Origin of the sequence: Acinetobacter sp. BIGb0102 (assembly GCF_003815055.1) — a bacterium.
Classification (GTDB): Bacteria; Pseudomonadota; Gammaproteobacteria; order Pseudomonadales; family Moraxellaceae; genus Acinetobacter; species Acinetobacter vivianii.
Genome location: NZ_RKQE01000011.1, coordinates 519,042 through 576,712, shown reverse-complemented (window position 1 = coordinate 576,712; position 57,671 = coordinate 519,042). Strand labels below are relative to the sequence as shown.

The 57,671-nt window shown below is 41.0% G+C and carries 48 protein-coding genes and 1 pseudogene (1 of these 49 only partly in view); 14 read left to right on the top strand and 35 right to left on the bottom strand.

The genetic code is table 11. The features are described 5' to 3' along the window. Positions 1–2 precede the first annotated feature (2 nt). The 11 genes and pseudogenes from EC846_RS08875 to EC846_RS08825 all read right to left on the bottom strand — a co-directional run. Positions 3–1,115: pseudogene (locus EC846_RS08875) on the bottom strand (T6SS effector BTH_I2691 family protein); the annotation flags it as partial. Between the two features lie 64 nt (positions 1,116–1,179). Continuing rightward, positions 1,180–2,073, bottom strand: a complete 894-nt coding sequence (locus EC846_RS08870) for a tetratricopeptide repeat protein (protein ID WP_123774916.1) — start codon at positions 2,071–2,073, stop codon at positions 1,180–1,182. Positions 2,074–2,103: 30 nt separating this feature from the next. Continuing rightward, entirely contained in the window at positions 2,104–3,159 is a 1,056-nt protein-coding gene (locus EC846_RS08865; protein WP_123774915.1) for a hypothetical protein, read from the bottom strand. A gap of 1 nt (position 3,160) precedes the next feature. Beyond that, on the bottom strand, positions 3,161–6,427 hold the full coding sequence (gene tssI / locus EC846_RS08860) for a type VI secretion system tip protein TssI/VgrG (RefSeq protein ID WP_123774914.1): 3,267 nt from the start codon (positions 6,425–6,427) through the stop codon (positions 3,161–3,163). Between the two features lie 78 nt (positions 6,428–6,505). Beyond that, complete coding sequence (locus tag EC846_RS08855) at positions 6,506–7,288, bottom strand: Rossmann-like and DUF2520 domain-containing protein (RefSeq protein WP_123774913.1); 783 nt, start codon at positions 7,286–7,288, stop codon at positions 6,506–6,508. 81 nt (positions 7,289–7,369) lie between these two features. Beyond that, entirely contained in the window at positions 7,370–8,419 is a 1,050-nt protein-coding gene (locus EC846_RS08850; protein ID WP_123774912.1) for a lysozyme inhibitor LprI family protein, read from the bottom strand. A gap of 182 nt (positions 8,420–8,601) precedes the next feature. Further along, the gene (locus EC846_RS08845) at positions 8,602–10,017 is read right to left on the bottom strand and encodes an OmpA family protein (protein ID WP_123774911.1); all 1,416 of its coding nucleotides are present in this window, start codon (positions 10,015–10,017) and stop codon (positions 8,602–8,604) included. A 315-nt stretch (positions 10,018–10,332) separates the two neighbouring features. Beyond that, positions 10,333–10,902 carry a hypothetical protein gene (locus tag EC846_RS08840; RefSeq protein WP_047428173.1) on the bottom strand — a complete coding sequence of 190 codons (570 nt, stop codon included), beginning with the start codon at positions 10,900–10,902 and terminating at the stop codon, positions 10,333–10,335. A gap of 201 nt (positions 10,903–11,103) precedes the next feature. Beyond that, positions 11,104–12,336, bottom strand: coding sequence for a dihydroorotase (locus EC846_RS08835; protein WP_123774910.1), 1,233 nt, complete (start codon positions 12,334–12,336; stop codon positions 11,104–11,106). A gap of 12 nt (positions 12,337–12,348) precedes the next feature. Beyond that, positions 12,349–13,365 (bottom strand): aspartate carbamoyltransferase catalytic subunit, encoded by a 1,017-nt coding sequence (locus EC846_RS08830; RefSeq protein WP_004772716.1) that lies wholly within the window; start codon positions 13,363–13,365, stop codon positions 12,349–12,351. A gap of 144 nt (positions 13,366–13,509) precedes the next feature. Continuing rightward, complete coding sequence (locus EC846_RS08825) at positions 13,510–13,863, bottom strand: hypothetical protein (RefSeq protein WP_123774909.1); 354 nt, start codon at positions 13,861–13,863, stop codon at positions 13,510–13,512. Between the two features lie 283 nt (positions 13,864–14,146). Here EC846_RS08825 and rlmKL point away from each other — a divergent pair, with 283 nt between their 5' ends. Further along, entirely contained in the window at positions 14,147–16,351 is a 2,205-nt protein-coding gene (rlmKL, locus tag EC846_RS08820) for a bifunctional 23S rRNA (guanine(2069)-N(7))-methyltransferase RlmK/23S rRNA (guanine(2445)-N(2))-methyltransferase RlmL (RefSeq protein ID WP_123774908.1), read from the top strand. Between the two features lie 13 nt (positions 16,352–16,364). On the opposite strand, the gene EC846_RS08815 is transcribed toward rlmKL, so the two are convergent. Then, on the bottom strand, positions 16,365–16,784 hold the full coding sequence (locus EC846_RS08815) for a hypothetical protein (RefSeq protein ID WP_123774907.1): 420 nt from the start codon (positions 16,782–16,784) through the stop codon (positions 16,365–16,367). A 169-nt stretch (positions 16,785–16,953) separates the two neighbouring features. Beyond that, positions 16,954–19,533: an ATP-dependent chaperone ClpB gene (gene clpB, locus EC846_RS08810; RefSeq protein ID WP_047428187.1), complete on the bottom strand. Its 2,580-nt coding sequence runs from the start codon at positions 19,531–19,533 to the stop codon at positions 16,954–16,956. A gap of 263 nt (positions 19,534–19,796) precedes the next feature. Between clpB and EC846_RS08805 the strand changes: the two genes are divergently transcribed. Continuing rightward, the gene (locus tag EC846_RS08805) at positions 19,797–20,597 is read left to right on the top strand and encodes a M23 family metallopeptidase (protein ID WP_047429153.1); all 801 of its coding nucleotides are present in this window, start codon (positions 19,797–19,799) and stop codon (positions 20,595–20,597) included. A 71-nt stretch (positions 20,598–20,668) separates the two neighbouring features. Here EC846_RS08805 and EC846_RS08800 read toward each other — a convergent pair whose 3' ends face one another. Beyond that, positions 20,669–21,091: an OsmC family protein gene (locus EC846_RS08800; protein ID WP_004772726.1), complete on the bottom strand. Its 423-nt coding sequence runs from the start codon at positions 21,089–21,091 to the stop codon at positions 20,669–20,671. A 148-nt stretch (positions 21,092–21,239) separates the two neighbouring features. Here EC846_RS08800 and crp point away from each other — a divergent pair, with 148 nt between their 5' ends. Both crp and EC846_RS08790 read left to right on the top strand, forming a co-directional pair. Continuing rightward, entirely contained in the window at positions 21,240–21,947 is a 708-nt protein-coding gene (gene crp / locus EC846_RS08795; RefSeq protein WP_004772727.1) for a cAMP-activated global transcriptional regulator CRP, read from the top strand. 203 nt (positions 21,948–22,150) lie between these two features. Beyond that, a complete protein-coding gene (locus tag EC846_RS08790) occupies positions 22,151–22,927 on the top strand; it encodes a M48 family metallopeptidase (RefSeq protein ID WP_004772729.1) in 777 nt (258 codons plus the stop codon). A gap of 81 nt (positions 22,928–23,008) precedes the next feature. Here the strand turns inward: EC846_RS08790 and EC846_RS08785 are convergent, their stop codons facing one another. The 5 genes from EC846_RS08785 to EC846_RS08765 form a co-directional block, all read right to left on the bottom strand. Then, on the bottom strand, positions 23,009–23,881 hold the full coding sequence (locus EC846_RS08785) for a class I SAM-dependent methyltransferase (RefSeq protein WP_123774906.1): 873 nt from the start codon (positions 23,879–23,881) through the stop codon (positions 23,009–23,011). 94 nt (positions 23,882–23,975) lie between these two features. Continuing rightward, positions 23,976–25,496 (bottom strand): flavin-containing monooxygenase, encoded by a 1,521-nt coding sequence (locus tag EC846_RS08780; RefSeq protein WP_005258105.1) that lies wholly within the window; start codon positions 25,494–25,496, stop codon positions 23,976–23,978. 93 nt (positions 25,497–25,589) lie between these two features. After that, a complete protein-coding gene (locus tag EC846_RS08775) occupies positions 25,590–26,414 on the bottom strand; it encodes an SDR family NAD(P)-dependent oxidoreductase (protein WP_032810689.1) in 825 nt (274 codons plus the stop codon). A gap of 39 nt (positions 26,415–26,453) precedes the next feature. Then, the gene (locus EC846_RS08770) at positions 26,454–27,428 is read right to left on the bottom strand and encodes a metal-dependent hydrolase (protein ID WP_004772736.1); all 975 of its coding nucleotides are present in this window, start codon (positions 27,426–27,428) and stop codon (positions 26,454–26,456) included. 295 nt (positions 27,429–27,723) lie between these two features. Next, on the bottom strand, positions 27,724–28,683 hold the full coding sequence (locus tag EC846_RS08765) for a metal-dependent hydrolase (protein ID WP_004772737.1): 960 nt from the start codon (positions 28,681–28,683) through the stop codon (positions 27,724–27,726). 487 nt (positions 28,684–29,170) lie between these two features. Here EC846_RS08765 and EC846_RS08760 point away from each other — a divergent pair, with 487 nt between their 5' ends. Continuing rightward, complete coding sequence (locus tag EC846_RS08760) at positions 29,171–29,788, top strand: TetR/AcrR family transcriptional regulator (protein ID WP_004772738.1); 618 nt, start codon at positions 29,171–29,173, stop codon at positions 29,786–29,788. 29 nt (positions 29,789–29,817) lie between these two features. Here the strand turns inward: EC846_RS08760 and EC846_RS08755 are convergent, their stop codons facing one another. The 3 genes from EC846_RS08755 to adeR form a co-directional block, all read right to left on the bottom strand. After that, positions 29,818–30,750 (bottom strand): TauD/TfdA dioxygenase family protein, encoded by a 933-nt coding sequence (locus tag EC846_RS08755; RefSeq protein WP_123774905.1) that lies wholly within the window; start codon positions 30,748–30,750, stop codon positions 29,818–29,820. 214 nt (positions 30,751–30,964) lie between these two features. Continuing rightward, positions 30,965–32,044: a two-component sensor histidine kinase AdeS gene (gene adeS / locus EC846_RS08750; protein ID WP_123774904.1), complete on the bottom strand. Its 1,080-nt coding sequence runs from the start codon at positions 32,042–32,044 to the stop codon at positions 30,965–30,967. Between the two features lie 42 nt (positions 32,045–32,086). Then, on the bottom strand, positions 32,087–32,818 hold the full coding sequence (adeR, locus tag EC846_RS08745) for an efflux system response regulator transcription factor AdeR (protein ID WP_005258149.1): 732 nt from the start codon (positions 32,816–32,818) through the stop codon (positions 32,087–32,089). Between the two features lie 145 nt (positions 32,819–32,963). Here adeR and EC846_RS08740 point away from each other — a divergent pair, with 145 nt between their 5' ends. The 4 genes from EC846_RS08740 (at position 32,964) to EC846_RS08725 (ending at position 39,180) form a co-directional block, all read left to right on the top strand. After that, on the top strand, positions 32,964–34,109 hold the full coding sequence (locus EC846_RS08740; RefSeq protein ID WP_123774903.1) for an efflux RND transporter periplasmic adaptor subunit: 1,146 nt from the start codon (positions 32,964–32,966) through the stop codon (positions 34,107–34,109). After that, a complete protein-coding gene (gene adeB, locus EC846_RS08735; RefSeq protein ID WP_123774902.1) occupies positions 34,109–37,219 on the top strand; it encodes a multidrug efflux RND transporter permease subunit AdeB in 3,111 nt (1,036 codons plus the stop codon). Before EC846_RS08740 ends, adeB begins: the two co-directional genes overlap by 1 nt. 79 nt (positions 37,220–37,298) lie before the next feature. After that, positions 37,299–38,699 (top strand): AdeC/AdeK/OprM family multidrug efflux complex outer membrane factor, encoded by a 1,401-nt coding sequence (gene adeC, locus EC846_RS08730; protein ID WP_123774901.1) that lies wholly within the window; start codon positions 37,299–37,301, stop codon positions 38,697–38,699. A gap of 85 nt (positions 38,700–38,784) precedes the next feature. Next, complete coding sequence (locus EC846_RS08725; RefSeq protein ID WP_123774900.1) at positions 38,785–39,180, top strand: acyl-CoA thioesterase; 396 nt, start codon at positions 38,785–38,787, stop codon at positions 39,178–39,180. Positions 39,181–39,224: 44 nt separating this feature from the next. On the opposite strand, the gene EC846_RS08720 is transcribed toward EC846_RS08725, so the two are convergent. The 5 genes from EC846_RS08720 to EC846_RS08705 form a co-directional block, all read right to left on the bottom strand. Continuing rightward, the gene (locus EC846_RS08720; protein ID WP_123774899.1) at positions 39,225–40,166 is read right to left on the bottom strand and encodes a Dyp-type peroxidase; all 942 of its coding nucleotides are present in this window, start codon (positions 40,164–40,166) and stop codon (positions 39,225–39,227) included. A gap of 84 nt (positions 40,167–40,250) precedes the next feature. Next, complete coding sequence (gene fdhD, locus EC846_RS08715) at positions 40,251–41,039, bottom strand: formate dehydrogenase accessory sulfurtransferase FdhD (protein ID WP_123774898.1); 789 nt, start codon at positions 41,037–41,039, stop codon at positions 40,251–40,253. 27 nt (positions 41,040–41,066) lie between these two features. Next, positions 41,067–43,475 (bottom strand): FdhF/YdeP family oxidoreductase, encoded by a 2,409-nt coding sequence (locus EC846_RS08710; protein WP_004772748.1) that lies wholly within the window; start codon positions 43,473–43,475, stop codon positions 41,067–41,069. Positions 43,476–43,667: 192 nt separating this feature from the next. Beyond that, a complete protein-coding gene (locus tag EC846_RS18230) occupies positions 43,668–43,841 on the bottom strand; it encodes a cbb3-type cytochrome oxidase assembly protein (protein ID WP_148087538.1) in 174 nt (57 codons plus the stop codon). 43 nt (positions 43,842–43,884) lie between these two features. Further along, entirely contained in the window at positions 43,885–44,703 is an 819-nt protein-coding gene (locus tag EC846_RS08705) for a hypothetical protein (RefSeq protein ID WP_123774897.1), read from the bottom strand. A 358-nt stretch (positions 44,704–45,061) separates the two neighbouring features. On the opposite strand from EC846_RS08705, the gene EC846_RS08700 reads away from it, so the two are divergent. From EC846_RS08700 to EC846_RS08690, 4 genes are all read left to right on the top strand, one after another. Beyond that, positions 45,062–46,507 carry a cytochrome ubiquinol oxidase subunit I gene (locus EC846_RS08700; RefSeq protein ID WP_005258165.1) on the top strand — a complete coding sequence of 482 codons (1,446 nt, stop codon included), beginning with the start codon at positions 45,062–45,064 and terminating at the stop codon, positions 46,505–46,507. Then, positions 46,500–47,504, top strand: a complete 1,005-nt coding sequence (cydB, locus tag EC846_RS08695) for a cytochrome d ubiquinol oxidase subunit II (RefSeq protein WP_004772756.1) — start codon at positions 46,500–46,502, stop codon at positions 47,502–47,504. Before EC846_RS08700 ends, cydB begins: the two co-directional genes overlap by 8 nt. A 13-nt stretch (positions 47,505–47,517) precedes the next feature. Continuing rightward, positions 47,518–47,640, top strand: coding sequence for a hypothetical protein (locus EC846_RS18545; protein ID WP_264673641.1), 123 nt, complete (start codon positions 47,518–47,520; stop codon positions 47,638–47,640). A 61-nt stretch (positions 47,641–47,701) separates the two neighbouring features. Further along, positions 47,702–49,108 carry a PLP-dependent aminotransferase family protein gene (locus EC846_RS08690; protein ID WP_123774896.1) on the top strand — a complete coding sequence of 469 codons (1,407 nt, stop codon included), beginning with the start codon at positions 47,702–47,704 and terminating at the stop codon, positions 49,106–49,108. 174 nt (positions 49,109–49,282) lie between these two features. Here the strand turns inward: EC846_RS08690 and EC846_RS08685 are convergent, their stop codons facing one another. Genes EC846_RS08685 through EC846_RS08675 form a run of 3 tightly spaced genes read right to left on the bottom strand, consistent with a single transcriptional unit; the run spans position 49,283 to position 51,491 of the window. Next, positions 49,283–49,717: a hypothetical protein gene (locus EC846_RS08685; RefSeq protein ID WP_123774895.1), complete on the bottom strand. Its 435-nt coding sequence runs from the start codon at positions 49,715–49,717 to the stop codon at positions 49,283–49,285. Further along, a complete protein-coding gene (locus EC846_RS08680) occupies positions 49,717–51,126 on the bottom strand; it encodes a hypothetical protein (RefSeq protein WP_123774894.1) in 1,410 nt (469 codons plus the stop codon). Before EC846_RS08680 ends, EC846_RS08685 begins: the two co-directional genes overlap by 1 nt. Next, positions 51,126–51,491, bottom strand: coding sequence for a hypothetical protein (locus EC846_RS08675; RefSeq protein ID WP_123774893.1), 366 nt, complete (start codon positions 51,489–51,491; stop codon positions 51,126–51,128). The genes EC846_RS08680 and EC846_RS08675 overlap by 1 nt, the downstream gene beginning before the upstream one ends. Positions 51,492–51,564: 73 nt before the next feature. On the opposite strand from EC846_RS08675, the gene EC846_RS08670 reads away from it, so the two are divergent. Further along, a complete protein-coding gene (locus EC846_RS08670; RefSeq protein ID WP_123774892.1) occupies positions 51,565–52,209 on the top strand; it encodes a hypothetical protein in 645 nt (214 codons plus the stop codon). 76 nt (positions 52,210–52,285) lie between these two features. On the opposite strand, the gene EC846_RS08665 is transcribed toward EC846_RS08670, so the two are convergent. From EC846_RS08665 to hutH, 5 genes are all read right to left on the bottom strand, one after another. After that, positions 52,286–53,557, bottom strand: coding sequence for a Glu/Leu/Phe/Val family dehydrogenase (locus EC846_RS08665; RefSeq protein ID WP_004772767.1), 1,272 nt, complete (start codon positions 53,555–53,557; stop codon positions 52,286–52,288). A gap of 32 nt (positions 53,558–53,589) precedes the next feature. Then, positions 53,590–54,510, bottom strand: a complete 921-nt coding sequence (gene hutG / locus EC846_RS08660; protein ID WP_123774891.1) for a formimidoylglutamase — start codon at positions 54,508–54,510, stop codon at positions 53,590–53,592. Between the two features lie 33 nt (positions 54,511–54,543). Beyond that, complete coding sequence (gene hutI, locus EC846_RS08655; RefSeq protein ID WP_123774890.1) at positions 54,544–55,749, bottom strand: imidazolonepropionase; 1,206 nt, start codon at positions 55,747–55,749, stop codon at positions 54,544–54,546. Positions 55,750–55,801: 52 nt separating this feature from the next. Beyond that, positions 55,802–57,214 (bottom strand): amino acid permease, encoded by a 1,413-nt coding sequence (locus tag EC846_RS08650; protein ID WP_005258176.1) that lies wholly within the window; start codon positions 57,212–57,214, stop codon positions 55,802–55,804. Between the two features lie 64 nt (positions 57,215–57,278). Continuing rightward, on the bottom strand, positions 57,279–57,671 hold the 3' end of the coding sequence (hutH, locus tag EC846_RS08645) for a histidine ammonia-lyase (RefSeq protein ID WP_123774889.1). Its footprint extends 1,146 nt past the window's final position; 393 of the gene's 1,539 nt are visible here — the last part of the coding sequence; the start codon falls outside the window, past its right edge — the gene reads right to left on this strand; its stop codon occupies positions 57,279–57,281.

Here is a 57,671-nt window from a genome sequence, read left to right as displayed (position 1 = left end):
CATTAAATACTCACAATAGCCTTACTAAATGCTTCCTCTTCATCTGTCATAGATTTAAATTTATTGGAATCTAAACCAAATGAAGATTTTTTGCACCACTTTTGCATTTCATCGTCTAGCCAATAGTTTCTTAAAATTATATCAATCCCTGTAAGTGCTAATCCAATCCAATTAATATAGCAAGTTATTTTAATAAAGTTTGCAGCCAGTAAAACGCGCCCTAAGGCGTATCTATTAGCAAATTGAACAGCTTTACTTGTACTTAATTGTGGTAAATTCAGTAATAAGCCAACACCCACTCCGACCATAATAAATGAGCTAACAACCTTACCGAAAGACAAAACCATTATATAAGCATTTTGATCTCCTTTATATTCTTTAACAAAACCTATAGTCTCTACAAATAAACTAAATGTTGCACCACCAATAGCAAGCCATGCACCAAAATGCTTAATTTTATTCGCTTTTTCTTCAAAACTTAAAGCAGCCATTCCTCCACCCGCAATATCTAAGATTGCTGCAGTTGACGCAAATAGGCCCGCTGTTACCTTAAAACCGTTTTCCCAATTCCTATCACCAGCAAAAAGACTGGCTTGCGTTCCCAAATTCATTAACTCAAATACAGCAACAACCCCCGAAATTCTGAGCGCTACACTCACAGGAGATTTACTCAGAATTTCTTTAATTTTCTGTGCAGCCGTATTCTGCCCTGCATTTTTCCAACGTTTTTGGATTTCAGTCGCATTCAGCTGACTTGCAGCATTCGTCATTTTTAAGTCTATATTATAGAGCAATGACCATTTCGGCACTTTGTCGGTTAATAACGAACTATGAGCATAGGCAATAAAAGAAACCCTTGAAAGTTTCTTTGCAATCAAAGGACTTGCATTATATTGTAGGCTCCATTTGGCTACACTGCGTGTAATTTCAGAGATCCAGGGTAAAGCCCTTGCAGGGTTATACCATTTCAGGTCATTAACTTTATTATTTGGGTCGGCTAACCATTGCTCCCAAAGCTGGTCAGCACTGACAAACGCAGCAATTAAACCTTTTAAACTGGATTGAGTCTGATCCCAAGTTAAAGAGGTAATTTCAGAGATTTTTGCAGTAAATCGATATCTACAATTTAAAAAGGCTTAATTTAATAAGCCTATCGATATGACAATCAACCCATTAAAACTAAAGTTTAGACTTCCAGTAGTTTTCTTTTTCAGTATTATACTTTGGACTTTGTACATCAGAGTAAATATCAACCAAAAGCTGTATTGCTGGTTTATTTTTATGCATTGCTGATTTCTCTGCATATTCAATAGATTTACTTAGATCTTGATTAGTACCATTTCCTGTATAATATTTAAGAGCAGCATTATATTGTGCTTCAGGATTACCATTATTTGCTGATTTTAAAAACCAATTCATCGCCTGAATAGGATCTCTTACAACCCCTTCACCTTTTTCAAAATTGAGAGCCACATTATTTTGAGACTTAATATCTCCTTGCTCAGCCGCCTTCATAGACCAATAAAAAGACTGCTCTAGATCTTTATTTACTCCAGTACCAGTATATAGTTGATAAGCTATAATTTTCTGAGATTGTAAAAATCCTAATTTTGCTGCTTTCTGGAAATATTGATAAGCTTTACTCTTATCCTCAGTAACTCCCACACCATCATAGTAAGCTACACCAACGTTATGTAAAGCAACTATATTATTTTTTTCTGCTGCTCTTTTATACCATAATAAAGCTTTTTGATTATCAATTTCTTTTACGTAACTTGATCCATCTTGGTATAAAAGACCAAGCTGCAACATAGCCTCATCATTACCAAGATTTGCAGCCTGCTCAAATAAGTTAAATGCCTTTTTCTGATCATCAAAGCTATCACTATTTGTCGCATAACTAGATGCAAGTATAAATAAAGCTTTAGAGTCACCTTTTTGAGCAGCTTTTTCTAACTCTTTTTGAGATGAAAATCCTGAATTTGATACTTGAGAATCTAATGCCTGATTACTTCCCTCACTACAAGCAGATGTAAAAACTATTAAGGCAATAAAAATTAATCTAAAATTCATCAAAAAATCCTTATATTTCATCAAATATACTTAATCGCTAGAAAGTGTATGTTCATCATACATACCAACTCCAAATTGTTCCTTTAATTTTTTATTATATTCAATTTTTTCTTCTGGAGTCATGCTTGTCATATCCATAATCAAACCTTCGGCAACGTCGCCACCAGTCTTATCACCTGCGTACCATAAAATACCAAAACAACTTAAACCAGCGATTCCCAAAAGATAAGGTTTTCGAGTTCCTTTTACCATTTTGGGGCAAACTTTGCCTGCTATACCTACAGCAACTCCACTTCCATACATTGAACCACCAATACTTGCAACTTTTGCAGTACCTTCAGCTGGCTTCCCATCTTCGAAATAAGCTGCAGCTTCATATGAATCTAAGAAAGTACCTGCTATCCCAACTTTTTTACCAATTGAACCTACAGCCTTACCAGCTCGTTCAACTTGAATATTAGCCTTAGTTCCTCCTTGAAACTGTCCTCCGCCATTATTAGGTGCAGAAGGATGGTACATTCTAGACTGATTTTCAGTTGCCTTTTTCAATCCTGCACCAGCTCCTCCAACTTTTTGTTTGGCTTTTTGAATTTGCATGCTTACTAAGCTTTGAGGATCAATTGCAGGTTTACTTCGATTGAATTTTTTGTCAAATTCAGCCTTGCCTTTAGAAAAATCTTTTTTAAAAATTTCATAATCAAATACTCTTACATTAGAGTCTTCAATTACTGCTAAAGAGTTCAACAATAAATCCGCGGCTTTTTGACCACTTTGCATTTCAGTCAACAAAACTCCTTTTTTTTGATAATCCTCTTCTTTCTGTTTTATTTCATTACTATTATGTTCTTTAACTTTTAATTTTGTTTTTTCCACTGCGACCTTATATTTATTAACAATATTTTCTTTAAGGCTTTCTTTTTCTTTTAGACTAATTTGTGCAGGTGCAATCACATAAAGAGGATTTTTTTTAGGATTCTTTATAGTTTCATTAATGATCTTATCCGCAGCTTTACGAAAATCATTATCTGGTTTTAAAAGATAAATAGGGGTTCCTTTACTACTATTCTCTTGCTTTCCACTAGCCATATCACCACTCCTCTCTATTAATATAATTTGGCAATCTAACGTAAATACCTTTATTCAATTTGGTATCTACATCCACATTTTCCATACCAGCATTTAAACTAATTATAGAGTCAGGAGTTATTGAGTATTTAGCAGCAATAGAGTTTATAGAATCACCATCTTTTACCAAATAGCCTGCTCTCAAGTACTGTCCTTTTTCACCTTCCTCTAACAATATTAAATTAGTCTTTACTTTCGGACTTATAAATATATACTCTCTACAATTATGATGATTAATATAACAAATGGGTTTAATGGTACTATCATCAAATTTCTTCACCCCCATTATTGGAAGATGATCTTCTAAACACAAGAATTCAACTTCTCCATTGGTATCAGTAACATCTTGTTGAATTATTTTAAATTCATTATCCAAAAGATAACAGTCTAAACCAACTATTGGCTTTCCTATATAATCTAAAAATTTGAAATAAAAAGGATCATTTTTAGTACCGCTTATATTTTTAATAAAATAATTCCAAACATCACCGCCTACCAACACTTCTACTTCTTTCGGTTGAACACTAGAGATTCTTGAGCTTCTACCATATTTATCAATAATATGATCTTCAACAATCCCATCATTTCCTTTTACAGACATTGTCAAATCTGAAAATTTATTAGTTGGAAAAATTTCATAAATATCTAATTTATTACTGAATCTTTTAGTTATGTTTAATTCGTTAAACTTAGGGACAGAAAAATCAACTTTCGCGCCACCCATAAACAAATGCTGCCCCGCCTTCGCTTCAAATTTCCCACTGGTCACAGGGAAAATACCTGAGCCATTCAGCTTGATTTGTGATGGGCCCGCAGTAATCACAATTTCTTTCGGACTGCTAATCTCAATGCGATCTTCTGTTGAAATAATCTGAATCCCTTGCTTCGCAAGCAAATCCATTCCATCTGCTTGAGCCAATGCCTCAAACTTACCTTTAGCAGCCACCTGCTTAATCCCATTCTGTGCGGCAAACAGACTCGCTTTACCACTGACATGAGCTACCAGATTCTTTTGCGTACTCAAATTAATACTGTCACCAGCAAACTGATTGATCTGCCCATCCGCAGATAAATGAATATCTTCATTGGTACTTAGGCCAATGCCTGCTGGCGAACTCAATAACAGCATCGCCTTATTAAACTTGGCAATATCAGCTTCAATTTCATCAGCAAATGCTTTCAACTGATCCAATGATTCAATTTCATCGGTCTGCTGGTTCTTAGCGACTTCACTTAAAGCTTTGGCATTGCTCTGGTTGCCTTCAAGCTGTTGCTTCGCTGGTTGGGCATCAAGGTGTTCACCTTTGGCTTGATCCTGTTTATGCGTGGAAAGCAGTAAGCCATCGCCTGCACGGACTGCACCCCATTGATCGGTACGTAGTTCAAACCCTTCACCACGGTCTTCACTTTCGGCCTTGTCTTTAGGATGGCTCAGTTTACCTAAATTAAGCTGGCTAGCAGCATGGCTACTTTGTAGTTGGGCACTGATTTGTCCTGTGGTGTCATCAAATCGTAACTGGTTAAAGCCTTCGCCTTGGTATTCTTTAGATTTAATCCCTGCCAGTTTCTTGGTGTCTGGAAGCTTGCCTGCATTGTCAAATTTGGTCGGGCTGCGTTGGGCTTCGTGAATGCGTCCCACCACAAATGGACGGTCAATGTTGCCATCAAAGAAGTCGATCACCACGATTTCATTGATACGTGGCAGAAAACGGGCTCCATAGCCTTCGCCTGCCCAAGGCGTTAGAACATCGACCCAAGCGGAATCTGTGTCGTTGTCATTGGCACCTGCACCACCATCATGGCTGTGGTCTTCATTGCGGGTAAACAAGAAGCGGACTTTAATCCGTCCCCATTCATCGACATGGATTTCTTCGCCACTTGGGCCAACCACTTTGGCACGTTGTGGAGATGCTGTTGGTCGGTGTTGTAATGGGTTGTATTCAGGAACCGTTTTGATGTTGCGGCGTTGTAGTGTGAGTTGATTGGCTTGGCGTTCTGCTGTGTTGCTTTGTTGGGTGAGCTGCCAATGACTTTGTGCTAAAAGTTGATTAATCTGCTGCTGCAGATCTTTGGGTAGGTTGTTCTGGTTATAAAACTGCTTGCCTGTGATCAGGAATTCTTTGTCTGCGCCACTGTGTTGGTCGATTTCAGGGTGTTCTGCCAGCTCAAACCAGTAACCCACATGGGTATCTCGCACGGTGCTCTTCGCCACGAACTGTTTGGACTGTAGATCGTAGTATTGACCCAAATTTTGATTGAGCTTTTCAATTTGCACATTGCCAGATTGGGTTGCGCCATCTTCTCCATTGAGGTCTTGCATCCAGGCGGGTGAGAAGTGCCATGCCTGTTCTAAACCAAGGCTGGCATTGTCATGTTGTTCACTATGTTTGTGGGTGCTCTGCACACTGCCTGCACCTTCTTCCTGTTCCAGTGCATCGGCTTGCCAGCGTTGTACATGCACCGCACTCGGTTGTAATGAGCGTTGCCCGACCAGACTGGTCATGCTGTCGTACTGTTCAGTGGCACTACTGCGATGGTAGCGAATATAGCGACGGTCTAAGGCTTGGTACTGGCTATTGTCATCAATTAAACGGAGTTTCTGAGCCTGAATCTGTTCGCTGGCACTGCCGACTTTCAGCTTTGATTCGTCGACCAGCCAGTTAATTCCTTCACTGCGCATCAGACGGGTCAGAAAGTCATAGTCACTTTCATTGGATTGCATGATAAATGGACGGATGTCATAGTCTTGACTGAGTCCGCTTAAATCAAGTGTTAAGCTCGAGGCAAATAAGGGGCTTTTTTGTTGCCATTCTTTAAAGACAATTTCAACCACATCACGCACGCTTTTATTCATAAACACACGGCTATTACGGCGTTGTTTCCACAAAGCTGTTGGGTCTTCGAGTGTCAGTTTATAGAGAGTTAAGCTACCGTCAGACTGGCCTTGTAAGGCTTGAGTAATAATCCCCGTGACACGGCTCAGTTGGCCCTGATCGGTAACGGTGTCAATTGCGGCTTGGCTGCCAATAAATTGTTTGAGTGGAATGGCAGCATTGGTCGACAAACAGATCAGCTCTGCCTTAAAGCCAGCGTTTAATTCATGCTGGCCATCAATACGTTGCAGGAAGACTTGGGAATTTAAATTTTGATTTGAAAACTGAATATGGATCGCACGTTTCTGTGCTGTGAGGCCTAAACTGTCCAAGGCTTGAAATATATTGCTCAACATATTTTTTATAAAATATTTACTCAAATTTTCCGCATTTTATACAAAATAGACAAATTTGTCTATTTTGTATAATTATCGTTACTCTTGATTTATATGGCGTTTATAAATCCCTTCACTCATTAAAGCATAGATATTTTCCAGATCATTACGTTGTGTCTCCGCTAATAAATGGCGCTGCATCTTTAATATATTCTGATCACCACGCATTGCAGGCCCTGTCTGCATTTGTTTAGGGTCATTCTGGGTTGCCTTATTCGCAGTTTCCATAATTAAAGGATATAACAAACTAAAATCAACCTGCTCGGCATCTACTATTTGTTTTGCCAAGTCATAGCAATAATTGCTGAAATTACAAGCAAATACAGCCGACAAATGTAAAGTTTGTCTTTGCTTAGAACTATATTGATAGACACGATGGCTTAAACTGTTTGCTAATTCTGTTAAAAAAGCTAAATCCTGCTGCTCGGCAGCCTCAACAAACAAAGGGGTTTCTGCCCAGTTAACTTCCCTATCAAAACTAAAGGTTTGCAAGGGATAAAACACACCAGCTCGATGATGACTATTTTGTAGAACCGATAAACTGGTGCTGCCCGAGGTATGCACAATCAAATTGTCTGGTAAATATGATGTAATCGATTCAATTACGCTGAAAATGGCCTGATCACTTACCGCAATAATCACCAAATCTACCTGTGGATCAAGTTGATTAACCTGATTAATCGCTTGAGCATTTACTTGATCTGCAAGGGTCTCAGCATGCTGTAAGTCTCGGCTAAACACTTGCACAATCTGATGTTGCTGTTTTAAAGCTCGAGCTAAATGTGTCGCAACCCGCCCTGCACCAATCAATGTAATTTTCATAAACTTTATCTAAGCACGAGATTTGCTTAAGCATGCCAATAAAAAAAGGACGAATCAATTCGTCCTCTTCTACTTGTTTATTTAATTGACATTATTTAGGTAAACAATCCGTTCAATCGTGCGTTGAATAAAGCATTTAGTATATTGCATGTCCTGATCTTGCTGATGCATCTCATCATTCCAGTAACCCGCCTGTTTCTGATAAGTTTCTCGGTCTTTTTCAGGAGTATCATAAACACTCTTCTGTGACAGCACTTTACAATCCACATCACGTTTCTCAAACCAGTCTGACTGATCCTGCTGTAACTGAGCTTTTTGTTCAGGACTGAACTTATCCCACGTCTGATTTAAACGTTCCACTTGTTTTGCCTTTTCAGCATCCAGCTCTTTGTTACGAATATTCATGGCTTTTTGTGCCAGATCCATTTGAGCAGATGACTTTGCATCATACTCCTGCTGGGCCTTTTCACTATTCTGTTCAATCAGGCGGTTTTCTTTTAAATACGCCATGTAATGCACGGCTTTGGTCGCCATAAACACAACACCATCAATAACGGCGTTTTGATCTGGAATATTCAGCACGACACCATCTTTATCGGTTTTGGTCAGGTTATAAGAAAACTCACCACGCAACTGATCATCTTCAAGCTTTAATGGATAGTCACTATCCGAGAAATAATCACCTAAAGTATAAGTCGACTGGCCTTCATCCTCACCATCTCGTTGATATTTCTGCTCTTCGAGATACGCATTTTCAGCACGTTTCTGTAAGCCTTTCGGGAATGAAATCACCAATTGACTATCACAATCCAGTAATGTTTTTGACGCTTGCTCACTGTCGCTATTATCTAAAGTTCGGACATTTTTGATTTCAAATTTCAGTCCCTTGTTAATTTTATCTAAAATTTCATAATCAGCCTGATATTCGCTTTCTCGCAAACTTCGCTCAATTTGCTTTAAATAATCTTTCTTCAAAGCTGCCTGAATATTATTCAAGTTATCTTGATTGGTACAACTCCATTCTGAAATAGCTGTATCAATATTTTCAACTTTCTCTTTGGGTTTGAATTTATCGCATCCTGTTAATAAAATTGCTGTCGTTAATGTGGTGAATATCAAAAACTTATTCATATTAATTACCCTATTATCTTATTTTTCGGGCGTATTCTACTCAATTTAATTCGATCTATTCGAGTCTTTTCTTTGAATTTATTTAAATTAATTTCGAGATAAGACTGTAAATGTAATGATAAGTCAAAATAAAAGGAGCTATTAACGTAATAGCTCCTTTAAAATGTTGCATCACTCTAAATTTAAGGTGTGATTGAGAACTCAATACGACGGTTTTTAAAACGCCCTTCTTCCGTTGTATTATCTGCAACTGGATTATCCGCACCATGTCCAACTGCTGTTAGCTGGTCAGCAGCAACGCCCTGACTCACCAAATAATCCACTACCGCTTGGGCACGTTTTTGCGATAACGTTTTATTACTGTTCGCGTTGCCTGTTGAATCGGTATAACCTGCCACAGTCAATTTCGCATCTTTGGTATTTTTCATTAATGCCGCAGCTTTATCCAGAGTAGCTTTATTTTCATCTGGAATCTGGTTTGAACCTGTAGAGAAATTAATAATCTGTAGATTTAACGCCTTGATCACATCATTAATATCAACCTGATTGGCATCAATATTTGCCAAAGCATCCTGTGCGGCATTTAAACTATGACTCACAGAGTCAGCAGCAGTCATTGGTGCTTCAACCATCACTTCGGTATTGGGTACTAAAGCTTTAATTTTGCCGAGTAAATCGTTAAGTTGATTCGCATCTCCACCTTTCAAAGTGATCTTGTCACCAATCCAGTCCAGAGAAACATTCGGTACGCCTTTCAGTAGACCTAATACGCCAGCAAGGCCCGCCTGATCCATAAAGGTTCCAGCATGTTTTGTTGCAGTATCAACGGTACATTCCTGATTCGCAGAAAAAACCTCTTTGACTTTGGCCTGTATGGTCGCCAAAAATCCTTGATCCCCGACACCCACCTGACATTGGGCAAGATTGCCTGAACCATCGGTGCTTAGAGATAATGTCGCTGGTGCAGCATCTGCCGCAACTTCTGAGGCTGAATTTGTATCATGAGTTACAGGTGCAGTCGCCTGTTTGTTTTGACAAGACTTCCACAACCAAGCCACCAATAAACCGAGAATAATCAAGGCCACAATAGGCAGCCATGCACGAGATTTAGGTGCCGTCGCAGCCGAAGTATTGGCAAAGTTAGAAGTAGCAGCAGATGCACTCGACACCAACCCGAGTGGTGCCAATAGACCAACTGCCCATGCAGGTAATAATGAACGGATCGAATCCATATGTTGTTTTAAATAATTCACAATACTTTGCGTATCATTGCCAGCTTCACTGGTCAAAGCGGCCAGACTTTTTGGAATCGCTTGAGTTAACGTTTGTTCTGTTTCCGCACTAGAAAGTTGCCCATTGCTTAAATTGGTCAGAAGCGCATTTTTGACTTGGTCGTTATGCCCTAATAAATCTGATAGTGAGGGCGAAATAGAATCTTTTAATTTCTGAATAAGTTCAGGTTTTGCCGCTAAAATAGAAAGTAAAATGGGATAGAACCTAGATAAAAGAGCACTTTTTTCATTCACTAGACCGTCTTGATCACTCACGATCATCGAAGTCACTTTCTGCTTTAACAGTTCCATTGGGTTTATTGACATTGTTATTCACTCCAACACATTAAATTTATAATATTCAGAACACTCAAGAAAAAAGCGAAGCTCAAGTGAACTGCTGCTTTTTCATTCTAATCTTTTGTATTTTTTTTATTCATTTTTATATAATTTAAATACAATACTTACATCACAATTTACAAAGAAAAATAAGAAATGCGCATCTTTTTTAACAATTGGTACAATATTATTAAATCTAAAAGTTCCCTTCTATTCTTCAAAATTATCTATCTTTACATTTAAAATCATGGATTTATAAAAATAAAAAATTCACTCTAGACTATACATTCAAACCAACAAGCATCATTTACTTAAATGATATAAAAAAATCAGGGAAAAGCCAAAAAGCACTGTAAAAAGTGGAAAGATCTTGTTCTGCTTTTTTGTAGGAGGCACGATAGGAATAGCAGGAATAACGTCCAGTAACTGCTCTTTAATATAGGTTTCATTTAATTGTGCCAAAACTTCGGTTGTCCAGCTCGGCAATAAAGAATAAATCGATGCTTTATGATCTCTTAAATAATAAATGATCGCCATCGCATCATTGCCCACTTCATTGGATAAAACCGCCAGACTTTTAGGAATAGCCCGATTTAAGGTAATTTCGACCTCAGCTACGGACACCTTTCCTGCGGCCAGTCTCAACAACAATGCATTCTTAACACGCTCATTTTCTTCCAGTAAATCAAAAATAGAAGGCGTAAGTTTTTCTCTTAACTTATCGACCAGCTCAGGCTTTTCTAGAAAACGATAAAGTAAAATAGGATAAAACCTTGATAAGACATCATTTTTTTCATTCACCAAGCTGGTTTGATCATTTACAATCACAGATGAAACTTTCTGTTTAAGTAATTCCATAGGATGTATAGACATCGTATTAAGCTCCAATTATTAGAATGGCTTATTTCTCTTTTTTATAATTTTATGTAAGGCATATCTCATTTATATAATTACTTTAATCTATTTTTTCTTGTTTTTATCTATTCTGTAAAATTTAAATACAATATCTACATCACATTTTACAAAGCGGAATAAGACTTAGCTCCTATTCCGCTGCATAAACAAGCTTTTGCTTTACACGAAAGTGGTCACAACTTTACCTGTCAATTGCTGACCAATAAGTGGTGTATTCTTACCTTGTGAAAGAATAGTCTCTTTCGACACAGTCCATTGTAGTTCTGGATCAACTAATACCCAGCCTGCTTCCTGTATCCAGCGTTCTGTCATATTGGCAACTTGTGCTGGTGTCGAAGTGACTTTTGCCACCCATTCCAACGGCTCAAACAGTCCTTCCTGAATCAGTTGTACACCGAGAGCGACATAGGTATCAAATGCAGTAATTCCCGGTTGAGTTTCCGCAAAAGGTGCCATTTTCGCTGAGCTGCTCAAAGGCTCATGATGGGTACAGATTGCGTCAATCACGCCTTCTTTTACGCCCTGACGTAATAATTCTTTATCCTGTTCCGAACGCAATGGCGGGCGCACATGTGCAAGCGAATTAAAGCCATCGGTCAATTGCTCGGTGAGATGTAACTGATGCATCGCGACATCTGCAGTCACAGGTAAGCCTTTGGCCTTTGCTGCACGGATCAAATCGACCGATGCGCCGCAAGACAATAAACCAAAATGTGCTTTCACACCGGTTGCTTCAATCATCAAAAGATATTTAGCAATCGCAACCGTTTCCGCAATTGCAGGAATCATCGGTAGGCCTTGGCGAGAAGCGATGAAGCCTTCATGCGCACAACCATCTTTGGCAATTTGCGGTTCTTCTGCATAGAACACGACGGTTAAACCCAAGCCTGCAGCATATTCAAGGGTACGGATCACCACATCATCATTTTCAAATGCAGCATTGGCATTTGAAACAGCAGTACAGCCACCCTTCTTTAAACTTGCCATATTGGCAGGTTGCTTACCATTTAAACCTTGCGTTTGTGCGCCAATAATATGTAGATAAATTCCGCCATCCAGTTGAGCTTTTTCAATCAGACCGTGGATCAAGGCACCATTATCTTGCACGATTGGCTTTGAGTCTGGTGGCGTAATAACATGCAAAATACCATTGGCACGTGCAGCTTTTCCTTCCGACTTTAAGGTTCCATGCTGTTGCTGACCTGGCTCACGCATTCTTGCGCACAAGTCCACCATGGTTGGCATTAACCATTTGCCTTGGCCATTGATGGTTTCATCCACCTGATCAACGGCCTCAATACGCTTACCATTTTCGATATAAACCGTTTGCACCTGATCAGTCTGTTGAATTGGATCGAGCACACGGACATTTTCAATTTTTACAATACTCATGTGATCTATCCCTTACAGTGCAATCGCTTCAATTAAACCTTGTTCTTGTAACTGCCCTTGCATCGCAAGTGCCAGTACAGCCATACGAACCGCAATACCGTTGGTGACCTGTTTTAAAATCACAGACTGATCCCCATCTGCCACGCTCGAGTCAATTTCAACACCACGGTTCATTGGGCCAGGATGCATCACGATACAATCAGGTTTTGCCAGCGCCAGACGCTCTTTGTTTAAACCATACATTTTGTAGAATTCGGCCTGTGATGATAAGGCTGGTGAATCAATACGTTCATTTTGGATACGTAAGGCAATAATCACATCGCAATCTTTCACACCTTCATCCATTTTATTAAACAGACGAACATGCTCACCATATTCATTAAAACCCACTGGCAATAAAGTATTTGGTGCAATTACACGAATGTCTTTACAGCCCAATGTTTGCAACGCTGCTACATTCGAACGTGCTACACGTGAATGTTTGATGTCACCAATAATGGCGACTGTCAGCTCTTCAAATGGTTTCTTGGTCTCACGGCGAATGGTCAACATGTCCAGCATGGCCTGAGTTGGATGTGCGTGACGACCATCACCTGCATTGATAATCGCGACATTCGGACAGACATCTTTGGCAATGAAATGTGCTGCGCCCGATGAAGAATGACGTACCACGAAAATATCCGCCGCCATGGCTTCAAGATTCCACAATGTATCGCGTAGCGTCTCGCCTTTCGAGGTACTTGAACGTGCAATATCGATATTCAAGACATTGGCAGACAAACGTTTTGCTGCTGCTTCAAAAGTGGTACGAGTACGGGTGGAGTTTTCAAAAAAGAGATTCATTACCGTCAGTCCTTCAAGTAACGGACGGTTGATCAAATTATTATTTTCATCTAAAAAGCTTTGCGCTGTATCTAAAATCTTGGTCAAGGTTTCTTTAGAAAGACCCTCAATTGTTAAAAAGTGTTTTAGATTTCCTTGTTGATTGAGCTGAATCTGACTCAAAGTATGCAATGCCGCCAAGTGCATAAGAGATTCCTAACACGTTAAGTTAACGCATTATACAGACTTTAGATTTGGTGCGTAGTTGAAGTTTTCAGCACTTAAGTAAAAAAAGGATGCAATTTCCCCCTTACATCCTTTTTATAATCTATAGCTTATGTGACTTATAACTTAACGTAATGCACCAATATAGTGATGATGAACCTGAGCCTGATAAATTTCTTCCTCGGTTACTTCTATTGAATAGGCATCTGAAGTGACTTCTTTTTGAAGATCTGACGTGTTCTCCTTTACTATCGAAACAGGCTCAGGATATAGCTCGACCAATGGACTCAAGCGTGCCACAAAGCGCTCTAATTCTGGATCTTGAGTATCGAGAGCAATGCCCAGCACATGTTTGGCATAATCCTTATTATTCACCAGATACATCACATCAATTACACGCCCACAAACACGTCTTAAACGGACATACATTTGAGTAGCAATCGTAAATGCCTCAGCATTGACCAAAACTTCGTTCTTCATCACATTCTCCCAGCCTTCAAATTTAAATGCTTAAATTTCATTCGCTTTAAGTAAAATTGTTTGCCAATGAATGGAATACTAAAAAGCAAAAGCTATACCAATTATTCAAATCATGGTTAAAACCGCCCGATCAATTTAAAAAATCGTGCTTAATCACAGCCTATCAATGAAAAAATTGCATCGAAACGATGATAAAGCTGACAATCACACAAATATGCACCGACAGAACAAACAAAAATCAGTTAAAATAGACGATTGCTGAACTGCTTTTTTGGAAATGTGCATGAATTCTACACAACGTCTGACAAACTATTGGGTGACCTGTGCGGATGGACTTGAAACCTTATTACAACAAGAACTCGAACAGTTAGGGATTCAAGACATTCAACGCTTCGCTGGACGTTTGGTTTTTAAAGGCACACTCGAAAATGCATATCGCATTTGTATGTGGTCGCGTCTCGCCTCTCGCGTACTTTTACCGATTCATACACATGAACTAGAACATACACATGACGCCCGTGATGTCGCTGAAGAACTCTATGAAGGTGCGATCAGCTTTGACTGGTCTTTGATTTTTGCACCACAAAGTACCTTTGCAATTCGCTTGCACGTTGAACGTGAAATTAAGGTTAATACTCAATTCGCGACACTCCGTGTAAAAGATGGTGTAGTCGATTCCTTTATGGAAGCTGTGGGCAAACGTCCAAGTATTGATATCAAACAACCAGAAATTACGCTTTATGTATTGGCGGGTAAAACCGAACATACCTATTGCCTAGATTTATCTGGTGATTCTTTACATAAACGCGGCTATCGTCGCTTTATGACCGATGCACCGATTAAAGAAAACTTGGCTGCAGCAATTTTACAAAAAGCACAACTTGCGCAATATCAGCCCGATATTATTCTTGATCCAATGTGTGGTTCAGGTACATTTATTATTGAATCGCTTTTGATCCTGACTGATCGTGCGCCTGGTCTAGTTCGCCGTTTTGGTTTTAATGGCTGGCATGGGCATGACCATGAATTATGGATGTCTCTCAAAGCAGAAGCCGCTGAGCGTCATGAAAAAGCCTTACAGCAGCCATTACCACAATTCTATGCTTATGATGCAGATTGGGAAGCAGTAAAAGCGACACGCCAAAACATTATCGCTGCGGGTTTTGAAAAGTTACTTGATCAAATCCAGATTGAAGAACGCACTTTGGCAGACTGGGATGATTTCCATGCCGAAGGTAAAAAAGCCTTCATCGTCACCAACCCACCGTATGGTGAGCGTTTAGGCGATAAAGCATCGAATCGTTCTTTGTATCTAGGCTTATCTGCCTTACTTCAAAAGAATTTCCCAAATCAGCGTGCAGCAATTATTGCGGCTCAAATTGAGCAGGCAGATGTACTGGCATTTAACGATCCACAAACCTTGCGTTTGATGAACGGTAAATTACCAATTTATACCCGTTTTGGTACGGTAAAACCTGCGACTGTCACTCAACCCTTCTTGGCAAATTGGCAACCACAACAATTCGAAGCGATTGAAGGTGCCGAAGACTTTACCAACCGTTTGCAAAAAAATATGCAAACTTTGAAAAAGTGGGCAGTGAAGGAAAATATCTATTGCTTACGCTTATACGATGCAGATTTACCAGACTTTAATATTGCAGTTGATTTGTACGGTGACAAATTGCATGTACAAGAATATGCACCACCAAAGAAAATTGACCCAGAAAAAGCAAAAAAACGTTTTAACCTTGGTCTTGCTGCAATCCGTGCAGTAACGGGTCTAAATCGTGATGCCATCTTTATTAAAACTCGTGCCCGTCAAGCTGGAACGAATCAGTACACCAAACAAAGTACTGCATCTAAACGCTTTATCGTACAAGAAGGCGATGCACGTATCTTGGTGAATCTGACTGATTATCTTGATACAGGTTTGTTCCTTGATCACCGCCAGATGCGTTTGCGCATTACCAAAGAAGCACGCGGCAAGCACTTCCTTAATCTGTATAGCTATACCTCTACTGCCAGCCTGCATGCGGCTTTAGGTGGCGCAGCGAGCACAACCAGTGTCGATTTATCGAATACCTATTTGAGCTGGTCAAAAGAGAACTTTGTTCTGAATGGTTTAACCGTAGATCATGCAGATGAACAACATATGTTCTTCGCCAGTGACTGCTTTGAGTGGTTAAAAGAAGGTCATGAGCAATACGATCTCATCTTCATTGATCCACCAACCTTCTCTAACTCGAAGAAGTTCTACGGTACTTTTGACGTGCAACGTGACCATGTTTCATTGCTTAAACGTGCCATGAACCGCTTAACCAGCGATGGTACGCTCTACTTCTCAAATAACTATCGTGGTTTTGAGCTAGACGAAGAGATTGAAGCCATGTATCAGGTCGAAGAAATCACTTCTGAAACCATCGGACTGGATTTCAAACGTAATCAAAAAATCCACCGTGCATGGAAAATTCAGCACCCAAGTATTTAAGTGTTTTGAGTATTCACCGAAAGGTAATTTTGCTTTTTTTTACGTTCGGTGAGTCAAACTCATAAATCATAAAGCGATCAGGAGCCTCAGTATGGGGTTTTATGGTCGCTTTTCTTTTCTCACGAACATCCATCACTGTGGTTTTTTTCTGCTCTTCGTAAGCCGAAAAACCTCCTTCGGCAAGCATACTGACACGAATTTCACGTAAATTCCGGTCACTCAACACACGCTGTGAACGCCAGCGTTCCTCCGCAGGCTTTAATGCATCTTGTTGAGCTTTGATAATGATACTTGGCAAGGCATTATTCAATGCACCTGTTTGCAAAGACAAGGTTCCCTCAGGCAATGGCTGTGCAGCATGTCCGATAGAAGATAAAGCGGCGAACAACAAAATTACACACGCACCTGTGCAATGATGTCTGTTATTTTGCATTTTAATTCATCCTGAATTTTTTTCTTATTTGTTTTGAAGCTATCAAGTTTTTATAGACGTGGCAATGTCATTGGTAATATTCCTGTAAAAATCTGACCAGATGCACCAACATAAAAAAAGATGGTGACTTTCATCACCATCTTTTTGGGTAAAACATTAAAACTTCCGCTTAGCTCAGTTTTAACTTATCAAATACCAGATGACCATTCTCACCTTTGATCAGGATATTGTCTCCAGGCTGGAACTCACCAGATAGGATTTTCTGAGCCAGACTATTTTCAACCTGTTGCTGAATCGCCCGTTTCAATGGACGCGCACCATATACAGGATCGAAACCAGCATCAATCAACAGATCAAAAGCAGTATCATCCACAGTTAAGCCCATATCACGTTCACTCAAACGTGTACGTAAACGATCTAACTGAATGTCTGCAATACCACGAATCTGTGCTTTTTGCAGAGAATGGAAAATGACCAGCTCATCAATACGGTTGATAAACTCTGGACGGAAATGCTGCGTTACCGCACTCATCACCACTGCCCGTACTTCATCATCAGTTGCACCTTCTCCCAGTTCACGCACATCTTGCGAACCTAAGTTAGAGGTCATTACGATCACCGTGTTCTTAAAGTCAACCACACGGCCTTGTGAGTCCGTTAAGCGACCATCATCCAATACTTGTAATAAGATATTGAATACATCTGGATGTGCTTTTTCCACCTCATCGAATAACACCACGCTATACGGCTTACGACGAACGGCTTCAGTTAAAACACCACCTTCTTCATAACCGACATAGCCTGGAGGCGCACCGACTAGACGGCTGACAGAATGTTTTTCCATGAATTCGGACATATCAATACGAATCATGGCATCGTCGCTATCAAACAAGAAGTTAGCCAATGCTTTGGTTAGCTCCGTTTTACCCACACCTGTCGGGCCAAGGAATAAGAATGATCCACTTGGGCGGTTCGGGTCAGATAAACCTGCACGTGAACGGCGTACTGCATTGGAAACAGCAACCACAGCTTCATCCTGCCCAACAACACGGTTGTGTAAAAACTCTTCCATATTGAGAAGTTTTTCACGTTCACCTTGTAGCATTTTCGCCACAGGAATTCCTGTTGCCGCACTCACGACTTCAGCAATTTCGTTTTCAGTGACTTTGGTACGAATCAGCTTCGGTTCTTCATTTTCCTCAGCAACTTCGGCCTGCTCCAGACGTTTTTGCAACTCTGGAATGACACCATATTGCAAGCGTGCAGCTTCAGCCAAATCACCTTCGCGTTTGGCTTTTTCCAAAGCACTACGCGCCTGATCAAGTTCAACCTGTGCCTTTTTATCGCCTTCAACCAGTGTTTTTTCAGCTTTCCAGATCTCTTCAAGATCGTTGTACTCTTTTTGCTTTTCAGCGATCTGTTGCTCAAGATGATTTACTTCGGCTTTACTACCCGCATCTTCATCTTTTTTCACCGCTTCCAATTGCATTTTCAACTGGATTAAACGGCGATCAAGTTTATCCAAAGCTTCTGGCTTAGAATCAATTTCCATTTTAATCCGCGATGCAGCCTCATCAATCAGATCAATCGCCTTATCTGGTAACTGACGATCAGTAATATAACGATGAGACATCTTCGCCGCAGCAATAATGGCTGAGTCGAGAATTTGCACACCGTGATGGGTTGCATATTTTTCTTTAAGACCACGTAGGATCGCAATGGTATCTTCTACACTCGGCTCATCCACCAACACTTTCTGGAAACGACGCTCAAGCGCAGCATCTTTTTCGATGTATTGACGGTACTCATCTAAAGTAGTCGCGCCCACACAACGGAGCTCACCACGTGCCAAAGCAGGTTTTAGCATATTACCTGCATCCATCGCGCCATCCCCCTTACCAGCACCAACAAGCGTATGCAGCTCGTCAATAAACAGGATGATCTCACCTTCGTGCTTCGCAAGATCTTTAAGGACTGCTTTTAAACGCTCCTCAAACTCACCACGATATTTTGCGCCCGCAAGCAATGAGCCCAAGTCAAGTGAAAGCACACGCTTGTTCTTTAAGCTTTCTGGAACTTCCCCATTGATAATACGTTGTGCCAAACCTTCAACAATCGCTGTTTTACCCACCCCAGGTTCACCAATCAACACGGGGTTGTTTTTAGTACGGCGCGATAACACCTGAATGGTACGGCGAATCTCATCATCACGACCAATCACGGGATCAAGCTTGCCCGCTAAGGCACGTTCAGTTAAATCAATGGTGTATTTATTGAGTGAGTCACGTTGATCTTCATGATTATTGCTCATGACTTTGTCATTTCCTCGAATATTTTCAATTACTTTACGTAAACTATCTGGCGTAACACCCACACCATTTAAAATGGTTTTGGTTTCGCCTGTTTCTGCCAGACCGAGTAACACCCAATCGGTTGATAAAAACTCATCACCTGCTTTCTGTGCATAACGGTCAGCTAAATTCAGCGCCTTTACCGCTTCAGGATTAAGATTGATATCACCCGTAGGATTTGCCAAGGTTGGTGCATTTTGCAATGCTTGTTCCAGTTTCTGCTTTAACTCTGGTAAACGTGCACCCGCTTGTTGCAGCAAACTCAAATTGGCAGGTTCTTCCAATAAGGTAGAAAGAATATGAATACCTGCAATCGAGGTATGGTCTTTACCCATTGCCAATGATTGTGCATCTGAGAGTGCTTGCTGTAAGCGGTTTGTAAATTTTTCAAATCGCATTCTTGTTATTCCTCACAACAAATTTCTAACTTATCACTTAGATGGGAACGCTTTTCTAAATTTCAAATAAAAATTTATATATTTTTCAATATTTTATAAAACATTATATAGATAAAACTCAGTAATAATATGGGTGTATAAACAATCTATTTCAAGTATCTTTTGTATAATTTTTCTGTCTATTCGATTCTGAACAAAATCATTGTTGTGATTTTTGACCGAACGATTTAGCTTAACACTTTAGTTGATTCAAAATGATGCTCATGTACTTAAAAAAATTTTTACTTGGCGCAGCTTGCCTACTTCCTCTTCATTCGGCATTTGCCCAACTTCCACAAGATTCTCGCCGCGCTGGTGGGATTGCAGTCATTCCCTTGACAGCAAATACCACTCAAGTGTTTTATGAGCAAAAACCTGTACTCATTACACAAGAAGGCGCACAACGATATGCCGTGTTTGGTATTCCACTTTCTGCGCCATTAGGCAGTTTGAGCTTAACCACCAATGCTTCTCCGATTCAGATCGAAGTAACGCCATACCGTTATGCGGAACAACGTTTAAACGTCAAGAATCAGGATTATGTCAATCCTAATCAGGATCAGCTCGACCGCTATGCACGTGAAGCAAAAGAACAAAATGATATTTATAGTTCATTTACTCAAAGTAACTGGAATAGCTTCCCCAATTTCATCCGCCCTACCGCAGGTAAATTTAGCAACTCTTTTGGCAGAAAACGCTTTTTCAATGGTGAAGAACGCGCACCACATTCTGGCCTCGATATTCCAGCACCTGTAGGACAGAAAGTGGTAGCCCCTGCGGATGGCGTTGTTGTAGGAACAGGCAATTATTTCTTTAATGGTAATACGGTACTGATTGATCATGGTCAGGGGCTGATCAGTATGTTCTGCCATCTCAGCAAAATTAATGTAGAGAAAGGCCAACGCATCCAGCAAGGTGAGATACTTGGGCTGGTCGGTAAAACAGGACGCGTAACAGGCCCACATTTACACTGGGGAATGAGCCTGAATAATGCTCGGGTAGATCCACAATTATTTTTAAAATAAACAGAGCAACAAATAAAAAAGTGATCGGTTCAAAACAGATCACTTTTTAGCAAAACTTAATAGTTTAAGCTTTACGCAGCTTCAATAATTTCGAAGTCGTGGGTAATTTCGACACCACCATCAGAAAGCATTTTGCTGGCTGAACAATATTTCTCAGCAGACAATTCGACTGCCTTTTCCACCTGTTTAGATTTCACAGCTTTACCAGTCACAACGAAGTGCAAATGAATTTTGGTAAACACCGCTGGAATGCTATCTGCTCTTTCTGCTTTAAGCTGACATACGACATCGGTCACATCTTGACGAGATTTCTTTAAAATAGTCACAATATCAAACGAAGCACACCCACCAAGTCCCATTAAAATCAATTCCATAGGACGTGGACCACGGTTTTCACCCCCATATTCGGCAGAACCATCCATCACCACACTGTGGCCACTTTCTGATTTTGCTTCAAAAGCAACATTCTCTAACCAATGTACACTTGTTTGCATTGCAACTACCCGAAAAACGTTATAAATTTACTCTGTTCTTGTACACTAACATAAAATGAGTTGATAAGGAATTTCATCTCTTCTGTGTAGAAAAGGCTCTTTCAAGGGTCTGTGCGATCGGTTTTATCCAAATTCGGAAATTTTAAGCATGACTTCAAATTTTTCACAACTTAGCACTGATGCTTTATCACCAGGTCAACTACCTGAATCAGTTAAAGCGCTGCTAAAACGTGCTCATATTAATAGATATCCTAAACGCACCACGATTGTTGACGCTGGAACGGAATCAAAATCACTGTATTTAATATTAAAAGGTTCAGTGTCAATTATCTTACGTGAAGATGACGAACGTGAAATCGTAGTTGCCTACTTAAATCCAGGCGACTTCTTTGGCGAAATGGGGCTTTTTGAAAAGAACCCTCAACGTACCGCAGAAGTACGTACACGCGATGTCTGCGAAATCGCAGAAATCACTTACGACAATTTCCACGAGTTAAGTAAACAATATCCAGACTTAAGCTATGCTGTGTTTGCTCAACTGGTTCGCCGTCTTAAAAACACCACACGTAAAGTGACCGATCTGGCATTTATTGATGTGTCTGGTCGTATCGCGCGTTGTTTAATTGACTTATCTGCTCAACCAGAGGCAATGATTCTGCCAAATGGTCGTCAGATTCGTATTACCCGTCAAGAGATTGGTCGTATTGTCGGTTGTTCTCGTGAAATGGTTGGACGTGTCCTCAAGACACTTGAAGATCAAGGCATGATTCAAACTGACGGTAAAGCCATCTTAATCTTTGATGCTTCTTTGGAAGAAAATGCTTTCCCTGAAGATGAGTATGATGACGAAGATTAATTTGATCTAAGATCGGATTAATCGCTATAAAGCCAGTGCACTGTCACTGGCTTTTATGTTTTAAATCAAAATTTATAACAATTGCTGATTACATAATTACAATGATTATAGAGGTATTCAGAATGTTAACTGGTGTAAACATTTTTTATAATCCACCATGATCATGACTATATTCATAAGATACTGATTTGGAGAGAATAAGTATGAAGAAATTAGCTTTAAGCCTTTGCGCTGTAACTGTGATGACAATTTCTGGCTGCGCATCGTTCGCAGATATGGCAGGTGCGGACAGCGCGACTTTAAACGCGCAATCAGCACAAAGTTTCTCAAAAATGACTCAGGAAGCGCGTGCTAAAAACCAGTTGGATAGTAGCTCAAGTACATATCAACGTATCAACACCGTATTCAACCGCTTAAAGCCTTATGCGGATCAAATGAATCAGACAGGTCAACGTTTTGATTGGCAACTTGCGGTATTAAAATCTGATACGGTCAATGCTTATGTTGCACCAGGCGGTAAAGTGGTCTTCTATACAGGTATTGTTAATAAGCTCAACCTGACCAATGACGAAATTGCAGCGGTGATGGGCCATGAAATGACGCATGCCTTAGAAGAACATGCAAAGAGCAAAATCGGTGCACAAGCTTTAACTAATCTTGCAATTGGTATTGGTAAATCTTATGCAGGCAACAGCATTGGTGATCTAGGTGGCGCTGCAATTGATTTAGGCAGTCAGGTTGGTATCGGTCTACCTTACTCACGTAACCTTGAAAGCCGTGCTGATTACGGCGGTTTAATGTTGATGGCAAAAGCAGGCTATAACCCAAATGCAGCAATCAGCCTGTGGGAAAAAATGAATCGCTTAGATGGCGCTGGTGGCAGTTCATTCTTGTCAACTCACCCATCAAATACACAACGTATCAGCGACATGCGTAAAAACCTGCCAGCAGCGATGGCCGTTTATAATAAACGCCGCTAATCCATAGCATCAGCAGCATCTGCCCTTAAGTGCCTATGTGCATTTAAGGGCTTTTTTATTCTTGCCTCTGGCTCATCCACGCTAAGCTAACTGTAAGTGCAACATATGCGTTGCAATGGTATGACGGATATGATCTGGACGAGCATGAAAATAACGCTCACTCAACCCATCACCTGATAAATCTTCAATCACGTTATATCCCATTTCAGCAACAGCTTGATGCAATGCTTTCGGTCTAAATTGACCTTTTAATGGTTCCTTTAAAAATCGGGTAAATTGGGAGACAAATAAGCTTCCGAAACGTTCAATACCTTCCAGCTCCCGATAATCAATTGAATAGTCCAGAACCACTTCACTTCCCTGTGCAGCAATTTTTGCAATGCTGGCTAAGGTATTGAGGGTTGTTTCTGGTTCAAGATAATGTGTCGTACCCAGCCACGAGAAAAAAGCTGCTTGATCTTGCTTCAGCGAACTACGTGCCAAAGCGTCTGCAATAGATTCTTTTTCAAAATCGATTGCAACAAACTCTACATTCGCTGGGAGCTCTCCCAATTGTCGTAATTTATTTTGTTTTTCGGCTTGGGTATCAGGATGATCCACTTCGTAAATCTTGAGCTGAGGAAATTGTTGTGCCTGCCTCAAGGTAAATGAATCTAGCCCCGCACCGACTAAGACATATTGCTCGACACCACGTTCAATGGCTGCATAGAGCTGATCTTCTGCATAACGTGAACGTCCTACCACTTGTCCTGTTAATAAGCCCAAGGTGCGGTTAAACACGGAAGAATTCATTAGCTTGACGGTTAATGGCGTGCTGAGCAATGCCTTCCAGCCTTTACTGGTTAGCTCGAATGCAAAAGGATCAGCAAAGACAGGATCTGCGGCATTCTGAAAATGATTGGCACGCAATGCAGCAGCCGCTTCCGCGGTTCGGCTTGATTGTCCTTCTTTCATTATTCCCCCCCATATTTCTTTCTATCTTGCAAAAAATAAGCAGCAAATTCCATCCTTAGATAAAATTTACTGCTCTTTGATGATTGATCTAGAATCAGTTAGTTTTTTCAGTCTGATAGGTCACTTGATAATCATTCAAGTCCATACGTTTTAAACGTTGCTTCAACTTTTTCAACGACCAAGGCCAAGCGGCAAAGTTACGACCATTGGCATCTAAATAGTAACTCTTACATCCACCCGCATTAAACACGGTGGTTTTAAGATGTTTCTGTACCAATTCATTATGCTGCTTAATCACTTCAGGCTTAATGTTGAGTTTGGCAATGCCTTTGTCTCTGATTTTAAGTAGACCATCTACGATATAATCCAGCTGAGCTTCAGCCAAGCCAATAAATGAATCATAAACCAGTACGTTAGGCCCCAATACCAAGAATGCATTTGGCACATTTTCAATGCTGGTACCCAAATAGGCTTCTGGCGAACTGCTTTTCCATAAATCATTCAGACATTCACCTTTTTCATTTGAAACACGTTTGCCAATCGGTGGATGAGACACCTCAAAGCCTGTTCCCCAAATAATCACGTCCACTTCATGACGCTCACCATTTGCTGAAACAACGGTATTGCCTTCGACCTTCACCAATCCATGTGGAATCAGTTTAGTATTCGGTTGTTGTAAAGCAGGATAATAGTTGTTGGCGAACAATAAACGTTTACAGCCAATGGTAAAGTTCGGCGTCACATTTTTACGTAGTTCAGGATCTTCAATCTGGAAGCGTAAAATCAGTTTTGCCAATTCACCCACAGGTTTTAATACCGCTGGATTACGTAAACCAAAGTTGATCGCATTCAGAGACTGGGCAACCGTTTTACGCCAAGTCTTTTGAATCAATGGAAACTTCTCAATCAGCGCTTTGCTGACGTCACCCAAGTCGGTATCTGGTTTTGGTACCACCCATGGCGCAGTACGTTGATACACATACAGCTCTTTGGCTTTTGGCTGAATCTGCGGTACGAACTGAATGGCAGATGCACCTGTACCAATCACTGCAATACGTTTATCTGTCAAATCATAATCATGATTCCATTTAGCTGAATGGAACATTTCACCTTTAAAAGTTTCCAGTCCGTCAAGTTTTGGAATTTGTGCTTCAGTAATCGGTCCTGTTGCAAAAATCACGGTCTTAGACAAGTACTGTCCTTTATTGGTATCAATCACCCAGAGATTACGCTGGTTATCCCATGCTGCATTGAGCAATTCCGTACCAAACTCGATTTTTGAGTTCACCCCAAAATTTTCACTCACTTCTTCTAAGTAGTTCAGAATTTCAGGTTGACGCGCAAACAAGTGACTCCATTTTGCACTTGGCGCAAATGAGTAGGAATATAACGCTGAGGGTACATCACAGCCACAACCTGGGTAAGTATTTTCACGCCATGTACCACCGACACGTGTCGCTTTTTCAATAATTTTGTAGTTGCTATACCCCACCTGATCCAGACGAATTGCTGTCGCAATACCTGAAATACCAGCACCAACGATAAAAGTATCGTAAATGTGCGAGGGTAAAGCCTTTCCTTCAGCTGAATTTAATTTTTTTGCTTGAGCTGTCATTTAAAATGTCCTTTGTATCATGTAGCTGAAATAGTTGATTACCAACAGGTTCTCTCTTTATTTCACTCTTTCAGTTCTATTGCTTAATCAGGGTTATTTCATAAATCGATATGATGTGCCCAAAAATTTTGCATATAAATTTGGTGCCGTGCGTTTCATGAGCCAGAATAACTTGGCATCAATCTGTGGAATGGTATAAAGCTCATTTTTATCCAGACGGTCCAACGTCAGCTTTGCGACCTTGTCACTGGTGGTAAAGGCCAGATTGGTCAATGCATAGTCCAGAATCCCTTTATGTGGGACTTTGCCATTCTTGATAATGTTGGTTGGCACCAGCGTTGGACAGAGTACATTTACCTTGATGTTATGTTTACGAAGCTCGGCAGAAAGCGTCTCCGATAATGCACGTACACCCGCTTTAGTGACGTTATAGGCTGTCATTTCGGGTGCAGCTGTATAAGACGCCGCAGATGCAACATTGATAATCGCACCACGACCGAGCTGTTTAAATTTAGGTACGAAATAATGGCAGCCGTGAATAACGCCCCATAAATTGATATCAGAGACCCACTTCCAGTCTTCCAGCGAAGTTTCATCAAACTTGCCGCCTAAACCAACACCGGCATTATTGATGACCAATGTGGTTGGATGTTGCATCAGTTGCTCAGCCTGTTCTGCCAGCTTTTCCACTTGCTTGGCATTACCAACATCACATTTCACCGCAAATGCTTTCGCACCAAGCGCTTCAATCTGCGCTACAGTTTCTTTGGCTGCGTCTAAATTGATATCTGAACACACCACAGTGCCGCCACGTTTCGCCAATTCAAGCGCAAAACTACGACCAATCCCGCTTCCTGCACCCGTCACCACAGCAAATGCTTTTTGGCTTGGCTTGGTTTTCTTAGCAAATAATCTCATCATTGTTTTCCCAGCAATATCATATTGACTTGGACCAAGTTATGCAGAAGCTGCACGTACAGGTGGCACAAACTCTTTAAGGAAATAAGGGCTTAATAATCCTGTTTCAGGATTCAGTAAACGCTCTTTGTAGTACGCCATATACGCTGTCGTATCATGGTCATTGGGATGGAAACTTGGACGCAGATACTCAAGAATATGCATGAAACTGCTACCGAACACGCCACGTTCACTACCGAATAACAACGCGGTACTCTCCACAATATCCTTCATATAGCGAGGATTAATCAGATTGCTTGGTTTCCGTACAAATGGCATCAGATAGCCACCCAGTGAAACACCCCCTAAAATTGTCAAACTGGCCAACAGGAAACCTGTAATTCGGAGCCAATAATCACCAGACAACTCAAGGAACACATCATAGGCAATATCTTTATGCTCTGACTCTTCCAACATATGCCACATCCACATGGCACGTTGTCTTTCATCTTGTGAGCCAAGTAAATATTCTTCATGCTGCATCATAAATTCAGCAAGCACAGCCGTGTAATGTTCAATGCCCGCCATCAATGAAAGCTGTAAAGACTGTGGAAGTTTATAGATCCCATAATCAAACACCTTTCCAGCAATCGCACGTAATAACTCGACTGGATAGCCATTTTCTTTCAGCACTTCATCATTAAACTGATTATGAATTTTTGAATGAATAGCTTCCTGTCCAATCAAAGAAGTCAGTCTTTGTTTTAAAATCGGATCATGAATAAAATCACGATGGTGACGAGCCGTTTCAATCACCACATCTTCACCAAAGGTCAAAAAAATGGATAAGGCATGAAAGTAAGAGGTTGCTAATTCTTTATTTAAGAAAAATCGTTCATCTAGTTCTGACGGATTAAACTTAAAGTCAAAATGACGAATTGGAATGGGCGATTTATTTGCTAGGTTCTGAATAATCCCCTGATATTTCGTACTTAATTTGTCTGAAAAGACATTTCGAATCATTTGAGCAACCATGGCTTGATCCCCAGAGAGAATAAAAGTCCAACAACAGCACATCGATTGAAAATAAAATTGTCTATAAGATTATTTCTACAATTTTACTTGATTCAACCCTTAAATAATTTAAGTCAATGCTGCGTCATTTCTCCTAATAAGCCTTCTGTACTCGACTTATTAAGTAAGTTCCTGACAGCATAGTGCACAGATCAAATATGACTAGAACCAAATTGCTCATATCCACATGAGCGATTTTGCCAACTCGACATATCCATACAAATGCAAGCTCTGCTGCCCTTGATCAATCCTGTGATTAGGCTGCCTGTACTTTAGGTGTGAACTCTTTTACAAAGAATGGATGTAAGGCACCACCCTCAGATAAAAGCTTCTTCTCATAGTAGGCAAAATAAGCTGAAGCATCATGATCATTTGGATGGAAGTCAGTGCGTAAATAATCAAAAATACGGCCTTGAGTACTACCAAAAACGCCATCTTTCGGACTGAAAATCAGCTTCACTCCACGGCGTGCATCTTTCCAGAATTTTGTAGTGAGCATTTCTTGTGGCTTACGGAAAATAGGCACCAAGGTTGCTGAGAACGGGATAAGACCTAAAATCGTGAAATAAGCCAAGAAGAAGCCTGAAACACGTAACGCATAATTACCATTCAATGTCTGATAGACATCATAGGCAACATCTTTGTGCTCTGACTCTTCCAGCATATGCCACATCCATAAAGCACGGGTTTTGGCATCATCCGAGAAATAGAAGTTCTGCTCATGCTCCATCATGTATTCAGCCAATACTGCGGTGAAATGCTCAATCCCTGCCATGAGAGAAAGTTTTAGAGGTTGCGGAAATTTTAAGAAAATATATTCAAAGAATTGCTCGCCCAGAAAGCGATATAGTTTTACAGGATAATCTAGCTCAACAATCGCATCATTAAATTCATTATGTAATTTTGAATGAATCGCCTCTTGTCCAATCAATGAAGTGACACGTTGTTTTAAAACAGGATCTTTGAGTAAGTCTCGGTGATGACGTGCTGTCTCAATCACCAGATCTTCGCCATAAGTTAAAAATACAGAAAGCGTAGCGAAAAAAATCGTTGCGAATTGATTGTTCATATAGAATGATAAATCAACTTCCTTGCCTTCAAATCCGATTGCTAAATGACGAATTGGAATACTTTTTTTACTCGCAAAATCGATTTGCTCAGTTATTGGATTCGATTTAAATAAGCTTAAACCTTTCCTTAATGTGCTGCTAATCATGGCTACACCTACCTAGTTACTTGAGCGTCATTTGCCCTTTTACATTCTTTTCGTCTGGTTCATCTCTTTTCGACTGTCCCAACTGACAGGAAAGTACGAAAAAATATTCGGGAGATTTTCTTGAACCTGATCCTCGTATAAAGCAACTGTAAACCGATCTTATGTTCGGATTCAATTCGGGTAATTTTTATGGTTTTTTCTCAATTTTAAACAAATCAGCTTTAAAGGAAATTTGCTCTAAAAATATCTTTTATGATGATGCGGATCTATTTTTATATATAATTTTCAATATATTAAATTAAAAATAAAAATTAATATTTTCTAAAAATTGAATTCCTTCATTTCAGAAAAACTTATTTATTACACGATTAAAAACAAATCTAAAAAACTTGTAATTTTATTTGTTCGGATTACTGGACTGGCACTTTCAACCAATTGCTGCACATGTTAATCTGAAGTTATGTTCGGATTTTAATAATAATACTTTATGGCTACACGTAAACCACGTCAGTCACGTTCGAAAGTGACCGTAGACACCATTATTGAAGCAGGTTTTATTGCAGTTGCAACCAACGGTACCAGCGGCACCACCACACGGCATATTGCTGATATTGCAGGTGTAAGCGTCGGTTCGCTGTATGAATACTTCAAGAATAAAGAAGAAATCTATGACGCGATGGCAAAAACCTTTGTCAAAGAGGTTTTGGATATGGTGAAAGAACTCACGCCCATCATTATCGAGCAAGAGTTGGAACCTTTATTCGAAATGATTTTCTATACCTTTAGAGACTTGCTAACGCGTGATGATGATCGTTATCTGATTTGCCTTCGCTATGCGACTGAACTCAAGTACGAAAAATATATTGGTCAGATCGAAATGGCGCTGATGGAAGTATTGATGAAATATATGATTCGCCATCCTCGTTATTTGAAAGTGAATAATCTTAGTGTGACTGCTTATATCAGCATTAATAGTAGTATCTTTAATGTCGCACGGCACTTGATCTTGCCAAATCCACAAATCAGCTTTGATGAAATGGTCAAAGGTCTAAGTACCATGATTATTAGTTATATCGAAGCAGAATTGGCAAAAGCTGGAAATTAAAAGCCAGCTTTCACTGGCTCAGTTTCATTTTAGAATGGTCTTGCACCTGCCAAACTGACACGTTTCAGTAAACGACGTTGCTCGGCAGGAAAAGCGGTCCGCGAATGCAAGGTCAACTGATTATCCCAATAAACAATATCTCCAATTTCCCACTGATGTTCATAACGATATTGAGGTTGCACAATGTGCGCTCTTAAGCGTTCAATCAATGTAGCACCCTTTTTGTCGTCATACCCGACAACTTCCACTTCGGTTTGTGCATCCAGATAGATACCACGGCGACCACTCTCAGAATGCGTACGGACCAATGGATGGGGAAATGCAGCACCTAATACAGGTTGATCAGAGAAGCGATATTTGGGAATCGGGCTTTTATCCTTTAATCGCAAGAATGGATTATAAGTAATCAGTTGCAGCCCTTCGATTTCGTCTTTGGTTTCCTGATCCAGGTCTTCATACGCTTGAACAGTGTTATACCAACTGGTTGCGCCGCCATCTTTTGGAAGTTCAATTGCATAAAGTAAAGATCCACTAGAAGGCTGTGGGGTCCAATGATGGTCACTATGTGGAGTGAGTTCTCCATGACCAGTATAATCGCCCTCTCCAACCGCATTGGATACAGGCACAATATCGGGTGGTGCATTGGTATCATTCCGTGTTGCCAATACCGGAATATCTGTTGGTGGACGGAAAATCCCGCCAAAATAACTCGCAAAGGCCAGTAAGTCATTGTCTTCTAGATCTTGTGCTTTGAAAACCAGAATTAAATGTTCATGCAATGCCTTTTTCAGCTTGAGGATCACTTCCCCGCTTTGAGGTTTACTGGCATCCAAACCTGTCACAACTGCACCCAATGCACCTTCGATAGGTGTAATCTGTACAGTATCTAAACGATGTTTCTTATATTCATGCCAACGTGGAGCACTTTCAATTGCGGCTGAAAGTTGTGTGAGTACTGTCATTTTCTTTCCTATAGATCATTCATTATATTTTTTAACGTTGAATTTTATTCACAATTCCTCAATCACAAAAATGAGTGATCTCATTAAATATATGCAAACGATTTAATATAAGAACCAATATTTTTATATTAATTTATTTGTTTTTATGATTATAAAATCAGCGTGCTTGGATTTGTCCAGCTTCGCTCTGTTTAAACAGCAAAAATGGTGTCATCTATACAGAAGACGATGTTGCAGGCAGCTTAATAGTAAACACACTATTATTGGCAGGATTGCTGTATTCAATCGTCCCTTTATGAGCGACGACAATCGCGTGCACAACTGCCAAACCCAACCCTGTTCCACCGAATTCTTTATTACGGGACTGTTCAAGTCTGAAAAAAGGATCAAATAAATCTTGCTGATATTCAGAAGCAATACCAGGCCCTTGATCAGCGATTTGAATGATCCAATGATCTGCAACTAATTTTGAAGAAATGCTCAGTTTTCCAGCATTGGCATAGCGAATGGCATTATCAATCAATGCCATAAGAACTTGCTCAATACGGCGCTGGTCACAATTTACTGGGGTCGTTGAAATCTCAAGTACAGGTTCTAATCCTGCTTGCTGTAAACGATGTTCAAACAGTTTCAATACGTTGTCTGCAAGGACTTTTAGATCAATAGCCTCATAATGTAATCTGAGTTGCTGATTCTCAACCAGACTTAAAGTCCGCAAATCCTCCACCAGATGTGATAATCCTTCCACTTGCCCTAACAAGCTTTTAAATAAAGCTTCATCAGGCTTAAACACACCATCGAGAACACCTTGTAGACGTCCTTGCAAAATGGTGATGGGAGTTCTTAATTCATGGGCGATTGCAGCATTCCAGACCTGGGCATTTTCGACTGAACTTTCTAATTTTTTCGCCATATTATTAAAATTATGCATGAGTTCAGAAATTTCAGCGGAATGAATCTGGCTATCCTCTGCTCTGGCTGAAAGATCTCCCTGACTAATTTTTTGTGCAGCTTCCGCCAGATAATTAATGGGTTTAATAAAACGCTGAGCAAGAAACATCCCAATGATTAAAGAAATCACCGCACCACAAAAAATTACGGTTCCTAACCAGATCCAGTCAACAAAATGGAATTCAGTCCAGTCGTCTTGCAATGAACTTAAAGTCAGCCAGCCCGCATCAATCGCGTAGTTATAAATGAAATAGCCAAGAAAAATCGAAAAAATTGTCACGCTCAAGTTCACAATACTTAAAGCGATAAAGAGCTGTTTACTAATGCCTGACTTATTTTTCATGTTATTTCTCAAACGACTTGTACGAATATCTGAAACTAAAAATTAAAACGTTTGCGGATGATCAAAACGATAACCCACACCACGGACATTAATTAAGACCTGCTCTAATCCCTGCTCCTCGAGTTTTTTTCTTAATTTACTGACGTGGCTATCGACTGTCCGCTCCAAAGCATCGCTATCGGGTAAGCAGTAACTCATCAGCTCACTTCGGGTAAATACTTTATGCGGGTGCTCTAACATTAGAATCAGGATTTTATATTCGGTCAAAGTTAAATTCAGTAAGGTTTTCCGATCTTGCTGATGAACATAAACACTATGAATGGCCGTGTGAATCTCAATATTTTTATATAGCAGATTTTTATTTTGCGCTTGCTGATTTTGTTGTGCTCTTCTCAAAACAGCCTGCACCCGCGCGACCACTTCATTGGGATTGAAAGGCTTAACCACAAAATCATCTGCACCAATTCTTAATGCCATGACCTTATCAATTTCCTGATCCAGTGCAGTCAGCATAATGACGGGAGTCTGGGCTTTTTGGCGGATTTTGCTCAGTACTTCCCAGCCGTTTAATTCAGGTAATTTAATATCCAGCAGAATCAGGTCAATCGGCTGAGCAGCATGAATTTCAATTGCTTGTTTACCATTCATGGCTCGAAGCACCTGCATGCCTTCACGTTTTAAGTAATGCTCAATAATATCGCCAATATCGTACTCATCTTCTACGACGAGAATCTGCTTATCACGGCAATCAAAAGAAAATGAGGCTTCAAACATGAATCAATCATCGAATAACTACGGTCATTTTGCATGATACGCTGATTTATCTGTCGATCTCCACACTTTTTCCACACTTCCCTGATGTTGGTTACACAAAGCAGGAAAATAATGTCAGCATCAAAAACTCCCAAGGTCGGACAGAATGCAAAAGCGTTTATTACTTCCATTATTTTTATCCATCGGGCTTGTGCTACAAGGCTGTGGTTCTGACGAGGCAAAACCTGCTGAAACACCGCTTGCCAAAGTGAGCGTGTTAAGTCTTCAACCACAAGCAGTTAACTTTAGCGAAAACTTGCCCGCACGTGTACAGGCCTTCCGTACTGCCGAGATCCGTCCGCAGGTTGGCGGTATTATTGAAAAAGTGCTATTTAAACAAGGCAGTGAAGTTAAAGCAGGCCAGGCACTTTATAAAATTAACGCGGAAACTTTTCAGGCTGATGTGAATAGCAACAAAGCTTCCCTCAATAAAGCTGAAGCGGAAGTGGTACGTTTAAAAGTTCAGTTGGAACGTTATGAACAATTACTGCCAAGCAATGCGATCAGTAAGCAAGAAGTCAGTAATGCACAAGCTGAATATCGTCAGGCCTTAGCCGATGTTGCCCAGATGAAAGCGCTACTTACCCGTCAAAACCTGAATCTGCAATATGCTACGGTACGCGCTCCGATTTCGGGTCGTATTGGACAGTCATTTGTGACCGAAGGTGCTTTGGTCAGCCAAGGTGACGCCAACACCATGGCAACCGTACAGCAAATTGACAAGGTGTATGTCGATGTAAAACAGTCGATTGGTGAATACGAACGTTTACAGGCTGCGCTACAAAGTGGAGAGTTGTCTGCCAATAATGAAAAAACGGTACGTATTTCAAATAGTCATGGTCAAGCCTATAACGTCACAGCCAAAATGCTCTTTGAAGACATCAATGTTGATCCAGAAACTGGCGATGTCACCATTCGTATCGAAGTGAATAATCCTGAAAGAAAATTACTTCCGGGTATGTATGTGCGTGTCAATATTAACCGTGCTTCGATCCCTCAAGCTTTATTGATTCCTGCGCAAGCGGTACAACGTAATATCAATGGCGAGCCGCAAGTCTATGTGATCAATGCCAAAGGTGCAGCAGAGATTCGCCCAATTGAGTTGGGTCAACAGTATGATCAATTCTATATTGCCAATAAAGGCCTGAAAACAGGCGATAAAGTGGTTGTAGAAGGTATTGACCGTATTCAGCCCAATCAAAAACTTGAAATCAGCAACTGGAAAGTACCTGCAACACAAGGAGCCCAATGATGATGTCACAATTTTTCATTCGCCGCCCTGTGTTTGCATGGGTGATTGCGATTTTCATTATTTTATTTGGGGTCCTTAGTATTCCCAAATTACCGATTGCCCGCTTTCCAAGTGTGGCACCACCTCAAGTCAACATTACTGCGGTATATCCAGGCGCAACTCCCAAAACGATCAATGACAGCGTTGTGACTTTGATCGAACGAGAATTATCTGGGGTTAAAAACCTGCTTTACTATAGCGCGACTACAGATACCTCTGGTACAGCTCAAATTTCTGCGACCTTTAAACCGGGTACCGATGTTGAAATGGCACAGGTCGATGTACAAAACAAGATCAAGGCTGTTGAAGCACGTTTACCTCAAGTGGTTCGCCAACAAGGCTTACAAGTTGAGGCTTCTTCATCAGGCTTCCTGATGCTGGTTGGGATTAACTCACCGAATGGACAATATTCCGAAGTTGACGTGAGTGATTATCTGGTCCGTAACGTGGTCGAAGAACTGAAACGTGTTGAAGGCGTAGGTAAAGTTCAATCCTTCGGTGCTGAAAAAGCCATGCGGATTTGGGTTGACCCAAACAAACTGGTGTCTTACGGCCTGTCGATTAGTGATGTCAATAATGCGATCCGAGAAAATAACGTCGAGATTGCACCCGGTCGACTGGGTGATCTGCCTGCTGCCAAAGGTCAATTGATTACAATTCCTTTATCTGCCGAAGGTCAATTGGGCGATGTTGAACAATTTAAAAATATCAGTCTCAAAAGTAAGACCAACGGTAGTGTTATTAAACTGTCTGACGTTGCGAATGTGGAGATGGGTTCCCAAGCCTATAACTTTGCAATTTTAGAAAATGGTAAACCTGCAACGGCTGCTGCGATTCAGCTCAGTCCGGGTGCCAATGCAGTAAAAACGGCTGAAGGTGTCAGAGAAAAAATTGAAGAATTAAAACTCAATTTACCAGAAGGCATGCAATTCAGTATTCCTTACGACACGGCGCCTTTCGTTAAGATTTCAATCGAAAAAGTAATTCATACCTTACTTGAAGCCATGGTGCTAGTGTTCATTGTCATGTATTTATTCTTGCACAATGTCCGCTATACCTTAATTCCAGCGATTGTTGCACCGATTGCGCTGTTGGGTACTTTTGCAGTCATGCTCATGGCAGGCTTCTCGATTAACGTACTGACCATGTTTGGTATGGTGCTCGCCATCGGGATTATCGTCGACGATGCAATTGTGGTGGTGGAAAACGTCGAACGGATTATGGCAACTGAAGGTCTGCCACCGAAAGAAGCGACATCCAAAGCCATGAAGGAAATCACCAGCCCGATTATTGGTATTACCTTGGTCTTGGCAGCGGTATTCTTACCGATGGCATTTGCCAGTGGTTCGGTCGGCATTATCTATCAACAATTTACCTTAACCATGTCAGTGTCGATTCTGTTCTCTGCATTATTGGCATTGATCCTGACCCCTGCATTATGTGCGACTATCCTTAAACCGATTGATGGACATCATCAAAAGAAAGGTTTCTTTGCATGGTTTGACCGAAGCTTCGATAAAGTTACTAAAAAGTATGAATTGATCCTGCTGAAAGTGATCAAGCATAGCGTTCCAATGATGGCGATTTTTGTGGTCATTACAGGTCTTACTTTTGCAGGCATGAAATACTGGCCAACCGCCTTTATGCCAGAAGAAGACCAAGGCTGGTTCCTGACTTCGTTCCAGTTGCCTTCTGATGCCACTGCTGAAAGAACGCGAGGTGTCGTCAATGAGTTTGAAAACAGTTTAAAAGACAATCCGAATGTCAAAAGTAATACCACCATTATGGGATGGGGTTTCAGTGGTGCAGGTCAAAACGTAGGTATTGCCTTTACCACGCTCAAAGATTTTAAAGAGCGTACCTCAAGTGCCAGCGAAATGACTAACGGCGTCAATGAGACAATGGCACATAGCAAAGAAGGTGCAACCATGGCGGTGCTTCCACCTGCCATTGATGAACTTGGGACATTTGCCGGTTTCAGCTTACGCTTACAAGACCGTGCGAATCTGGGTATGCCTGCGCTGTTAGCTGCACAAGACCAGTTAATGGAAATGGCAGCCAAGAATAAAAAGTTCTATATGGTTTGGAATGAAGGCTTACCGCAAGGTGACAATATTTCTTTAAAAATTGACCGTGCGAAATTGAATGTTCTTGGTGTGAAATTCTCTGACGTTTCGGACATCATTTCAACGTCAATGGGCTCGATGTATATCAATGACTTCCCAAATCAGGGACGTATGCAACAAGTCATTGTTCAGGTCGATGCCAAATCACGAATGCAATTAAAAGATATTTTGAATCTGAAAGTGATGGGTTCAAATGGTCAATTGGTCTCTTTATCAGAAGTGGTCACACCGCAATGGAATAAAGCACCACAGCAATATAACCGCTATAACGGTCGCCCATCGTTAAGTATTGCAGGTATCCCGAACTTTGATACGTCATCCGGCGATGCCATGCGTGAAATGGAGAACCTGATTGCCAAATTGCCAAAAGGCATCGGCTATGAATGGACAGGTATTTCCTTACAGGAAAAACAATCTGAGTCACAAATGGCGTTCTTACTTGCACTCTCTATGCTGGTGGTATTCCTTGTTTTGGCTGCGCTTTATGAAAGTTGGGCAATTCCGCTTTCAGTGATGCTGGTCGTGCCTTTGGGTATTTTTGGTGCCATCGTTGCGATTATGTCTCGAGGCTTGATGAATGATGTGTTCTTTAAAATTGGCCTGATTACCATTATTGGTTTATCCGCCAAGAACGCGATTCTGATTGTCGAATTTGCCAAGATGCTGAAAGAAGAAGGCATGAGTTTAGTCGAGGCCACCGTTGCCGCAGCTAAACTTCGTTTACGCCCGATTTTGATGACTTCGCTGGCCTTTACCTGTGGTGTGATTCCACTGGTGATCGCTTCGGGTGCCAGTTCAGAAACACAGCATGCCTTAGGTACAGGTGTATTTGGCGGCATGATTTCAGCGACAATTTTGGCAATCTTCTTTGTACCCGTGTTCTTCATCTTCATTCTAGGCGCAGTTGAAAAGCTGTTTTCTTCGAAGCAAAAAAATCCATCTTAAATGGCATTTCGCAGAGGGAATCAACGGATTTCCTCTGCCTCCTCCTCTGCATTTATTCTTATCTTATTTGGAGAAGACCATGTCTAAAGCGACTGTCTTATCTCGTGGCTTGCTTGTCTCTACGCTCTCAATTGCCTTGACGGCGTGTATGAATATGCAGGCACCAAAACCTGCGATTCAATCGGATATTCCACAAACCTTTTCCCAAACCACAACTGGAACTTCGATTGCCAATCAAGGTTATCAACAATTTTTTTCTGACCCACGCTTATTACAAGTGATTGAAATCAGTTTAAATCACAATCGTGATTTACGTACAGCAACGCTGAATATTCAACGTGCACAGCAACAATATCAAATCAGCAAGAATGACCAGTTACCGACCATTGGTGCGACTGGCAGTGCTGTAAGACAGGTTAACCCTACTGTAAACCCGAATAATCCTTATTCCACCTTTCAAGTCGGCCTTGGCGTAACTGCTTATGAGTTAGACTTTTGGGGTCGTGTACAAAGTTTAAAAGATGCAGCGCTGAATAATTATCTTGCCACCCAAAGTGCTAGAGATGCTACTCAAATTAGTTTAGTGAGTCAGGTCAGCCAAGCATGGTTGAATTATGCCTATGCAAAGGCCAATTTAAATCTGGCTGAGCAGACCTTAAAAGCACAACTCGATTCCTATAATCTCAACAAAAAACGTTTTGATGTCGGGATTGATAGTGAAGTTCCATTACGACAGGCACAGATTTCAGTTGAAACCGCCCGAAATGATGTCGCAACCTATAAAACTCAAGTGTCACAAGCACAAAACCTACTGGATCTATTGGCTGGTCAAGCGGTGCCTCAAAATCTCCTGCCGAATCATGCCGTGAAAAATATCAGTGCTGAAAGCACTTTTACAACAGGCTTAAGCAGTGATTTACTCAATAATCGTCCGGACCTGAAAGCTGCTGAATATCAGCTGCTTGCTGCTGGTGCAAATATTGGTGCAGCGAAAGCACGCATGTTCCCAACCATCAGTCTGACAGGTTCAGCGGGATATGCATCGACAGATCTCAAGGATTTATTTAAATCAGGAGGATTCTCTTGGTCAGTTGGGCCAAGTATTGATCTTCCGATTTTTGATTGGGGAACGCGTAAAGCCAATATTAAAATTTCTGAAACAGAGCAAAAAATTGCTGTTGCCGACTATGAAAAAGCCATTCAATCCGCTTTTCGTGAAGTCAATGATGCCCTTGCTGCCCGTGCCCATATTGAAGATCGTTTGAGTGCTCAACGCCGTTTGGTTGCTGCAACTGATACCACCTACAAATTATCTACGGCTCGCTTTAGGGCAGGCATTGACAGTTATCTGACCGTGTTGGATGCGCAACGTTCTGCTTATGCAGCTCAGCAAGGTCTATTGATGCTGGAACAAACCAAGTTAAATAACCAGATCGAACTCTATAAAGCTTTAGGTGGTGGGTTATCTCGGGCTTCGTAAACGCTTAAGTCGATTATTTGGGCTGATTTTTACAGATTCAGCCCTTATAGTATTTGAGTTTAAATAAGAAAATAACCATTCATCTATGTTTACACTTTCGATTACACCCAGATTCTATGAAACCGATGCTTTCGGACATATCAACAATACTGTCATCACAGGTTGGTTTGAAACTGCGCGTGAACCAGTTTTCCGCCTATTCAACCCAAGCATGGAAATCAAAAATCTGCCTTTGATTCTGGCACGGGTAGAAGTCGATTTTGTTGCCCAAATCTATTACGGCGCGGATATCGAAATCAAAACATGGATTGAAAAGATTGGAAATTCTTCATTCGTTGTTGCACATGAAGCTTGGCAAAATGAGCATTGCGTTGCGCGTGGTAAAGCGGTTCAGGTGTATTTCGATTTCAGTACACAAAAATCAGGTCGTATCCCATATCAATTCCGAACCCAGTTGCAACAATACCTGATCACTCCATAAATATTTCCCGCTGAAATAAACGCATTCATTTCAGCGGTTCTGAATTACTCGCCTAAATCTTCGAGAAAATCAAAGGTTGGAACGAAGAATAAGCTGCCTGAAACTGCAGTACTAAAATCGAGTAACCGGTCGATATGCCCCGTTTCCTTGCCCAAGAACATATTCTCCAGCATGGTTTTGGTGATATTAAAAGAACGTGAATATCCGATAAAGAAGGTGCCATATTCTCCTTCTGTTGGATTGGAAAATGGCATATTGGCTCTTAAGATCTTAAGCTCGTTCCCATCCGCATCATGTGCCTTACTTGCGACATTATGTGCGCTTTGTGGTTTGACATCATCGCCAAGCTCGACGTCATCATATTTCTTTCGACCAATCACCTTTTCTTGTTCTTCAGTGCTTAGGCCCTTCCACATTTCCATATTATGTAAATACTTTTGAATAAACACATAACTACCGCCCAGAAACTCGGCATCTTCTTGACCGACATAAGCAATCTCTTTGGCAATTTCATGCTCAGGGTTCTCAGTCCCATCCACAAAGCCAATAATCGCGCGACCATCAAAGTATCTAAAACCCTTGGTCTCACTAATTGGATAGGTATCCTCTTTTAATTGCTCATGCAAAATTGAGGCAAGTTCATAACAAATTGCCATTTGATTGGCACGAATATGAAAGAATAAATCACCTGTTGTCGCGACCGCAGTATGTCTCGGCCCTTTGATCTCTTGAAATGGTGCCAGTTCTTTCGGCTTATTTAAATCTGGGAACAGCAAATCCCAAGCATTTGAGCCGATCCCCACCGAAGCACTGAAATTACTGTTTGGAAAACGATTGGTTAGACTGCGGACCAACGCTGAGAAATTAGCGAGAAAATCTATCACCCCTGAATGATCAGGATTGGTATTGATTCCAAGTACGATAAATAAAGCATTTTCACCTGAAAGATTGTTGATCACAGGCTGAGGTCTTAAAGGTATATTCATAATATTTGGGAATAAAAAAACTTAATGCTCATATCCTACACAAATCAATGCATTAGAGATCAAACAAATCACAATTTTTTACTATTATTGCGTATACAAAACAAAGCTATCACCACGGCAAAAACTGGCTAAGGTGAGATTTAATTGCTTTGCCATTTCAATCGCCATACTGGTAGGTGCGGAAATAGTTGCCAATAGCCCAATATTATATTGTGCGCATTTGCGGATTAGCTCATAGCTGGCGCGACTGGTCATCACCACAAAACCCTCGGCAACATTCAGTTTTTGCTCCGCCAGATGACCAAGTAATTTATCTAAAGCATTATGCCTGCCGACATCTTCAAACAGTACCACGATTTGCCCTTGTACCACCCACGCCGCAGCATGCGCACCACCAGTGAGTTCAGTAATTTTTTGTCGGGCTTTCAGTTGAGCAATGGCATTTGGAATTTGCTTGAGCCACAAGGACGAAACCTTGCTGCTCACCAAAGGTAGATCGGCATAAAACTGCTTTAAGCTCTCGATCCCGCATAAACCACAGCCAGTACGCCCTACCATCATGCGGCGATGTTCCTTGAGAGCCATAAATGCACGCGATGAAATCGTCATATCGACCTCAATGCCTAATGCATTGTGACGAATTTCAAGCGAATACAACTCGTTTAAGCTTTGTAATATCCCTTCCGAAAGACTAAAACCCTTGGCAAATACCTCAAGGTCTGATGGCGTTGCCATCATGACCGCATGAGAAATCCCATTATAAATCAGTGCTACAGGATACTCCTGAACAATATAATCCATTTCATCTTCAGAATGATCCTGATGGAAACGATGCACTTGCACCGTTTCATAGCCGCGTGTTTTGGTATCCACAATTGACCTCTTTACTTAGACGCGCAACTAGACGCCACCCACACGTTCATTGGCATGTTCAGGATCGACTGCAACCGCTAAGTTAAAATGCTCAGGCGCCTGACCTGCATGCAAGATCACAGGGATGCTTTTTGATGCCGGAATTTTGGCGTATTTATCATGACTACCCAATGCCACCAATGGATTGGTTTCAGGATAATAAGCCGCCAGACTGCCTTGCGGGATGTTATAAGGCACGATCCGGAAACTATGGACAATCCGTTTAACCCCATCCGAGAAGACACTTTCGATATCAACCCACTGATCAGCCTCAAAGCCTGCTGCATCAATATCCGCTTGATTCATAAACAGTACACGACGTTGCCCGAATACACCGCGGTAACGGTCATCCAAACCATATAATGTGGTGTTGTATTGGTCATGCGAACGTGTGGTCATCAAGGTATAAACTTGTTGCTCACTATAAGCTGCGGCATACTGGTTTTCTTCATCCTCATATACTTCGGCCAATGGCGTAATCAAAAATTGTGCCTTACCGCTTGGGGTATTCCAGACATGCTGATTGGCTGGATGCTCTAAATGGAAACCACTCGGTTGATAAACCCGTTGATTGAAGTCATGAAACTCATCAAAAACATCGGCAATCGAGTCACGAATACGATCGTAACTTTCAATATACCAGCGCCATTTCACATGACTCTCAGGCAATGCTGCTTCCGCCATGCGTGCCACAATATCGGGTTCAGACAAAATATTTTCAGAAATCGGTGGATTACGTCCCGCTGAAAGATGCACATTACTCATCGAATCTTCTACTGAAATCGCTTGAGGTCCATGCACCTGCATATCCACTTCGGTACGTCCTAGACAAGGTAACATCAACGCATCCTGCCCACACACCAGATGGCTACGATTTAGCTTGGTGGTAATATTGACGGTTAAATTACAACGGCGTAAAGCTTCTTGGGTATAAGGTGTATCAGGCGTTGCAACGGCAAAGTTACCGCCTAGGCCAATAAAGACTTTTACATCACCTTCGTACATCGCCTTGATGGTATCGACCACGCCAAAACCATGTTTACGCGGCGACTTGATGCCAAATACGCGATCAATACTATCGAGTAGCTTATCACTTGGGTTTTCATTGATACCCATGGTACGGTCGCCCTGCACATTACTATGCCCACGCACTGGACAAAGCCCCGAACCTGGCCGTCCGATATGTCCACGCGCCAGCATTAAATTGGCCAACATATGAATATTGGCAGTACCATGACGATGTTGTGTAATCCCCATTCCCCAACAGAAAATAGCCGTTTTCGCATCCAGATACATCTTGGCAATCGATTCTAAATGCTCGGCTGAAAGTCCAGTATGCTTGTGGATTTCAGACCATGCGGTACGGTCAATCTCCGCCAGCATTTCATCAAAACCGATGGTATTCATCTCAATAAAACTGCGGTCAAAAACACTATGCTCGCCTTTGGCAAGGGCTTTTTTGTCCCACTCCAGTAAATGCTTCATTACCCCAAACATCAGCGCGTAGTCACCGCCAATTTTTGGCTGGAAGTAATAGCGACTGATTGGTGTACTGCCATTGGTCATCATTTCCAGAGGCGCTTGCGGATCTTGAAAGCGCTCTAGACCACGTTCTTTGATCGGGTTAATCGCAACAATGTTCCCCCCGCGTCTTGAGACCTCTCTCAAGGTTGCTAACATACGTGGATGATTGGTGCCCGGGTTATGCCCGAAACTAAAGATCGCATCGGCCTGATCGAAGTCATCCAGAATCACCGTCCCTTTACCTAAACCAATCGCATCTTTTAAACCGACACTGGTGGTTTCATGACACATATTAGAACAGTCTGGGAAATTATTGGTTCCAAAGCTTCTGACAAAGAGTTGATATAAAAATGCTGCTTCATTGCTGGCACGACCAGAAGTATAGAAAGCCGCTTGGTCAGGATGGTCTAAGGCTTGTAAATGTTTGGCAATCAGTTGAAATGCATCGTCCCAAGAAATCGGCACATACTTATCGGTAACAGGATCATAGCGCATTGGGTCGGTTAAACGCCCCAAATCTTCCAGATAAAAATCACTCTGCTCTGCCAACCAGCTCACTGTATGCTGGGCAAAAAACTCTGGCGTAACGGTCTTACTGGTGGCTTCAAAGGCAACGGCTTTGGCACCGTTCTCACAAAAGTTAAAGGCATGCGCATCCTTTTTCTCAGGCCAAGCGCAACCGGGACAATCAAAACCTGTCGGCTGATTGATATTGAGTAAAGTAATCGAACCTTTTTTAAGAATATCTTGTCGTTTAAGATTGCGAGCCACGCTCAACAATGCTCCCCATCCGCCTGCGGGCTGGGTATAAGGCTCAATTCTCGCGTAGCCATTATTTTCTTGTTTATGAACCGTTTGTTCTGAATTATCCATTGCGTCGCCCTCAGCTGAGCTATTTTCATTTCTTACTCAACTAGGATTACCATGAATCAGGGTATTTTTCTATTCCTGATTTGTCTCATCCTATCAACATAAAACTTAAAATCGGCATTCATTTAACCAAGAAATCAAGACAAAAAATTGCTAACAAATACTTAGTAATAAACTAAATAAACGTGGCATCAACTATTGATGGGTATGGCTAGAATGCTGTGCTTGAGTTGAATTCTGCTTTTGTTGTGAAGGCATATAATCAGGTTGATTACTCACTGCCAGAAAGAAAAACACCAGAAATAAACAGCCGAGTAAAATACTGATACCCACCGCTAAATAGGGAAATTTTGATTGCTCTTGAGACATTAGATCTGCTCCTGTTTAAAAATTAAGAAATTTTCAACCTCGTTTACATCGTCGATAAAACCTTAAAACTGGCGCCATTTTGAATACGGGTTTGCATATATTCCGCATAGACCGATAACTTCTCGAAAATGTGTTCGGAATAAAACATATCTTCGATCAAGTGCGCTGCCTGCTGTTCGGAAAATTGACCCATATTAGCAATCAATTGGGCATTCAGATGCGAGAACAACGTACAAATCTCTTTATGGAAATCATCTTTATTTTTAAATAACAGTTTGCGCATATTGATCAATGCATGATCCACTTGAGGTGCATCTTGATCGGTATGAGTAATCGTGATTTTGACCTTAAAGAAATCTTGCAACACCTTAAGCTTATGCATATCGATCGCCAGATCTGTTACCAGAAAAAGATGGGTAAGATCCGTTCTGCAAAGCGCTTTCACCAGACTACGAAAAAGAAAATCTTCCTCATTTCCTGAATCATTCACCAGTTCAATATAAAGCTTGAGACTATCAAGGACATCTTCAATCTTGAGATGAATACTTTTCTCTGCCTGATAATATTGTTTAAAAATTGACAGAACTGGCGTTGTAGCAGGCGTGGTATAGATTACGGGCTGATTTAGATTCGCAATAATCAATGGCGCAAACACATAGCCCAGATGACGATTATTTTTCACGATCTTCGCCTGCGCGATATAGGTCACTTTGTCTTTAGAAAAATCTCTAAGCACCTTACCTCTTAATAAAGTTGCTTCAAGATTGACATATTCAAGATGTAACTGTTCTTGTACTGATTGGGACGGTATCTTGCCTTGAAAAAGTCGGGTAAGCGCATAAAGCTCTGGGGTGACAAACATAATTAAAAGCCATTCAGTCAGAAGTATTATCATGCAAACGACTTACAATGCTTGATCAATATTTAACACATTGTATCGTTGCGTATGCTATTTTGAATGAGCAACATACAACTGAATAGCTACAGAATTTTGCTAAAAAAATATAACAGATTACTTCGCGTTTCCGTATCTGTTATAAAAAAACAAGAAGAAATTGTACCTACTCATATACAGCAGAAGACTGGATGATGAATAAAACTTAAAGGGTTTTAAATACGCCGCGAACATTTTTAAGGTTCTGTTTATTTTTAATCGTTTAAGCCCCTTCTTTCACATTTTCCTAGCGACTGCTTTACTCGTCTGTTATAGGAGAGGATATATGGATCTCGGTCTCACTGCTTTAGAATTAGCCCGAATACAGTTCGCCTTTACTGTTTCATTTCACATTATCTTTCCAGCTACCTCAATTGGCTTGGCCTGCTTTCTGGCAATGCTGGAATGGAAATGGCTTCGAACTCAAAACCCGATTTATAAAGATCTATTCAAGTTCTGGATCAAAATCTTTGCTGTTGCCTTTGGTATGGGCGTGGTTTCAGGCGTCGTGATGAGCTATCAGTTTGGAACCAACTGGAGTGAATTTTCCCGAATTGCTGGTGGTGTTACAGGGCCCTTACTCACCTATGAAGTATTGAGTGCCTTCTTTCTGGAAGCAGGCTTCCTTGGCATTATGTTATTTGGTTGGGGACGGGTCAGTCCCAAAGCACATTTCTTTGCCACCCTGATGGTTGCCATCGGTACCTGTATTTCCATGTTCTGGATTCTGTCTTCCAATAGCTGGATGCAAACACCACAAGGATTTATTATTGAAAATGGTATTGTGATCCCAACCGACTGGTGGGCCATTGTTTTCAATCCATCCTTTCCTTATCGCCTAGCGCATATGGCTGCTGCCGCATTTTTAGTATCGTCACTTTTGGTGGTGGGTACTGCCGCATGGCATTTAATCAAAGGCCGTCGTGATGAACTGGTCAAAAAGTCATTTTCGATGGGCCTCTGGATGGTGCTGGTCACCTCATGTCTGCAAGTGGTGATTGGTGATAATCATGGTTTAAATACCTTAAAGCACCAGCCAGCCAAACTCGCAGCAATTGAAGGACATTGGGAAACCAATCATAACGAATCCATGCCTCTGCTGCTTTTCGCAATTCCAAATATGGATAAAGAAGAAAATCTGTATGAAATCGGAATTCCTCACCTCGGCAGCCTGATCCTGACCCATTCTCTTGATGGCAAAGTGACAGGTTTGAAAGACTTCGCCCCTGAAGATCGCCCAAATGCCACCATTGTGTTCTGGAGTTTCCGCGTCATGGTTGGTCTAGGCATGCTGATGGTACTGCTTTCATTGGTTGCTTTATGGTTGCGTAAAACTGGCAAACTTTATGGTACTTCGTGGTTTCATAAGTTCGCTTTTGTGATGGGCCCTGCGGGTTATATCGCTCTGCTTGCAGGCTGGGTAACCACCGAAGTTGGTCGTCAGCCTTGGGTAATTTATGGTGTGATGCGTACCAAAGATGGTCTATCACATAGCGTGACAGCCGATCAGGTCGGGATCAGTTTAATTATCTTTGTGGTGGTCTATACCATCGTTTTTGGTAGCGGTATTTACTACATGCTGAAACTACTGAAAAAAGGTCCTGAATTTATCGATGCAATTGAACCTGAACCTGCGGGTCCCGGTCATTTCAAAACACCAATGCGTCCACTCAGCGCAGTCGATGAAAGCATTGACGGACAAGACCAAAGTAAGGAGAAACGCCATGATTGATTTATCTCTGATCTGGGTTGGTATTATTGGTCTGGGTGTACTGATCTATGTGGTTCTAGACGGGTTTGATCTCGGCATTGGGATTCTGTTCCCGTTCATTAAAAACCGAGAAGAACGGGATGTAATGATGAATACCGTCGCGCCCGTCTGGGATGGTAATGAAACCTGGATGGTGCTCGGTGGTGCAGGCTTATTCGCAGCTTTTCCATTGGTCTATTCAACCGTACTTTCCGCCTTGTATATGCCCATTACCTTAATGGTGATTGCATTGATTTTCCGAGGTGTCGCCTTCGAATTTCGCTTTAAGGCCAATCGTACCAAGCACTTATGGGATCAAGCCTTTATCTGGGGCTCGATTTTATCCAGCTTCTTCCAAGGTGTGATTCTAGGGGCTTATATTCAAGGGATTCAAACCACCAATGGAATTTTCTCAGGCTCGGGTCTGGACTGGCTAACACCTTTTGCCTTATTTACAGGTCTAGGGGTACTTGCCATGTATGCAGCACTCGGTTGTGGCTGGCTGATTATGAAAACAGATCATGAGCTACAGGATCAAATGTATCGTTTAATGCCGAAGCTGATCATTCTGCTCTTTGTGGTGTTTGGAGGCGTCAGTCTTTATACACCTCTGACTCATCCTGAAATTGCGGCACGCTGGTTTGCCTTGCCAAATCTGCTTTATTTTAGCCCTGTGCCTGTTTTAGTCGTGTTATTTACTGCTTTAATCTTGAAAGCTTGTAAAAACCGTCAGGATTTAAAGCCATTTATCTATACATTAGCGCTGGTGTTTTTAGCCTTCACAGGTTTTGTGATTAGTTTATGGCCTCATATTATTCCACCATCAGTGACGATTTGGGAGGCTGCTGCACCAGCTTCAAGTCAGAAATTTGCGCTGGTCGGTGCCCTTATTCTCATCCCGATTATCATTGCCTATACGATCCTCTCATACTGGGTATTTAGAGATAAGGTCCGTGTGGGTGATGCAGGTTATCACTAAGGAGCAACGTTGCATGAAAATAAAATCTCAGCATTTAACTTCAACGCAATGGTTTATAATCTTATGGTTACTTGGATTTTTTGCACTCGCCATTATTGCAGGTCTGTTTAGATTGCTGTTGATGTTTGCTTATTAGAACGATGAATGGAACAGTCTTTTGATCAAGGCTGTTCCTTCGCACGGATTACCCCTATTTTATGTATAAATCAGAACAGTTAGCACATAACCTGAAACTTCTCATTGAAAATGGGACATGGAAGCCGCACACCAAACTGCCATCTTTGCGTGAACAGGTACAACGCTCAGGTTTTAGCTTAATTACCGTGATGAACGCTTACCAAGAACTGGAAGCGCAAGGTTTAATTTATTCTAAAGAAAAGTCGGGTTATTTTGTGGCTGAGCAAAGTCATATTCAGATTCCGCAAGCCTACTCAGTGGTGTCTTTAAATCCTAAAATTGAAATTAACTCACTGGTTTTTAAATATCTTAAATCAATTCAATCCAAGCAAGTCAGTCCATTAGGCTCAGCTTTTCCCGACAGTCAGTTACTCTATCCTCCCAAACTGATTCAGATTATGGGGCAGCTTTCGCGTAATCGGCATAGTTATGATCAAACCACCAATCTGCCACCGGGCAATTTGGCACTCAGAAAACTGATCGCTCAACGCTATTGTATGCAAGGCATTCCAACCGATGCTGATGACATTGTGATTACATCTGGTGGCCTAGAAGCATTGAATCTTTCACTGCAAGCGATCACTCAACCTGGCGATTATATTTTATTGCAGCAAACCATCTTCTATGGCGCATGGCAGGCTGCGGAGCGTTTGGGCTTAAAGGTGATTACCATTCCTGAGCATCCGCAACATGGATTTGATATTGAAGCCTTTGAGCAAGTCATCAAAAACTATCCAATCAAAGTATGCTGGTTTATGCTCAATGCACACAACCCGATTGGCTTCACGGTCAGTGAGGAAATTAAATATAAAATCGCTAAACTGTTACACGAGCATCAGATCCATTTGATCGAAGATGATGTCTATGAAGAACTGTTTTATGGCAATCATAAACCTTTGCCGATGAAGTATTTTGATCAGCAAAATCTGGTACTGCACTGCTCTTCTTTTTCCAAAACGCTAGGTTCAGGTTTCCGTATGGGTTGGGTCTATGCAGGTAAATTTTCCGAGCATATTCAGCATTTACAATTGATGAGCACCATTTCAGCCAATGCACTGATTCAGAATGCGTTGGTTGAGTTTCTCTCCCATCATCATTATGAAAAGCATTTGCGAACCCTTAGACGTGCTTTGGAGAAAAATAAGAAGCAGTTCTTTCAATATCTCAAACAGCATTTGCCTAAAGGTTGTAAGGTCTACAATTATCCAAGCGGTTATTTTCTCTGGATTCAACTGCCTGACAAAGTCAGCAGTATGAAAATCTATGAGCACCTAATTCAGCAACAGATCGGTGTTGCGCCAAGTACATTATTTAATGTGCTGCCCTCGCATCAACATTTTATTCGTATGAATTGTTCTTTTGAATGGAGCGAGCAAATTGAGCATTCGTTGGAATTGTTTATTAATTCGATCCGGGAGGCAGTTTAGCAAATGCTGCACTGCATGAGTCTTGCAGTATCTAGCTTTTAACCGAAATCAAAATAAGCAAAGATCAAGCAACTCACAACGTCCATAACAATTAAAAGATAAACTGCTATTTAACCAATAAAGCTAAAGTCAGAGCCCACCTTAGCTTTTTTTAATAAGAAGCTAAAAAAGCCTTTAAAAATAATGATCTATAGAGTAGCCAAGAAATAAAAAGAACATACTTAAAAAACCAGATAACATAAAAAAATAATGGATACGAAAGAACATTGGATAATTTTCCAACAATTCATTTAACTGAGAATCACCCATTTTGTGATATACATTATTTCCATAAAAAGCTTTAAATGAGGTATTAAACTTCACATTTAATATCTCTTTCCAATATGCGCTAGGCAAAATACTCAAATAAAAAAAATCAAATGGCTCCATCAACCTTGTAAATCGCTTCTCATCCTTATATACAATTTTGCAAATTCCTTTTAGATAAATATTTATATATATATATAAAAGTATTATAACCATCCATGCTACTATAATAAAAAAAATGCCAATCAGAATAATAAATAAACCTGGTCTATCTGTAGACATCGTCAATAGTATTTCAAACATTATTTATTCCTAATTTCATCAATATAGTCATAGGCTCCACCTATACCATATCCTGCAATTTCACTAGCACCTTTTGTAGCCATTGCTCCTGAGACAGCTACAATACCGATAACGATTAATCCAGTTCCACCTGTGGCAAGTCCAATCACTATAGCACTCACTACTGCTCCAGCAATAATACCAGTGCCTACCTTTGCAGTTTCAACTACAGTTGTTCTCGCCTTATCTTCGGGAGCAGCTTCATAAACATTTACGCTTGAACTCACCACGTCAGTAGCAATCGATATATAGCCAGCTATTTTTAACTGTGTCGCAAACTTACCAATTTTGCCCATTTGTTTGGCGTATTCTTTAACTCCACCTTTAAAATTATTGTCTCTAACCAATGCTGATTGCTTTAGCATTCGTCGCATATTGTTGGTTTTGATCGACTGATCCCAGCGCAAGAATTTTTTAGTTGCTTCTTGATCAAGCTCTTTATACAGGTTTGCATATTTTTGCTTAAATTGAGTGAAATTTTTCGGATTCGCCAGTCCTGAGCCTTTGGCTTGTTCTTCTGCATACTTGAGGGCGAGTTCACCATGTAATCTGTAAACTCTATGTGCTTGCCCTTGGACTAGTGATAAAGAGCCATCAACAGCCATTTTTTGATCAAAAAAGCTATCCTTCTTTTCTTCCTGATTAAATTTAATTGTTAAAGGATGGTCATTTTCTTCAAAGATATTTTTACCGACAATCTCGGTATTTTCTCTCAATAATGCATCATAGAAAAATTCATAGTTCTGTGCGAAAAATTCTGCATCAAAATCTTTATCCTTTTTCATTTCTTCCAAATTTTGATGAGCCAGTTGTGCTTGCTTCTTATATTCAGGTAATTCCTTTGCAGTGGTTGAGTTCGAGATAATCACAACCTGTCCAGGCTGTAAAACCCCCATTGCAACCAGATTAGATAAATGGGGATTATTGGTCTTTAAAATTTCCCAATCTTTTGCGGCTAACGGTTTCTTAAATACACGCTGCGCCCAAGCCATTACTGGCTCAGTTTTCTTAACCAGATACCAAGCCACTTCACCATCATTCATCTGAACTTCTTTTACATTACTTTTAGCATTTTCGGTTTTCCCAGATGTGGTTTTAAACTCAAATAAACTCCAGTTATTTGGCTCTGGATATGCTTTGGCAGTGAGTGTTTTGATGACCTCACCCTGATATTTAACTTTATACATCAACACATGGTTAGGTTGAAAAATATGGAACCATTTGCCAAAACCCTTATGATCAAAGCTTCCCTCATCTTTAAAAATGGTCTTGCTTCGTTCTCTGTCCACGACTAAAAATTGAAAACTAAAGTTTTTATATTGCAAGGGTGAGCTTATCTTAAGTTGTAATCGACTGTAATGCGTAGCCATTATTCTTCTTCTCCACCCACTTCCTGTGCTTCTTCTATTTCATTCGTCATAACATGAGTCATAAGCGTTTGCGCTGATGCAGTTGTATGCAATTGCATTAATCCATCGGAATCAGTTACGCCTTTTTGTAGTTTACCGTCTTGATCAATGATGAAATAAGGCTTATTCGAGAGTGGAATATTATCTTTATTCTTTACGAGATATTGAAGAATATAGGATTGATTGAGAACAGGTAAGCTCGGTATTTTAACCGTCTTTTTCTGGCCACCTTCAAATCTATGCTGACCTGCTTTAACTTCAAACTTGGCAGGCGTAATAAAAGTAATACCATTTTTATTAATAACGATTTGAGATCCGCCAGCCATTCCCTCTCCCTTGATTGACAATAATATGCGAAAGCATACAATAAAAATAATCAAAAAGCTTTAATTTTATCATATGACCTTTATTATATCCCTGCAATTACAAGACAGTATAATTATTGCTGCCGATAATCGCAGTGCGACCATTGATTATAAAACCCATTCAAATAAAACAAGTAAATTATATGCTTGGAATAAAGGTGTTATCGTCGGTTCTGGTGAGGTAACTGTGATATCAAGAGCCATCGAATTCTTTATAAAACTCTCAAAATCGAATATTGAAGACCTCCCAAAATGCTTAAAAATTTCAAGACTTATCAGAGAATTAGAACACAAGCACTTTCAAATAAACACAACAAAACTTATGTATTCCCAGAGTACATCATCGGGAGCTCAGCTATATACAATACAGCCTGACAATAATGATGATTATCTATTAAAACAGTGCCAAATAAATGAAATTATTTTATGGTTATTTAATCCAGATATTTCACATATTAGGTCTGATTTAAAAACATTATATGACAACCTTAGGCCTTATTATACTTTTAATAATGAGAAAGAATGGGTAGATTATTACACCAAACATTTAAATTTAATTTTTAAAAAACAATCTAAAATAGATCATCTGATGAGTTCAAGTTTTGATATATTCTTTCAAACCAAAGATGACTATTTACACAAACATATTTCCAATCAATATACTCTTTTAGAGCAATGATTAAGCTTTTTTTACACATAAAAAAACGACCTTAAAGCATTCACCTTAAGGTCGTTTTAGATGATATTCCGCAGTATTAACCTGGGAAGATACCACGCTCTTTACGTGCTTTTAAGATACGTTCACAACCTAAAATGAAAGCAGCTGTACGTAAAGTACATTCTTTTTCACTAGATTTGTGCCATACATCATTAATCGCTTGAATCATTAACTTATCGAGTCTTTCGTTAATTTCTTCTTCAGACCAGAAGTAGCTCGACATATCCTGAACCCATTCGAAATAAGATACGGTTACACCACCCGCATTACAGATTACGTCTGGAACAACAGTGATACCACGTTCAACGAGGATGTCATCTGCTTCTGGATAAGTTGGGCCGTTCGCGCCTTCAAGTACCAGTTTTGCTGATAAGTTTTTCGCACGTTCAACCGTGATCTGGCTTTCTAAAGCAGCAGGGATCAAGATATCCATGTCTACTGTCCAGAACTCTTCATCGCTGATCACTTGAGCACCGGCAAAACCGCCCACACCTTGGTTAGTTTCCATGTGTGTTTTTAATGCAGCAAGATCAATACCTTCAGGGTTGTAAATCGTACCCGTATGGTCTTGAATGGTCACGATTTTAGATTTTGAGTCACCGAATAGATACGCAGCTTCGCTACCGACGTTACCAAAACCTTGAACCGCAATTTTAGCGCCTTCTAAAGGTAATTTGATCTTTTCAGCAACTTGCTGACCTGTGATAAATACACCACGGCCTGTTGCTTTAATACGACCTAAAGAACCGCCAAGGTGAACTGGTTTACCCGTTACCACACCTGTTACGGTATGACCTTGACCAGATGAATAAGTATCCATGATCCAGCCCATTACGTTTGGATTGGTACCAACGTCTGGTGCAGGGATATCTTTTTGTGGGCCAATAATATGGCTGATTTCACTAGTATAACGGCGTGTTAAGCGTTCTAATTCACGTGGAGAAAGTTGACGTGGATCAACACGGATACCGCCTTTTGCACCGCCAAATGGTAGATTCACCACCGCAGTCTTAATTGTCATCCATGCTGAAAGAGCCATTACTTCATTTAAATCTACATCTGGGTGATAGCGAATACCGCCTTTACCCGGACCACGTGACAAGTTGTGTTGCACACGATAACCTTCAAAATGACGAATTGTGCCATCGTCCATAACAATTGGCACGTCAACGATCAAAGCACGTTTTGGGCGCTTCAATGTATCCACATAACCTTCTAGACCTTCTAGATACGGAGCAACACGCTCGATCTGCTCGAGGTAAGTTGCCCATGGACCGTCATTTTGAGAGACATAAGATAAATTAGACATGTTTTAACCTTTTGATGAATTCACATGATCCATCAATAAAATATGTAGTTAAAAATTATATAAGCGGCTAACTTGGCAGTTCTACTATCCAAATCGAACCGTGGATTACATTCCGCCACATCAAAAACTTTAATCTTTCCGGTTTCCTTAATGGCCTCTAGTAATGGGTCAAAGACTGATAAATCAATCCCTTTTACCGCAGGTGCACTTACACCTGGAGCAATGCTAGCACTAAATACATCAAGATCAACTGTAATATACAAATAGTCAACTTTTCCGATAAAAGCTGTGATTTTTTCGAGTAAAATTTCAACGTTTTTCGGTTGTAATTCAAAGTCGTAGATGTAGCTGCAATTTAGTCGGTCTGCCGTTTCAAAAAGGACTTTGGTATTTGAATGTTTTGCAACACCGATACACAGATAATGAAACGCCTTTTGATACTGCTCAGACAGTCTTGCTGCATTTAAAAAAGGTGTGCCTGAGGTGACATGTTCCGCTTCACGCAAGTCAAAATGGGCATCAAAATTAATGATCCCGATGGTCTTATCTGGCTCATTATTCTGCAGATACTGGAACAAACCTGAAAAGCTGCCAAACGCGACTTCATGACCACCACCTAAAACAATCGGTTTCATTCCCTGTTTTAAGCTGCGTTCAACCTGATCTGCCAGTTCGGCCTGCGCCTGTTCCAGTTTACCATTGTCACACACCACCGTGCCGAGATCGGCAATCGTGACAGGTTGATGGACAGGTAAATTTGCCAACTGCGCCCGAATCATGTCAGGTGCATCAGCTGCACCCAAGCGTCCTTTATTGCGTTTAACGCCTTCATCGGAACTAAAACCAATGAAAGCAAATGAAGCGTGTTGTTGCTTATTGACCACTTGATGGAGACGCAAGTGCGCTTCACCGTCGCCATCATGTCTTCCTTGCCATTTAAATGAATGATTCATTATAAATACCACGCTTTAAAATGAGTCTTGAGATTAGATCGAAACTTCATTGCCATGCTGAATGATGCGTTTTGGCAAATCACCACCTAACCAGTAAACGATTTCTGATGGATGCTCGATGTCCCATGCAACAAAATCTGCAACTTTACCCTGCTCCAGACTGCCATGCGTTTCTTGCAAGCCCAATGCATGCGCTGCATGAATAGTCACGGCGGCCAAGGTCTGTTCAGGCGTTAAACGGAATAAAGTACTGCCCATATTCATCATTAAACGTAAAGATAAAGCTGGTGATGTGCCCGGATTTAAATCACTGGACAAGGCAATCCGTACCCCATGTTGCTGCAAACTCTCCAATGGCGGATACTTGGTTTCTCTCAAGAAATAAAATGCGCCTGGCAATAACACGGCAACGGTTCCTGCAGCAGCCATCGCTTTCACATCATCTTCAGTCATAAATTCTAAATGATCTGCTGACAAAGCCTGATAACGCGCAGCCAAACTTGAACCACCGAGCGAAGAAAGCTGCTCTGCATGCAACTTGATGGGTAGATGTAAAGACTGGGCTGTTTTAAAAACACGCTCAACCTGAGTAGGAGAAAATGCCAGATATTCACAAAACGCATCGACAGCATCGACCAGACCTTCTTGATGGAGTTTTGGCAGCATGTCATTACAGATGTGCTCAATATAAGCATCGCTTTGATCCTGATATTCAGGCGGTAAAGCATGCGCCGCCAAACAGGTACTGCGTACCGTCATCGGCAAAGTTTCTGCAATCTCACGAATTACACGCAACATTTTGCGTTCATTGGCATAGTCCAGACCATAACCAGACTTAATTTCAATGGTAGTGACACCATCTTTAAGCAGACAACGAATCCGTTTCAATGCCGATGCAAGTAACTGTTCTTCACTCGCTTCGCGGGTCGCACGAACCGTACTGGCAATACCACCACCACTCGCTGCAATCTCCGCATAGCTAACGCCTTGCAAGCGTTTTTCAAACTCAACGCTACGGTTGCCACCAAACACACTATGGGTATGGCAATCAATCAAACCTGGTGTCACCCATGCCCCATTCAGATCAATGGTTTCCGCATAAGCATCGGCAGGAAGGTCTTTAAATGTACCAATCCAGTGAATCTGCTGTCCGAGCGTTACAATTGCAGCATGTTCAATACTGGAATATTGACCCGCTTGCATGGTGGCGATATGACAGTTTTTCCAAAGCTTTTTCATTCAAAATTCCTCTCACTGTTCAAGTGCTGTTAACACTTGAACAGCTTGATTATTAGCTTTCCATCTCAATGTTTTGTTGCAAAGCTGTGTTTTCTTTTACCGTGTTTTGCTTGGGTTTCACCCAAATGGTATAGGCAATCCAGAGTAAAACTAACCAGGTTGCACCGACATAAATTGCAGGTCGTGAGTCTGGGAAATAACCCATCATGGCTAAAATAAACAGCATGAACGCTATGGCAAAGGCAGGTGCATACGGCCAGCCAATCACAGGGAAGTCCAGAGCTTTGATCTCAGCTTTAGACAACTTGCGACGCATCGCAACCTGAGAAAGCAAAATCATGAGCCAGACCCAAACGGTCGCGAATGTTGCGATTGAGGCAATAATAATGAATACATTTTCTGGAATGAGATAGTTCAGCAATACACCGATCAACAACACGCCTGCCATCACCACCACGGTCATCCAAGGCACACCATTCTTAGAAATTTTCTGGAATACTTTTGGTGCTTGTCCACGGTTTGACATCCCGTACAACATACGTCCTGCACCAAACACATCACTATTGATGGCAGATACAGCCGCTGTAATCACCACAATATTCAGAACGGTTGCCGCTGATCCAATGCCCAGATTTTCAAAAATCTGTACGAATGGACTACCCTGACTACCAATCTGGTTCCATGGGAAAATCGACATCAATACAAAAATCGTCAGAACATAGAACAACAGGATACGTACCGGCACGGCATTAATCGCTTTTGGAATCGAAGTTTTCGGATCTTGCGATTCACCAGCGGTGATCCCGATAATTTCAATACCGCCAAAAGCAAATACCACCACAGATAAACATGCGACCAAACCTGCAATGCCGTTTGGCATAAAGCCTTCATGAATCCATAGATTTTGAATGCCTGTGGTAAAGCCACTGTGGTCAGCATGGAAACCGTAGAACATTAACCCTAGACCACCAACAATCATCGCCACAATGGCCGTGACTTTGACGATTGAAAGCCAGAACTCAAGCTCGCCAAAGACCTTGACATGAATCAGGTTGATTGCGCCCAAGAACATGATCAGTGACAAAATCCAGATCCAGCGTGGCACATCGGGATACCAGAATCCCATGTAGATCCCGAATGCTGTCACATCGGCAAGTGCAACGATGATCATTTCGAAAACATAGGTCCAGCCTGTGGTAAAGCCTGCAAGCGGGCCAATATATTGAGAAGCATAATGGCTGAATGAACCTGATACCGGGTTGTGTACAGCCATTTCACCGAGTGCACGCATCACGATATAAATTGCAATCCCTGCAACAATATATGCGAGTAATACGGACGGCCCTGCCATTTTGATCGCAGTGGCCGAACCGTAAAAGAGTCCTGTCCCAATGGCTGAACCCAATGCCAAAAAACGAATATGGCGGGTGTTTAGCCCCCGCTGTAATGTGGAGTGCTGTGACATTATAATCTCCAATCCTTGAGGAAATTTAGTTAGATTCGGCCACTCCATGTGACCGATTTATTGATCACACTTCAGACAAACTCGGTAATAGCTTCGGAATGAGTAATTCGTTCAGGCAGCCACTCGCGAGCAATTCACTTGCTTGCTCGATATCTGGCGCAAAGAAACGATCTTCACTGTAGTAAGGCACTTGATCACGCAACACTTTACGCGCACGCTCAAGTTTGGGAGAACTCTTCAATCCTTCACGGAAATCAAGGCCCTGACATGCACCTAGCCATTCAACTGCAAGGATGCCGCGAACGTTGTCAGCCATATACCACAAGCGTTTCCCAGCATTCGGCGCCATGGAAACATGGTCTTCCTGATTTGCAGAAGTCGGTAAACTATCAACACTGGCAGGATGTGCAAGTGCTTTATTGTCACTTGCTAACGCAGCGGCTGTTACTTGAGCAAT

Bases quoted from the DNA above. Each gene is read 5' to 3' on its own strand.
- EC846_RS08870 (WP_123774916.1), bottom strand. From the start codon at position 2,073: ATGAATTTTAGATTAATTTTTATTGCCTTAATAGTTTTTACATCTGCT.
- EC846_RS08865 (WP_123774915.1), bottom strand. From the start codon at position 3,159: ATGGCTAGTGGAAAGCAAGAGAATAGTAGTAAAGGAACCCCTATTTAT.
- tssI (WP_123774914.1), bottom strand. From the start codon at position 6,427: ATGTTGAGCAATATATTTCAAGCCTTGGACAGTTTAGGCCTCACAGCA.
- EC846_RS08855 (WP_123774913.1), bottom strand. From the start codon at position 7,288: ATGAAAATTACATTGATTGGTGCAGGGCGGGTTGCGACACATTTAGCT.
- EC846_RS08850 (WP_123774912.1), bottom strand. From the start codon at position 8,419: ATGAATAAGTTTTTGATATTCACCACATTAACGACAGCAATTTTATTA.
- EC846_RS08845 (WP_123774911.1), bottom strand. From the start codon at position 10,017: ATGTCAATAAACCCAATGGAACTGTTAAAGCAGAAAGTGACTTCGATG.
- EC846_RS08840 (WP_047428173.1), bottom strand. From the start codon at position 10,902: ATGTCTATACATCCTATGGAATTACTTAAACAGAAAGTTTCATCTGTG.
- EC846_RS08835 (WP_123774910.1), bottom strand. From the start codon at position 12,336: ATGAGTATTGTAAAAATTGAAAATGTCCGTGTGCTCGATCCAATTCAA.
- EC846_RS08830 (WP_004772716.1), bottom strand. From the start codon at position 13,365: ATGCACTTGGCGGCATTGCATACTTTGAGTCAGATTCAGCTCAATCAA.
- EC846_RS08825 (WP_123774909.1), bottom strand. From the start codon at position 13,863: ATGAAGAACGAAGTTTTGGTCAATGCTGAGGCATTTACGATTGCTACT.
- rlmKL (WP_123774908.1), top strand. From the start codon at position 14,147: ATGAATTCTACACAACGTCTGACAAACTATTGGGTGACCTGTGCGGAT.
- EC846_RS08815 (WP_123774907.1), bottom strand. From the start codon at position 16,784: ATGCAAAATAACAGACATCATTGCACAGGTGCGTGTGTAATTTTGTTG.
- clpB (WP_047428187.1), bottom strand. From the start codon at position 19,533: ATGCGATTTGAAAAATTTACAAACCGCTTACAGCAAGCACTCTCAGAT.
- EC846_RS08805 (WP_047429153.1), top strand. From the start codon at position 19,797: ATGTACTTAAAAAAATTTTTACTTGGCGCAGCTTGCCTACTTCCTCTT.
- EC846_RS08800 (WP_004772726.1), bottom strand. From the start codon at position 21,091: ATGCAAACAAGTGTACATTGGTTAGAGAATGTTGCTTTTGAAGCAAAA.
- crp (WP_004772727.1), top strand. From the start codon at position 21,240: ATGACTTCAAATTTTTCACAACTTAGCACTGATGCTTTATCACCAGGT.
- EC846_RS08790 (WP_004772729.1), top strand. From the start codon at position 22,151: ATGAAGAAATTAGCTTTAAGCCTTTGCGCTGTAACTGTGATGACAATT.
- EC846_RS08785 (WP_123774906.1), bottom strand. From the start codon at position 23,881: ATGAAAGAAGGACAATCAAGCCGAACCGCGGAAGCGGCTGCTGCATTG.
- EC846_RS08780 (WP_005258105.1), bottom strand. From the start codon at position 25,496: ATGACAGCTCAAGCAAAAAAATTAAATTCAGCTGAAGGAAAGGCTTTA.
- EC846_RS08775 (WP_032810689.1), bottom strand. From the start codon at position 26,414: ATGAGATTATTTGCTAAGAAAACCAAGCCAAGCCAAAAAGCATTTGCT.
- EC846_RS08770 (WP_004772736.1), bottom strand. From the start codon at position 27,428: ATGGTTGCTCAAATGATTCGAAATGTCTTTTCAGACAAATTAAGTACG.
- EC846_RS08765 (WP_004772737.1), bottom strand. From the start codon at position 28,683: ATGATTAGCAGCACATTAAGGAAAGGTTTAAGCTTATTTAAATCGAAT.
- EC846_RS08760 (WP_004772738.1), top strand. From the start codon at position 29,171: ATGGCTACACGTAAACCACGTCAGTCACGTTCGAAAGTGACCGTAGAC.
- EC846_RS08755 (WP_123774905.1), bottom strand. From the start codon at position 30,750: ATGACAGTACTCACACAACTTTCAGCCGCAATTGAAAGTGCTCCACGT.
- adeS (WP_123774904.1), bottom strand. From the start codon at position 32,044: ATGAAAAATAAGTCAGGCATTAGTAAACAGCTCTTTATCGCTTTAAGT.
- adeR (WP_005258149.1), bottom strand. From the start codon at position 32,818: ATGTTTGAAGCCTCATTTTCTTTTGATTGCCGTGATAAGCAGATTCTC.
- EC846_RS08740 (WP_123774903.1), top strand. From the start codon at position 32,964: ATGCAAAAGCGTTTATTACTTCCATTATTTTTATCCATCGGGCTTGTG.
- adeB (WP_123774902.1), top strand. From the start codon at position 34,109: ATGATGTCACAATTTTTCATTCGCCGCCCTGTGTTTGCATGGGTGATT.
- adeC (WP_123774901.1), top strand. From the start codon at position 37,299: ATGTCTAAAGCGACTGTCTTATCTCGTGGCTTGCTTGTCTCTACGCTC.
- EC846_RS08725 (WP_123774900.1), top strand. From the start codon at position 38,785: ATGTTTACACTTTCGATTACACCCAGATTCTATGAAACCGATGCTTTC.
- EC846_RS08720 (WP_123774899.1), bottom strand. From the start codon at position 40,166: ATGAATATACCTTTAAGACCTCAGCCTGTGATCAACAATCTTTCAGGT.
- EC846_RS08710 (WP_004772748.1), bottom strand. From the start codon at position 43,475: ATGGATAATTCAGAACAAACGGTTCATAAACAAGAAAATAATGGCTAC.
- EC846_RS18230 (WP_148087538.1), bottom strand. From the start codon at position 43,841: ATGTCTCAAGAGCAATCAAAATTTCCCTATTTAGCGGTGGGTATCAGT.
- EC846_RS08705 (WP_123774897.1), bottom strand. From the start codon at position 44,703: ATGTTTGTCACCCCAGAGCTTTATGCGCTTACCCGACTTTTTCAAGGC.
- EC846_RS08700 (WP_005258165.1), top strand. From the start codon at position 45,062: ATGGATCTCGGTCTCACTGCTTTAGAATTAGCCCGAATACAGTTCGCC.
- cydB (WP_004772756.1), top strand. From the start codon at position 46,500: ATGATTGATTTATCTCTGATCTGGGTTGGTATTATTGGTCTGGGTGTA.
- EC846_RS18545 (WP_264673641.1), top strand. From the start codon at position 47,518: ATGAAAATAAAATCTCAGCATTTAACTTCAACGCAATGGTTTATAATC.
- EC846_RS08690 (WP_123774896.1), top strand. From the start codon at position 47,702: ATGTATAAATCAGAACAGTTAGCACATAACCTGAAACTTCTCATTGAA.
- EC846_RS08685 (WP_123774895.1), bottom strand. From the start codon at position 49,717: ATGTTTGAAATACTATTGACGATGTCTACAGATAGACCAGGTTTATTT.
- EC846_RS08680 (WP_123774894.1), bottom strand. From the start codon at position 51,126: ATGGCTACGCATTACAGTCGATTACAACTTAAGATAAGCTCACCCTTG.
- EC846_RS08675 (WP_123774893.1), bottom strand. From the start codon at position 51,491: ATGGCTGGCGGATCTCAAATCGTTATTAATAAAAATGGTATTACTTTT.
- EC846_RS08670 (WP_123774892.1), top strand. From the start codon at position 51,565: ATGACCTTTATTATATCCCTGCAATTACAAGACAGTATAATTATTGCT.
- EC846_RS08665 (WP_004772767.1), bottom strand. From the start codon at position 53,557: ATGTCTAATTTATCTTATGTCTCTCAAAATGACGGTCCATGGGCAACT.
- hutG (WP_123774891.1), bottom strand. From the start codon at position 54,510: ATGAATCATTCATTTAAATGGCAAGGAAGACATGATGGCGACGGTGAA.
- hutI (WP_123774890.1), bottom strand. From the start codon at position 55,749: ATGAAAAAGCTTTGGAAAAACTGTCATATCGCCACCATGCAAGCGGGT.
- EC846_RS08650 (WP_005258176.1), bottom strand. From the start codon at position 57,214: ATGTCACAGCACTCCACATTACAGCGGGGGCTAAACACCCGCCATATT.